This is a genomic window from Gordonia bronchialis DSM 43247, assembly GCF_000024785.1.
GTDB lineage: Bacteria > Actinomycetota > Actinomycetes > Mycobacteriales > Mycobacteriaceae > Gordonia > Gordonia bronchialis.
On the sequence record NC_013441.1, the window covers coordinates 458,979 to 515,992 of the forward strand.

At 67.0% G+C, this 57,014-nt stretch carries 51 protein-coding genes, 1 tRNA gene, 1 other RNA gene and 4 pseudogenes (2 of these 57 cut by a window edge); 34 read left to right on the plus strand and 23 right to left on the minus strand.

The features are described from left to right. On the minus strand, positions 1–20 hold the beginning of the coding sequence (locus tag GBRO_RS02010; protein ID WP_052298208.1) for a hypothetical protein. The gene continues 436 nt to the left of window position 1, outside the view; only the first 20 of its 456 coding nucleotides appear in the window; its start codon is at positions 18–20; the stop codon falls past the left edge of the window. A gap of 66 nt (positions 21–86) precedes the next feature. Here GBRO_RS02010 and tgt point away from each other — a divergent pair, with 66 nt between their 5' ends. From tgt to GBRO_RS02025, 3 genes are all read left to right on the plus strand, one after another. Next, the gene (tgt, locus tag GBRO_RS02015; protein WP_012832334.1) at positions 87–1,340 is read left to right on the plus strand and encodes a tRNA guanosine(34) transglycosylase Tgt; all 1,254 of its coding nucleotides are present in this window, start codon (positions 87–89) and stop codon (positions 1,338–1,340) included. A 193-nt stretch (positions 1,341–1,533) separates the two neighbouring features. After that, a complete protein-coding gene (locus GBRO_RS02020; protein ID WP_012832335.1) occupies positions 1,534–2,913 on the plus strand; it encodes a hemolysin family protein in 1,380 nt (459 codons plus the stop codon). Then, positions 2,906–3,907, plus strand: coding sequence for a hemolysin family protein (locus tag GBRO_RS02025; RefSeq protein WP_012832336.1), 1,002 nt, complete (start codon positions 2,906–2,908; stop codon positions 3,905–3,907). Before GBRO_RS02020 ends, GBRO_RS02025 begins: the two co-directional genes overlap by 8 nt. Before the next feature lie 219 nt (positions 3,908–4,126). Here the strand turns inward: GBRO_RS02025 and gluQRS are convergent, their stop codons facing one another. Then, on the minus strand, positions 4,127–5,056 hold the full coding sequence (gene gluQRS, locus GBRO_RS02030; RefSeq protein WP_012832337.1) for a tRNA glutamyl-Q(34) synthetase GluQRS: 930 nt from the start codon (positions 5,054–5,056) through the stop codon (positions 4,127–4,129). Between the two features lie 106 nt (positions 5,057–5,162). On the opposite strand from gluQRS, the gene GBRO_RS02035 reads away from it, so the two are divergent. Both GBRO_RS02035 and GBRO_RS02040 read left to right on the plus strand, forming a co-directional pair. Then, a complete protein-coding gene (locus tag GBRO_RS02035; RefSeq protein ID WP_041919674.1) occupies positions 5,163–6,218 on the plus strand; it encodes an ATP-dependent DNA ligase in 1,056 nt (351 codons plus the stop codon). A 1-nt stretch (position 6,219) separates the two neighbouring features. Next, positions 6,220–7,302 (plus strand): DNA polymerase domain-containing protein, encoded by a 1,083-nt coding sequence (locus tag GBRO_RS02040; protein ID WP_012832339.1) that lies wholly within the window; start codon positions 6,220–6,222, stop codon positions 7,300–7,302. 9 nt (positions 7,303–7,311) lie between these two features. Here GBRO_RS02040 and GBRO_RS02045 read toward each other — a convergent pair whose 3' ends face one another. After that, on the minus strand, positions 7,312–8,256 hold the full coding sequence (locus tag GBRO_RS02045) for a calcium/sodium antiporter (RefSeq protein ID WP_012832340.1): 945 nt from the start codon (positions 8,254–8,256) through the stop codon (positions 7,312–7,314). Between the two features lie 72 nt (positions 8,257–8,328). On the opposite strand from GBRO_RS02045, the gene GBRO_RS02050 reads away from it, so the two are divergent. After that, positions 8,329–9,432, plus strand: coding sequence for an HtaA domain-containing protein (locus GBRO_RS02050; RefSeq protein ID WP_012832341.1), 1,104 nt, complete (start codon positions 8,329–8,331; stop codon positions 9,430–9,432). Positions 9,433–9,750: 318 nt separating this feature from the next. On the opposite strand, the pseudogene GBRO_RS02055 reads toward GBRO_RS02050, so the two are convergent. After that, positions 9,751–10,600: pseudogene (locus GBRO_RS02055) on the minus strand (NmrA/HSCARG family protein). 139 nt (positions 10,601–10,739) lie between these two features. On the opposite strand from GBRO_RS02055, the gene GBRO_RS02060 reads away from it, so the two are divergent. After that, complete coding sequence (locus tag GBRO_RS02060) at positions 10,740–11,384, plus strand: chymotrypsin family serine protease (protein ID WP_012832344.1); 645 nt, start codon at positions 10,740–10,742, stop codon at positions 11,382–11,384. A 167-nt stretch (positions 11,385–11,551) separates the two neighbouring features. Next, positions 11,552–11,640 (plus strand) — tRNA-Ser (locus tag GBRO_RS02065). Between the two features lie 50 nt (positions 11,641–11,690). On the opposite strand, the gene GBRO_RS02070 is transcribed toward GBRO_RS02065, so the two are convergent. Continuing rightward, entirely contained in the window at positions 11,691–12,074 is a 384-nt protein-coding gene (locus GBRO_RS02070) for a type II toxin-antitoxin system death-on-curing family toxin (protein ID WP_012832345.1), read from the minus strand. Beyond that, positions 12,071–12,277, minus strand: a complete 207-nt coding sequence (locus GBRO_RS02075) for a hypothetical protein (protein ID WP_012832346.1) — start codon at positions 12,275–12,277, stop codon at positions 12,071–12,073. The genes GBRO_RS02070 and GBRO_RS02075 overlap by 4 nt, the downstream gene beginning before the upstream one ends. Positions 12,278–12,347: 70 nt before the next feature. Here GBRO_RS02075 and ffs point away from each other — a divergent pair. Continuing rightward, positions 12,348–12,442, plus strand: an RNA gene (gene ffs, locus GBRO_RS25055) — signal recognition particle sRNA small type. 66 nt (positions 12,443–12,508) lie between these two features. Next, positions 12,509–13,780: an aminotransferase class I/II-fold pyridoxal phosphate-dependent enzyme gene (locus GBRO_RS02080; RefSeq protein WP_041919675.1), complete on the plus strand. Its 1,272-nt coding sequence runs from the start codon at positions 12,509–12,511 to the stop codon at positions 13,778–13,780. Positions 13,781–13,782: 2 nt separating this feature from the next. On the opposite strand, the gene GBRO_RS02085 is transcribed toward GBRO_RS02080, so the two are convergent. Then, positions 13,783–14,625, minus strand: coding sequence for a hypothetical protein (locus tag GBRO_RS02085; protein ID WP_012832348.1), 843 nt, complete (start codon positions 14,623–14,625; stop codon positions 13,783–13,785). A gap of 36 nt (positions 14,626–14,661) precedes the next feature. Continuing rightward, entirely contained in the window at positions 14,662–17,112 is a 2,451-nt protein-coding gene (locus GBRO_RS02090) for a TPR repeat region-containing protein (protein ID WP_012832349.1), read from the minus strand. A 605-nt stretch (positions 17,113–17,717) separates the two neighbouring features. On the opposite strand from GBRO_RS02090, the gene GBRO_RS02095 reads away from it, so the two are divergent. Continuing rightward, positions 17,718–20,042, plus strand: coding sequence for a DNA polymerase III subunit gamma and tau (locus tag GBRO_RS02095; RefSeq protein WP_012832350.1), 2,325 nt, complete (start codon positions 17,718–17,720; stop codon positions 20,040–20,042). Between the two features lie 135 nt (positions 20,043–20,177). On the opposite strand, the gene GBRO_RS02100 is transcribed toward GBRO_RS02095, so the two are convergent. After that, entirely contained in the window at positions 20,178–21,500 is a 1,323-nt protein-coding gene (locus GBRO_RS02100) for a class I SAM-dependent methyltransferase (protein WP_012832351.1), read from the minus strand. Beyond that, positions 21,497–22,879 (minus strand): FAD-binding oxidoreductase, encoded by a 1,383-nt coding sequence (locus tag GBRO_RS02105; RefSeq protein ID WP_012832352.1) that lies wholly within the window; start codon positions 22,877–22,879, stop codon positions 21,497–21,499. Before GBRO_RS02105 ends, GBRO_RS02100 begins: the two co-directional genes overlap by 4 nt. Positions 22,880–22,958: 79 nt before the next feature. On the opposite strand from GBRO_RS02105, the gene GBRO_RS02110 reads away from it, so the two are divergent. From GBRO_RS02110 to GBRO_RS02160, 11 genes are all read left to right on the plus strand, one after another. Next, entirely contained in the window at positions 22,959–23,399 is a 441-nt protein-coding gene (locus GBRO_RS02110; RefSeq protein ID WP_012832353.1) for an SRPBCC family protein, read from the plus strand. 10 nt (positions 23,400–23,409) lie between these two features. Continuing rightward, on the plus strand, positions 23,410–24,363 hold the full coding sequence (locus GBRO_RS02115) for a pseudouridine synthase (RefSeq protein WP_012832354.1): 954 nt from the start codon (positions 23,410–23,412) through the stop codon (positions 24,361–24,363). A 75-nt stretch (positions 24,364–24,438) separates the two neighbouring features. Continuing rightward, on the plus strand, positions 24,439–25,074 hold the full coding sequence (locus GBRO_RS02120) for a VOC family protein (protein WP_012832355.1): 636 nt from the start codon (positions 24,439–24,441) through the stop codon (positions 25,072–25,074). Between the two features lie 27 nt (positions 25,075–25,101). Beyond that, positions 25,102–25,416: a hypothetical protein gene (locus tag GBRO_RS02125; protein ID WP_115311764.1), complete on the plus strand. Its 315-nt coding sequence runs from the start codon at positions 25,102–25,104 to the stop codon at positions 25,414–25,416. 61 nt (positions 25,417–25,477) lie between these two features. Beyond that, complete coding sequence (locus GBRO_RS02130) at positions 25,478–26,122, plus strand: dihydrofolate reductase family protein (protein WP_012832357.1); 645 nt, start codon at positions 25,478–25,480, stop codon at positions 26,120–26,122. 102 nt (positions 26,123–26,224) lie between these two features. Further along, complete coding sequence (locus tag GBRO_RS02135; RefSeq protein WP_012832358.1) at positions 26,225–26,554, plus strand: hypothetical protein; 330 nt, start codon at positions 26,225–26,227, stop codon at positions 26,552–26,554. Between the two features lie 20 nt (positions 26,555–26,574). Further along, positions 26,575–26,943, plus strand: a complete 369-nt coding sequence (locus GBRO_RS02140; RefSeq protein ID WP_012832359.1) for a YbaB/EbfC family nucleoid-associated protein — start codon at positions 26,575–26,577, stop codon at positions 26,941–26,943. Between the two features lie 25 nt (positions 26,944–26,968). Beyond that, positions 26,969–27,580: a recombination mediator RecR gene (gene recR, locus GBRO_RS02145; protein ID WP_012832360.1), complete on the plus strand. Its 612-nt coding sequence runs from the start codon at positions 26,969–26,971 to the stop codon at positions 27,578–27,580. A 110-nt stretch (positions 27,581–27,690) separates the two neighbouring features. Then, the gene (locus tag GBRO_RS02150; protein ID WP_012832361.1) at positions 27,691–29,319 is read left to right on the plus strand and encodes an alpha/beta fold hydrolase; all 1,629 of its coding nucleotides are present in this window, start codon (positions 27,691–27,693) and stop codon (positions 29,317–29,319) included. A 17-nt stretch (positions 29,320–29,336) separates the two neighbouring features. Then, positions 29,337–29,882 carry a uridine kinase family protein gene (locus tag GBRO_RS02155; RefSeq protein ID WP_041920146.1) on the plus strand — a complete coding sequence of 182 codons (546 nt, stop codon included), beginning with the start codon at positions 29,337–29,339 and terminating at the stop codon, positions 29,880–29,882. A 121-nt stretch (positions 29,883–30,003) separates the two neighbouring features. After that, a complete protein-coding gene (locus GBRO_RS02160; protein WP_223373170.1) occupies positions 30,004–30,738 on the plus strand; it encodes a uracil-DNA glycosylase in 735 nt (244 codons plus the stop codon). Positions 30,739–30,993: 255 nt separating this feature from the next. Here the strand turns inward: GBRO_RS02160 and GBRO_RS02165 are convergent, their stop codons facing one another. After that, positions 30,994–31,716, minus strand: coding sequence for a type 1 glutamine amidotransferase (locus GBRO_RS02165; RefSeq protein ID WP_012832364.1), 723 nt, complete (start codon positions 31,714–31,716; stop codon positions 30,994–30,996). Next, a complete protein-coding gene (locus GBRO_RS02170; protein WP_012832365.1) occupies positions 31,713–32,990 on the minus strand; it encodes a MurT ligase domain-containing protein in 1,278 nt (425 codons plus the stop codon). Before GBRO_RS02170 ends, GBRO_RS02165 begins: the two co-directional genes overlap by 4 nt. A 93-nt stretch (positions 32,991–33,083) precedes the next feature. Between GBRO_RS02170 and GBRO_RS02175 the strand changes: the two genes are divergently transcribed. Then, positions 33,084–34,199: an alpha/beta hydrolase gene (locus tag GBRO_RS02175; protein WP_012832366.1), complete on the plus strand. Its 1,116-nt coding sequence runs from the start codon at positions 33,084–33,086 to the stop codon at positions 34,197–34,199. Here GBRO_RS02175 and GBRO_RS02180 read toward each other — a convergent pair. Further along, positions 34,161–35,126, minus strand: coding sequence for an EamA family transporter (locus GBRO_RS02180; protein WP_052298348.1), 966 nt, complete (start codon positions 35,124–35,126; stop codon positions 34,161–34,163). The two genes, GBRO_RS02175 and GBRO_RS02180, sit on opposite strands and share 39 nt — an antisense overlap. 206 nt (positions 35,127–35,332) lie before the next feature. Between GBRO_RS02180 and GBRO_RS02185 the strand changes: the two are divergent. The 3 genes and pseudogenes from GBRO_RS02185 to GBRO_RS02195 form a co-directional block, all read left to right on the plus strand. Beyond that, positions 35,333–36,367, plus strand: a pseudogene (locus GBRO_RS02185) (MFS transporter); the annotation flags it as partial. 26 nt (positions 36,368–36,393) lie between these two features. Beyond that, positions 36,394–37,742, plus strand: a pseudogene (locus GBRO_RS02190) (enolase C-terminal domain-like protein). Between the two features lie 35 nt (positions 37,743–37,777). Next, positions 37,778–38,194: a hypothetical protein gene (locus GBRO_RS02195; RefSeq protein WP_012832369.1), complete on the plus strand. Its 417-nt coding sequence runs from the start codon at positions 37,778–37,780 to the stop codon at positions 38,192–38,194. Positions 38,195–38,313: 119 nt separating this feature from the next. Here GBRO_RS02195 and GBRO_RS02200 read toward each other — a convergent pair whose 3' ends face one another. Continuing rightward, complete coding sequence (locus GBRO_RS02200) at positions 38,314–39,336, minus strand: LLM class flavin-dependent oxidoreductase (RefSeq protein WP_012832370.1); 1,023 nt, start codon at positions 39,334–39,336, stop codon at positions 38,314–38,316. 26 nt (positions 39,337–39,362) lie between these two features. Further along, positions 39,363–39,911, minus strand: a complete 549-nt coding sequence (locus GBRO_RS24565; RefSeq protein ID WP_012832371.1) for a GNAT family N-acetyltransferase — start codon at positions 39,909–39,911, stop codon at positions 39,363–39,365. A gap of 33 nt (positions 39,912–39,944) precedes the next feature. Here GBRO_RS24565 and GBRO_RS02210 point away from each other — a divergent pair, with 33 nt between their 5' ends. After that, entirely contained in the window at positions 39,945–40,877 is a 933-nt protein-coding gene (locus GBRO_RS02210) for a LysR family transcriptional regulator (protein ID WP_012832372.1), read from the plus strand. A 35-nt stretch (positions 40,878–40,912) separates the two neighbouring features. Here the strand turns inward: GBRO_RS02210 and GBRO_RS02215 are convergent, their stop codons facing one another. From GBRO_RS02215 to leuA, 5 genes are all read right to left on the minus strand, one after another. Further along, positions 40,913–42,061, minus strand: coding sequence for an acyl-CoA dehydrogenase family protein (locus tag GBRO_RS02215; RefSeq protein ID WP_012832373.1), 1,149 nt, complete (start codon positions 42,059–42,061; stop codon positions 40,913–40,915). 9 nt (positions 42,062–42,070) lie between these two features. Then, complete coding sequence (locus tag GBRO_RS02220; protein ID WP_227892839.1) at positions 42,071–42,766, minus strand: TetR/AcrR family transcriptional regulator; 696 nt, start codon at positions 42,764–42,766, stop codon at positions 42,071–42,073. Further along, positions 42,759–43,952, minus strand: a complete 1,194-nt coding sequence (locus tag GBRO_RS02225; RefSeq protein WP_012832375.1) for a thiolase family protein — start codon at positions 43,950–43,952, stop codon at positions 42,759–42,761. The genes GBRO_RS02220 and GBRO_RS02225 overlap by 8 nt, the downstream gene beginning before the upstream one ends. A gap of 152 nt (positions 43,953–44,104) precedes the next feature. Then, entirely contained in the window at positions 44,105–44,425 is a 321-nt protein-coding gene (locus GBRO_RS02230; protein ID WP_012832376.1) for a putative quinol monooxygenase, read from the minus strand. 475 nt (positions 44,426–44,900) lie between these two features. Next, positions 44,901–46,754 (minus strand): 2-isopropylmalate synthase, encoded by a 1,854-nt coding sequence (gene leuA, locus GBRO_RS02235; RefSeq protein ID WP_012832377.1) that lies wholly within the window; start codon positions 46,752–46,754, stop codon positions 44,901–44,903. 329 nt (positions 46,755–47,083) lie between these two features. On the opposite strand from leuA, the gene GBRO_RS02240 reads away from it, so the two are divergent. Both GBRO_RS02240 and GBRO_RS02245 read left to right on the plus strand, forming a co-directional pair. Beyond that, positions 47,084–47,488, plus strand: a complete 405-nt coding sequence (locus tag GBRO_RS02240) for a hemophore-related protein (RefSeq protein ID WP_227892840.1) — start codon at positions 47,084–47,086, stop codon at positions 47,486–47,488. Between the two features lie 10 nt (positions 47,489–47,498). Continuing rightward, a complete protein-coding gene (locus GBRO_RS02245) occupies positions 47,499–47,825 on the plus strand; it encodes a hypothetical protein (protein ID WP_012832379.1) in 327 nt (108 codons plus the stop codon). A gap of 49 nt (positions 47,826–47,874) precedes the next feature. Here the strand turns inward: GBRO_RS02245 and GBRO_RS02250 are convergent, their stop codons facing one another. Beyond that, the gene (locus GBRO_RS02250) at positions 47,875–48,438 is read right to left on the minus strand and encodes a nitroreductase family protein (protein ID WP_041920152.1); all 564 of its coding nucleotides are present in this window, start codon (positions 48,436–48,438) and stop codon (positions 47,875–47,877) included. A gap of 57 nt (positions 48,439–48,495) precedes the next feature. Continuing rightward, positions 48,496–50,007, minus strand: a complete 1,512-nt coding sequence (locus tag GBRO_RS02255) for an MFS transporter (RefSeq protein WP_012832381.1) — start codon at positions 50,005–50,007, stop codon at positions 48,496–48,498. A 176-nt stretch (positions 50,008–50,183) separates the two neighbouring features. Here GBRO_RS02255 and GBRO_RS02260 point away from each other — a divergent pair, with 176 nt between their 5' ends. Further along, complete coding sequence (locus GBRO_RS02260) at positions 50,184–50,867, plus strand: TetR/AcrR family transcriptional regulator (RefSeq protein ID WP_012832382.1); 684 nt, start codon at positions 50,184–50,186, stop codon at positions 50,865–50,867. Between the two features lie 114 nt (positions 50,868–50,981). Here GBRO_RS02260 and GBRO_RS02265 read toward each other — a convergent pair whose 3' ends face one another. Then, positions 50,982–52,220 carry a hypothetical protein gene (locus GBRO_RS02265; RefSeq protein ID WP_083775509.1) on the minus strand — a complete coding sequence of 413 codons (1,239 nt, stop codon included), beginning with the start codon at positions 52,218–52,220 and terminating at the stop codon, positions 50,982–50,984. Positions 52,221–52,365: 145 nt separating this feature from the next. Here GBRO_RS02265 and GBRO_RS02270 point away from each other — a divergent pair, with 145 nt between their 5' ends. The 4 genes and pseudogenes from GBRO_RS02270 to GBRO_RS02285 form a co-directional block, all read left to right on the plus strand. Continuing rightward, complete coding sequence (locus GBRO_RS02270; protein WP_012832384.1) at positions 52,366–53,631, plus strand: aspartate kinase; 1,266 nt, start codon at positions 52,366–52,368, stop codon at positions 53,629–53,631. Next, on the plus strand, positions 53,631–54,659 hold the full coding sequence (locus GBRO_RS02275) for an aspartate-semialdehyde dehydrogenase (protein ID WP_012832385.1): 1,029 nt from the start codon (positions 53,631–53,633) through the stop codon (positions 54,657–54,659). The genes GBRO_RS02270 and GBRO_RS02275 overlap by 1 nt, the downstream gene beginning before the upstream one ends. Before the next feature lie 16 nt (positions 54,660–54,675). Further along, positions 54,676–55,695, plus strand: coding sequence for a fused (3R)-hydroxyacyl-ACP dehydratase subunits HadA/HadB (locus GBRO_RS02280; RefSeq protein WP_012832386.1), 1,020 nt, complete (start codon positions 54,676–54,678; stop codon positions 55,693–55,695). A gap of 152 nt (positions 55,696–55,847) precedes the next feature. After that, a pseudogene (locus GBRO_RS02285) lies at positions 55,848–57,014 on the plus strand (lipase family protein); it runs 105 nt beyond the window's last position.

Consider the following 57,014-nt stretch of genomic DNA (forward strand, 5'->3'; position numbering starts at 1 on the left):
CGATGTGGTGTTCGCAGCATGGATCTCACGGTAACCAACTCCGCTGTGGTTTGGGCCGACACGCCGTCACCTGCGAAGATGCTCCGGTGAGCAGCTTGCAGACCCCGGATCAAAGCTTCGCCGTGGGCACCCGGTTGCCCGGTGCCAAGGGCCGTACCGGGGTGATCACCACCCCGCACGGCCAGATCCACACCCCCGCCTTTGTGCCGGTCGGCACCAAGGCCACGGTCAAGACGGTGCTGCCGGAGTCGGTGGCCGCGCTCGGCGCGCAGGCGGTGCTGGCCAACGCCTATCACCTCTATCTGCAGCCCGGCCCGGAGATCATCGACGAGGCGGGCGGGCTCGGCGCGTTCATGAACTGGCCGGGCCCCACCTACACCGACAGCGGCGGCTTCCAGGTGATGTCGCTGGGCGCGGGGTTCAAGAAGGTCATCTCGATGGACCCCAACCACACCCCCGACGACGAGCTGACCGCCAACGGCAAAGAGCGGCTCTCCCGCGTCGACGACGACGGGGTGACGTTCAAATCGCACCTCGACGGGTCTGCGCACCGGCTCACCCCCGAGGTGTCGATGCAGATCCAGCATCAACTCGGCGCCGACATCATCTTCGCCTTCGATGAGCTGACCACGCTGATGAACACCCGCGAGTACCAGGAGAATTCGCTGGAGCGCACCCGACTGTGGGCGATTCGCTGTCTGGCCGAACACAATCGGCTCACCGCGCAGCGTTCGCATCGTCCACCGCAGTCGCTGTGGGGTGTCATCCAGGGCGCGCAATATGAAGATCTGCGGCGCAAGGCATCTCGTGATCTCGTGGAGATGAGCCGACGGGACGTCGAGCAGGGTGGGCGCGGTTTCGGCGGCTACGGCATCGGCGGGGCACTGACCAAGGACGACCTGGGGACCATCGTCGGCTGGGTCAACGACGAACTGCCCGAGGATGCGCCGAAACATCTGCTCGGCATCAGCGAGCCCGACGACATCTTCACCGCCATCGAGAACGGCGCTGACACCTTTGACTGTGTGTCGCCGACCCGCGTCGCACGAAACGGCGCCATCTACTCGCTGGACGGTCGGTACAACATCACCAATGCCCGCTACCGCAAGGACTTTCGTCCGCTCGACCCGGAGATCGAGAACTACACCTCCCAGTACAGCCGCGCCTACCTGCATCACCTGTTCAAGGCCAAGGAGGGTCTCGCCGCGACGTTGGCGACTCTGCACAACGTGTCCTTCGTGGTGACGCTGGTCGACCGGGCACGACAAGCCATCGAGGACGGCAACTACGCCGAGTACCGCGACGAGTTCCTCGGCCGGTATTACGCGGGTGCGTCGTAGCGGGAACTCTGTCGGCGTCCGGGACGTTGGGTTTGCGTGACATGTCGTCTTTCCGGCACCGTGGATGGTGATCCCCGGGTGACGACCGACCGATAACTGACCAGAAAGCACTGATGACCCGCGCCAGGCGCAAACGCAGGAAACCTCGACGATCCGGCCCCCATGAGGGGGCAACCATCATGAGGGGTGCGTCATGCTGACCGCCCTCGGAATTCTCGCCGGCATCGTCGTCGTGCTGGCCATCACCGCCCTGACCGGCTATTTCGTCGCGCAGGAGTTCGCCTACATGGCGGTCGACCGGTCGCGGCTCAAGGCCCGTGCCGAGGCGGGCGACGCCGCCGCCGGGCGCGCTCTCACCGTGACCCGGCGCACCTCGTTCATGTTGTCCGGCGCACAGCTGGGCATCACGGTCACCGGCCTGCTTGTCGGTTACGTGGCAGAACCACTGATCGGTAGTGGCTTCGGTGATCTGCTGAACGGAGTGGGTGTGCCGGTCGCCGTGGGTGTCGCGATCGGCACCGTGCTGGCCGTCCTGTTCTCCACCGTCGTGCAGATGGTGTTCGGCGAACTGTTCCCCAAGAACCTCGCCATCGCCCGCCCCGAACCCGTGGCGCGCTGGCTGGCCCGCTCGACCACGATCTATCTGGCCGTGTTCGGTTGGCTCATCGCCCTTTTCGACAAGTCGTCGAATCTGTTGCTGCGGGTGCTGCGTATCGAACCGGTGCACGACGTCGAGCACTCGGCGTCGGTGCGCGACCTCGAACACATCGTCGCCGAATCCCGTGACGCGGGTGAACTGCCCCCGGAGTTGTCGGTGCTGCTCGACCGGGTTCTCGACTTTCCCACGCGCACAGCCGAACACGCTATGATCCCGCGACCGCGCGTCGACCATGTGGAGGCCGACGCCGCCGCGGCCGACGTGATGACGCTGATGGGGACCGGCCACACGCGGTATCCGGTGCTCGATCCGGCGACCGACGAGGTACACGGCGTCATCCACCTGCACGATCTGCTCGACTGGTCTGCCGAATCCGCGGCCACACCGCCGACGGCCGACCCGGCGGCGACCGCTCGTGACCTGTGTCGTCCGGCGGTGGTCGTGCCGTCGACGCTGCCGCTGCCCGAGGTGCTCGAGCAACTGGCGGCCACCGACGACGAGATGGCCATCGTCATCGACGAATACGGCGGTTTCGCCGGTGTGGTGACCGCCGAGGACATCGCCGAGGAGGTCGTCGGCGAGATCGACGACGAACATGATCCGGAGTCCACCGAACCCATCGCGCGCGACGGCGACGGATGGCGGATGCGCGGCGACGTGCACCTCGACGAGGCGTCGCGGACTATCGGACATGAACTGCCCGAAGGTGATTACGAAACCCTGGCCGGCCTGGTGATCGCCGAGTTCGTCGGCCTGCCGAAGGTGGGGGACACCGTCACGATCACTCTCGAACCCGACCCGGCGGAACTGGCCGACGGCGACGACGCCCCCGAACGCGAATTGCGGGCCACCGTACTGGAAGTGGATAAACGGGTCCCGTCGTCGGTGCGAATCGAGGAGGTGCGCGGTGAGTAACCCGTGGGTCGTCGCGCTGGTGACCGTGGTGCTCATCGCGGCGAGTGCGTTCTTTGTGGCTGTCGAGTTCGCGCTGATCGCCGCTCGTCGCCACCGCATCGAGGATGCCGCGGCCACCAGCCGCAGCGCCCGTGCCGCGTTGCGCAGCGCATCCGAACTGTCGGTGTTGCTAGCCGGGTCGCAGCTGGGTATCACCGTCTGCACCCTGGCCCTGGGCGCGGTCACCAAACCTGCTGTGCACCACTGGCTCACGCCGGCGACCTCCGGGTGGGGTGCGCCGATGTGGGTCGCCGACGTCGCCGGCTTTGTGCTGGCGCTGATCATCGTCACCTTCCTCCATCTGGTGGTCGGTGAGATGGCGCCGAAATCGTGGGCCATCGCCCACCCGGAACGGTCCGCGGTGCTGCTGGCGCTCCCGATGCGGGCGTTCATGTGGCTCACCCGGCCGGTCATCGTGGTGCTGAACCGGCTCGCCAACTGGTGTCTGGTGAAGGTCGGCGTCCAGCCGGTCGATCAGGTGGCCACCGGTCAGGACAGCGACGCGTTGCGTCACCTCGTCGAGCATTCGGCGACGGTCGGAACCCTCGATGAGCGCTATCACGCGCACCTCACCAGCGCACTGGAACTCGAGTCGCTGACGGTGGCCGACGTGGTGCGTCCCAGTGGCGAGCTGGGCGCCGTGGGTCGGGATGCATCCGGTGACGACATCCGTTCTGCGGCACGTTCATCCGGCCATCTTCGACTGTTGGTCCGGGGGGCCGGCGGCGACGTCGACGGCGTCGTGCACGTGCGCGACAGCCTGGGTTCGGAGCAGACCGCCGCAGATCTCATGCGTCCGGTCCTGACACTGGACATCGACGAACCGGTGTATGCGGCGCTGGCCCGCATGCGTGAAACCCGAACTCACCTGGCACTGGTGACCGATGGTGGTCGCCCGGTGGGGCTGATCACGCTCAACGACGTCCTGCAGAGACTGATGGCGACGGCGGCGTGATCGTGTTGTTCCCCTTGCTGGGTGGGTCGCTCCTACCGTTGGTTGAGTAGCCGGAGCGCCAGCGGAGGCGTATCGAAACCACTGGTGGGGCTGATGTATTGGTGCCGTAGTGGATTCGGTGATTGCGGATGCTGTTGTGTTGCTGGGGTTTCGACACGCGGCGGCTCGTTTCTCGCCGTCGCGGCTCAACCAGCTCAACCAGCACGGGGGCGTCGTGGCTCAGCCGGCACCTGGCGAAGCCCACTCGGAGGCCGTGAGAATCCACGGTTCGCGGGGCAACGCGTCGGGGTCGAACCGTCGGGCCAGGAGATCGAGGTCCACGAATTCGTCGCGGGCGGCGAGATCCAGCGAGTGGGCGATGTGGGACAGAACGGTCGTGGGGGAGACGCCGTCGGCGGCGAGGTCGGCGAGCGTCACGGCGCCGTCGCGTTTGGACAGGCGGACGTGGTCGGCGTTGAGGACCATCGGCACGTGGGCGTAGGTGGGTGGGGAGGCGCCGATGACGGTGGCCAGCCAGGCCTGCCGGGGTGCCGACGAGAGCAGGTCGTCGCCGCGCACCACCTGGTCGATCGATTCGGCGGCGTCGTCGACGACGACGGCCAGGTTGTAGGCGGGCGTGCCGTCGTTGCGGCAGATCACGAAGTCGTCGACCATGCCCCGGTAATCGCCGTGCAGCACGTCATGCACCTCGAAGGTGGTGACGTCGGCCCGAATGCGGATCGCCGGCGGCCGGCCCGACGCCTGGCGTTCCGCCCGCTGGGCGTCGGTCAGATCGCGGCACGTGCCCGGGTAGGCGCCCTGCGGGGCGTGCGGCGCGGACGGCGCTTCCAGGATCTCGCGGCGTGTGCAGAAGCATTCGAAGGTGCGTCCCTCGTCGCGCAGTTCCTCGACGATGGCGCGGTAGCTCTCGCGGCGCGTCGTCTGGTAGATCACGGGCGGGTCCCAGTCGATACCCAGCGCCCGCAGGTCGGCGATCTGTCCCGCGTCGGCGCCGACCGCGGTCCGGTCCAGATCCTCCATGCGCAGCAGGAATCGGCGTCCGGTGGTGCGGGCGAACAGCCAGGCCAGCACGGCGGTACGCAGGTTGCCGACGTGCAGTTCACCCGACGGCGACGGCGCGAAACGGCCGGCTGGTGCGGTGGCAGACATCGTCGTCGAGCCTACCGCGATGAGAACGGGCCGTCGGATCAGTCAGTACTGCGACAGGGGCGTGTGATCGTTGCGCTCGCAACACTGGATGAAGGACGATGGGCCTGTGGATCTTCCGGTCATGCCACCGATTTCGCCGATGCTCGCCAAGGCGGTCACCGACATACCTGCCCAACCCGACGACGCCGACCCGGTGTGGTCATACGAGCCCAAGTGGGATGGCTTCCGCGCGTTGATCTTCCGCGACGGCGATGAAGTGTCCATCGGTTCGCGTGGCGGCAAGGACCTGGCTCGCTACTTTCCGGAGATCGTCGCTGCGGCCAAGGAGGAACTGCCCGAGAAGGTGGTGCTCGACGGCGAGATCGGTGTGCCCGCCGAGATCGGCGGGACCCATCGCCTCGACTGGGACACCCTGGCCCAGCGAATTCATCCAGCAGCCTCGCGGGTCAACATGCTCGCCGAGACGACCCCGGCCATTTTCATCGGATTCGACGCGCTGGCGCTGGAATCGGCGGACGTGATGGCCGAACCGTTCGAGGTGCGGCGCGACACGCTGCTGCGGGCCGTCGGGCCCGGTGGGCGCGACCGTCGCTTCCACGTGAGCCGGGTGACAGCCGATCCGACTCTCGCGCAGGACTGGTTCTCCGCCTTCGAGGGCGCGGGCCTCGACGGTGTCGTCGGCAAACGGCTGGCGGGCACGTATGTCGAAGGCAAACGAGAGATGGTGAAGGTCAAGCACAAGCGGACCGCCGACTGCGTCATCATCGGCTACCGGGTGCACAAGAGCGGGACCGGCGTCGGGTCGATGCTGCTCGGGCTGCACACCGACGACGGTGACCTGCACATGGTCGGCGGATCGAGCGCGTTCTCCGACAAGAAGCGGATCGAATTGCAGGAACAGTTCGAGCCGATGCGTCTGGACCCGGACAAGCCGGCGGCCGGCGAGCCGACGCGGTGGCGGTCGGAGAAGTCGGGGGAATGGATACCGATCCGGCCCGAGCTTGTCGCCGAATTCGCCTACGACCAGATGGAGAATCACCGGTTCCGGCACACCGTCAAGTTCCTGCGGTGGCGCCCGGATCGCGACCCGGAGAGCTGTGGATACGATCAGCTCGAGGTCCCACTGACCTATGACCTGCACGACGTGTTGGAAGGGGCCTGAGATGGCATCGCGTTCTCCCGCAGAGGAACTCGACGTCGACGGCGTACCCGTCCGGATGAGCAACCCGGACAAGATCTACTTTCCCGAACTCGGTGAGAACGGCGGGCGGAAAAGGGATCTCGTCGGCTACTACCGAACCATGGCACTCGGTCCGGACGGCAGTGACGGGCCCATCATGCGGGCCTTGCGGGACCGTCCGACCTTTCTGCAACGTTTCCCCGACGGCGTCGAGGGCGACGAGATCTATCAGAAGCACATCGCCAAGAAGCGTCCCGAGCATGTACAGTCCACCCGAATCGTGTTCCCGTCCGGGCGAACCGGTGATGCGATCAAACCGACGGTCCCCGCCGACGTCGTCTGGGGCGCCAACCTCGGGACGGTGACCTTCCACTCGTGGCCCACCGTCGACCCCGACAACGACCATCCCGATCAACTGCGCATCGACCTCGACCCGCAGCCCGGAACCACCTTCGACGACGTGCGGCGAGTCGCGCTCGACGGGCTGCGTCCCCTGTTGGAGGAGTTGGGGTTCACCGGGTTTCCGAAGACGTCGGGCGGCCGCGGGGTGCATGTATTCGTGCCCATCGAACCGAAGTGGGACTTCATCGCCACGCGGCGGGCGGTGATCGCGCTGGCCCGTGAGCTGGAACGACGCGATCCGGATTCGGTGACCACATCATGGTGGAAAGAGGAACGCGGAGAACGCATTTTCATCGACTTCAACCAGAACGCTCGCGACCGGACGATGGCGTCGCCGTACTCGGTGCGACGCAGTGCCATCGGCCGGGTGTCGACACCGGTGACCTGGGAAGAACTCGCCGACGTCGACCCCGATGACTGCACCATGACCACGGTACCCACGATGATCTCCGACCGCGGCGATCCGTGGGCGGATATCGCCAAGCACCGCAAGGGAATCGAGCGGTTGCTCGAGATGGTGCAGGCCGACGACGCGAACGGCCTCGGTGATATGCCGTATCCGCCGAGCTACCCGAAGATGCCGGGTGAGCCGCCGCGGGTGCAGCCGAGCAAGAAGGTCGCCGAGCACTGGGACGAGAAGGGTAACCGCGTCGAGGGAGCGTGACTCCGAGATTCACGTCCGGAATGCGATGAGTAATCCGAGATACACGCAGTAGACGAGGACGAAGCCGACGCCTTCGGCGCGCGTCACCTTTCGGCCGGTGATGAACACCGGGATGCACAGCAGCGCAACGGCTGCCATCAGCGGGATGTCGATGCGGATGAGCTCGTCGGTCACCTCGAGCGGCCGGACCAGCGCCGTGGCGCCGAGGATGAAGGTGACGTTGTAGACGCTGGAGCCGATGAGGTTGCCGATCGCGAGATCACGGTCGCCGCGGATCGTCGACATGACGGTGGTGGCCAATTCGGGTGCGGACGTGCCGATCGCGATGATGGTGAGACCGATGAACGCTTCGCTGACACCGAGGTCGGTGGCCACCTGCACCGACCCGTCGACGAGCCATTCGGCGCCGATGACCACAACCCCGATCCCGGCGACCAGCTGCGCACCGCGCCACCACATCGAACCTGCGTCCTGGGCGGTGTGGTTCTCGAGCGGCAGGGTGTCGCGGGTGACGAGTTCCTGGCGAATCGACCACACGGTGTAGGCGACGGCGATCGCGACCAGCGCCAGGCCGTCGTACCGGGACAGCGTTCCGTTGGCGCACAGGATCAGGAGCAGTAGCGCGCTGATCACCATGACGGGCAGGTCGAAGCGTACGGTCTGCGGGCGCAGCGCCAGCGGAACCAGCGCGGCTGAGAGGCCCAGGATCAGCAGGATGTTCACGATGTTGGTGCCGGCGATGTTGCCCACCGCAAGCGGCCCCGCGTCGTTGAGGGTGGCGTCGATGCCGACCGCGAGTTCGGGCAGGCTCGTACCGATCGACACCACGGTCAGCCCCACGAGCAGCGGCGAGACACCGAGCCGGGTGGCGATGGCCGAGCCACCGCGCACGAGGAGTTCGGCGCCGAGGATGAGTCCGGCCAGGCCGGCGACCACGAGCACGTACTCGGTCATGGACCGACTGTAGTGGCCGGATCGGGACCTTGGTCGGTAGGCGACGCGCAGCGGTGGCGTTAGGGTGCCCTCATGCAGCGTCGCATTCTGTCCCGTCGTCTCGGCATCCTCGTCGTGCTCGCAGTCGCGCTCACCGGTTTGGTGTTGCCGTCCTCGGTGACCGGCGCCCACGCGGCTCCGGTGTTCCGGCCGCACATCGACGTGTTCGCCGCCGACGGTGTCACGCCGATCGGCAACACCGTGGTGCACCCGGGTGACACGTTGGTGGTGAAGGGTCGCGGCTTAGACCCGAACGCCAACCGCGGCGGCGGATTCCCGCTGCCCGTGCCGCCGGGCGTACCGCACGGCACCTTCATCGCCTTCGGTGCCTTCGCGCCGCACTGGAAGCCGTCCGCCGGTGCGCCGGAATCCGCCCGCGCCGCAACCCGGCTGGGCGTGCAATGGGCTCTCGCGCCGTCGGCGCTGGCGCAGGTACCGTCGGCGCCCTTCGACATGCGTCGCACCATCCGCCAGCAGTGGGTCCCGCTGTCGCCGCAGGGAACCTTCACCGCACGCGTCGTCGCCAGCACCCCCAAGGACACTCCCGCCGGCGCCCGCTACGGTGTCTACACCTACGGTGCGGCCGGGGCGGTCAACGCCGCACAGGAACTCTCGGTGCCGATCAACTACTCGACCACACCCGGGGCGAATACACCGAAACCCGCTCCGCGCAACCTGATCTGGGCCTACTCGCCCTCCTTCTACCGCACCGTCACCAAGCAACTGCAGGGTGGGGTGTACGGCACCGACGGCGCGGGAGTCGACGACGCCGGGCGTCTGACCTTCGCGCTACGCGACGGCGCCGTGCGAAACGGTAACGGCGTGTTGCGTTTCCGCGGGACCATCGTGGCGTTCACCCGCTTCCATCTGTCGGAGATCGCGCTGGCCGATCCCGTCATCCGGGTCGCCAACGGGCGCGGCGTGCTGAGCATGCGCACCTCCACCACCAACACCAACGGCACCGACGCGCTGCGCCGTATCGACATCGCCGACGTCGACCTGAGTCGAATCGGCAATGGCCGCGACGTCTTCGGGGCTTCGGTGCGATTCCGGCCGGGGATCACACCGGAGGCGTTGGCTCTCCTGAGCGTCGGACCGGCTGCGCCGCTTGATCTTCGGTTCCCGGTGGCGCGCTGAGCTGCCTCCTCTGCTGGTGCGTGGCACATTCTCCGCTGGTTGCGCTGCCCTTTCTTGCTGGTTGAGCGACTCGAGCCGCTAGGCTAGAGGCGCGTCGAAACCACTGGTGAGACAACGGTATTAGCGACCATGAGGTACTGACATCGTCTGCTTGCGTTGGTTTCGACACGCGGCGGTCTCGCTTCGCTCGCCCGTCGCGGCTCAACCGGCAGAAGGGGTGGCATGGGTGGCTCGGGTCGGTTCAACCGGCGGAAGGGGTGGCTCGAATCGACTCAACAGGCAGTCGAGGGCCACCCGGCGGAGTACCGGCTCAGCAGCTCAGCTCCGAAGCGTCGCTGACGCCCACTCGGCGACGACTGCCACCCGACGTCGGGAAAGCGCTCGTGGAGCGCAGGGATGTCGACGGAATACCCATCCCCGCTGAGGAAGGTGAACATGGCGCGCATATCGGGTGACGAGATGCGTTCGGGATCAAAGGATTCGGCGGTCACGCTCCGCCGAGGACGTCACTGAGGGTGGCGGCCATCTGATTCGGTGTCGGGGCATCGGAGGCGAGGTCGAAGCGCTCGCCGACGTGCGCCTGTGGATCGTCGAAGAGGCCCGCGACAAACCGTCCGAGATCGCGCCGCGACAGCTGCTGGAGTTCCTTGTCGGCGGGCATGGCAAGCGGCATCACCCCGGCCTGCAGAGCGTCTGCGCCGCCGAGCAGGTTGTCGTAGAAGTACGACGGCCCGACGACTGTGTGTGCGATATCGCTTGCTGCCAAGAGCTTTTCGACCTCGTACTTACTCTCGAAGTGCGGAACGCCGGTGCCGAGGTTTGCGCTCGCGACCGAGGAGAACACGAGGTAGGGGACCTGCGCTTCGGTGGCGGCCGAGATGAGTGCCCGACCCTGGACGAGCTCGGCGTCGACGCCGGTCTCGAACGGGGTGGTGAGGGCGAAGACACCCGCAGCGCCGGTGAACGCGTCGGCGAGACCCGCACCGCTGACCATGTCGCCGGTGGCGAGCGCCACGCCGCGGTCGGCGAGCTTGGTGGCCCGGCCCGACGACGGATCACGGACGATGGCTCGGACCGGACGCCCGGCGTCGAGGAGGGCGTCGAGGACCGCACCTCCCTGACCTCCGGTGGCACCGACGACAACAACGGGAGCGGTCTCGTTCGACATGCCGCCAGCCTATCCGGGGCACTCAAACGTGCATACATGACGAATCCGTGATTCACTATGGCAAACTTTGACGGGGGATGCCCGAGGCGCTCTCGGACATAGGATGATCGTGCACTGCACGAGATGAGGGGATCAATCAATGCGACGTAGGGTCATGGCCGGTGTTCTGCTGTCCGTCGGAATGCTGGCCGCCGCGCCCGCTGTCACCGCCGAGGCGGCTCCGGCGACCACGGTGCGGTCCGGGATGGAGATCGACGTCGAGGAGTCGATCCTCACTCAGAGCAAGTGCACGCTGGGCGCGGTGGTCTCTCCGACGCGCGCCATCACCGCCGGACATTGCGGCGAAGTCGGACGCGCCGTCTACAACGCGCGCGGCACGCGAATCGGCACGATCTCGGCCAACCGCATCACCAAGGGCCTCGACATCGCGGTCATCCGACTTGCCCCCCGGCAGCGCGTCCAGGTCGATCGCATCGACTGGAACGCCGGGTTCTTCCGTGGTCAGGTGGTCACCAAGAACGGTGTGACAACGGGCTTCAGTCGCGGCGTGGTCACCGACCCGAAGCCGACCAAGCGCACTGCACGCGGCATCGTCTGGGCGCCACCCTTCCTACTGCAGCACTCCACCGTCAGTGTTCGCACCAATCTCCTGTCGAAGGCCGGGGACAGCGGCTCGGGCGTCCGCGACGCGAGCGGCCGCATCGTGGGCATCCTGTCGTCGGGGTCGAGCGACCGCAACACCGCTGTGGCACCGGTCTCGATGCTCCCGGGCTACCTGCGGTAGCCAGAATCGGGTCCGATGGCTGTCCCAGATGACACCTATGCGGTGGTGGTCGGCGCATATACGCATCTGCCGGACCAGGGGTGTCGTCGAGGACACTCGGCGCGCCGGTGCCGGCGAGGGCTCACGGTTTTGGGCGTCGGCGTCCTGACCGCTATCATCGCCGAGTTGGAGGATTCGCCTAGTGGCCTATGGCGCTCGCCTGGAACGCGGGTTGGGTTAACAGCCCTCAGGGGTTCGAATCCCCTATCCTCCGCCACAGCCAACGCCCGTGATCGACTCGAAAGAGCTGGTCACGGGCGTTGTTGGTTATCGTCCCGGGTCACTCCACGCCCGCAGTTGTGCGGCGATGCTCTCGAGTTCACCGTCCTGACCGGTCGCGACGCGGATGATGAAGTCGAAGCGGTCGTCCTCGGGCGCGGTGATCCACTGGTCATTGATGCCGAGGAACGTCAGGCACGCCACCCAGGCAGTGGGCTTGTTGCCGTCGATGAGCGCGTGGTTGCGGGTGAGCGACTGCAACAGGGCCGCCGCCTTGAGGTGGAGGTCGGGGTAGGCGTCCTCGCCAAAGACGGTGGTGCGGGGCCGCGCTACCGCAGATTCCAGCAGGCCGTAGTCGCGGACCTCGGCGTCGATGCCGGTGGCGAGGGCGGAGATGGTGATGAGGTCTTCGAGATCCAGGAACTCGGTCATGCGTCTTTGAGTCGCTCGAGTAGGCCGGCCTGCTCGTCGACGACGCGTCGGGCCGCACGCTCGACCTTGTCGGTGTGTGCCCGACGAGCGATGTACTCGTCAATCGCCGACAGCGCGACTGCCTGCATCGATCGGCCCTCGAGCTCGGCCTGACGACGCAACGCCTCGGTCTGTGCCTCGCTCGTTCGCAGCGTCATACCCATGCCGGCGAAGATACCACTCTGATACCAGTCACCCGGTCGATGACGCCCAAACGGGTCGAATACACTGGTCTTCGGATCCCGCGCGGCGTGCATCCTGTGAACTCCCCCAGGGCCGGAAGGCAGCAAGGGTCAACGGGCTCTCTCGGGTGCGCGGGGTCCCCTATTCCCGACACGATCACCAGGTATGCCGCGTCGGCCACCCGCACCGGCGTTGCGGCGAGAGGGCCTACGTTGCACTTCCATTCGATGAGTTCTGATCAGCTTCGCGCCACGCAGCTGGACCTCAAGAAGCTCTACGACGAGCTGTGTGCGGCCGGCCTCAAGCTCGATCTCACCCGCGGCAAGCCCGCACCCGAGCAGCTGGATCTGTCCAACGAACTGCTGTCCCTGCCGGGCGAGAAGTACAAGGCCGACGACGGCACCGACACCCGCAACTACGGCGGCATCAAGGGTCTGCCCGAGTTGCGCAGCATCTTCGGCGAGCTGCTCGCCGTCGACCCCGACAATCTCATCGCCTTCGGCAACTCCAGTCTCGAGTTGATGCACGACCTGACGGCGTTCGCGCTCCTGACCGGCACCCCGGATTCCGACGGCCCGTGGCACGGACAGAAGGTCAAATTCCTGTGTCCCGCACCCGGATACGACCGGCACTTCGCCATCACCGAGAACTACGGCATCGAGATGATCCCGGTGCCGATGCTGCCCAACGGCCCCGACGTCGACGTATGCGCCGAGTTGACCGCCAATGACCCGAGCATCAAGGGCATGTGGGCGGTCCCCACCTACTCCAACCCGACCGGCGTGACGTTCACCGAGGAGGTCACCCGCGGGCTGCTGTCGATGCCGGCCGCGCCTGACTTCCGCATCTATTGGGACAACGCGTACGCGGTGCACACCCTCGTCGACGCTCCGCCGACGCCGCTGCCGGTCATCGAGATGGCTGCCGAGGCAGGCAATCCCAACCGCGTCTACGTGCTCGGTTCGACGTCGAAGATCACCTTCGCCGGGGCGGGTGTCTCGTTCTTCGGATCGTCGCAGGCCAACGTCGACTGGTTCACCAAACACCTGTCCTTCAAGACCATCGGACCCGACAAGGTCAACCAGCTGCGGCACGCCATGTTCTTCGGCGACGCCGACGGTGTGCGCGCCCACATGGCCCGGCACCGGGAGATCCTGGCGCCCAAGTTCCAGATGGTGCTCGACATCCTCTCCGACCGGCTCGCCGAGTCCAAGGTGGCGACCTGGTCGGAACCGGAGGGCGGCTACTTCATCAACCTCGACGTGCTCGACGGTGCCGCCAAGCGGACCATCCAGCTCGCCAAGGACGCCGGCATCGCACTCACCGGAGCGGGTTCGGCGTTCCCGTACAAGACCGACCCGTACGACCGGAACATCCGTCTGGCACCGACCTTCCCGAGCACCGACGACCTGCGCGTCGCCATGGACGGGGTGTCCACGTGCGTGCTGCTCGCGGCGACGGAGACGTTGCTCGGGAAGAGCTGAGGTCAGCGCTGCCCCAACCGGGTCCAGCCTGGGCTTTGGGGCAACGTCGGTTGGAAAGCGGGGTCCGTGGGACCCGTGGGATAGATGCGTTGAGGAGCCCCCTGGCTCTGGCCGGACGGTATCCCAGGGTAGTTGCGCGAGGCCCAGTTGCTGCACAAGATGGAGTTCGAACCGTCCAGATTGAGGCGATTCTGCTTGGCTGTCCATCCAGTGAAGGCATTCCAGTTGGGTGCGCGGTCGGTGTCGCGGTCGACGGTCGGATGCCACACACTTGTGCCGGACTTGCGCAGGCTAACCGAGTAGGGAAATGCATCGGGCATGAACCATCTACCGTCGCGGAGATCGAACAGCGGAGGAAGACCTCGATGTTTGTGACCGATGTTCTTCTCAAAATAGAGCCCCGCCTGGTCGTCGCAGACCAGGGCGTCAAGACGGTCGTCTGTACGCGCAAGGCTGAGAAGCATCAGGCGACGTGTGCCGGCGCGCCTGTCGTCGGCCGACGGATGGCCTTCAGGTATGTCGTAGATGCTGTTTTGGACGATTCTTACGGTGTCCGCGAAGCCTGGGAATGCGTAAGGCATCCCGAGCACCTCGACGATGAACCGGGACTCAAAGAACGCTCGTACCAGAGTTGCATCGGGCGTGGTGAGACTGATGCCGGGGGAGGCCTGCCAGACGGTCGTCATTGAGCCGAGCGCGATTGGAAAGCTGTAGGACCGTGCGGAATCCGCCGCGGTACTTGACGCGCCATCTGAGGGTGTGACGTCAGAACACGCCGCCACAAACAGTGCGGATGCCAGCACGATTGCTGTGACGATGCGAAGGTTGCGTCGGATCACGAGCATCGCAATCTGGATCGCACGAATATGGTGGCAACGACATCATTTCCTGCCGAGAAGCTCTTTGTCGTACTCGTCAGCAGAAATTGCATCGTCATCGTCTCCCGCGTACCTGTTGTAGGTGGCATCGTAGTTGGTCAAGTCCAGACCTTGGGCTTGAAGGCGTTTCACTATTATCTGGACGAGTGTAGGCTCGCTGATCGTCGGATGCTTTGCTGTGTCCGAATTGTTCTCGGCGACAACAACTCCTAGTGGCTTCAAGCTTCCGTCCGGATAGAACAATAGCGCGTCGATCTTGTTGCCGGGGATCGCTTGCGGATGTGTTGCCATCCACGCCGCCCAGTGTTGTTCAAGAAGAGTGTCATCGACTCCAACTCGGGTGGGTGCGATACCCTCGTGTGGTGGGGTGCTCGTGGGCGCGTGTGCCCAGTCGATCAGCATGCCTGCGCCAGTCGCCACGTAAGAGCTTCCGGGAATGGGTAATAGCTTGATGCCCTCCTTGACAATTGTATTGACATTCGACTTTATCGAATTGAAGTCCTGGGCATCGATCCTTTGATCTCCAGGACGAGCGTCAAACCAATTATCGAAACTGTTCGCCGTCACTCCGTCGCGCAGGAGATGTTGCAACCAACCATTCCTGGCGGCGATATCGGCGTCGAACCCATTTCCTTGACGCAAAGCGTCCGGGACCATCCCGGCATTGACGGATTGCCGGTAACCGATGTCCTGGATCAATTGCTCTCGCGCGGTCAATCCGGTGAGACCGGGTGGATTGGTGTCACCGGAAGAGATAAGCCCGAACAGGCGGCGCACCCGATCCTGCAGATCGAAGTCCCTCGTCAACTCACCTTCTTTGGGATCGCCGAGTCCTATTAGATGGTCGGCCGCACCTGGATTGAATCCGTAATTGTAGGGATTGCCACCGGCAAGTACGTTGAAGTACGGATGACTGGCCTCCTCGAGCGCTTTCGCGAACAGCGGGTTGATGTCTCCCAGCGCGGGTTTGTCGGCTCCGCCGATGTTCATGAGATGGTCGAACTGCTGTGGTCCGGTAGTCGCGTCGAAGAGTCCACGGAATGCTCGGGCTGACAGTTCAGGCTTGTATCCGTCCTGCTGATCGAGGGCGTAATCGTCGATCCAATCGGTCAGGTGTCCGAGGACCGCGCCGTGATCGCGCCAGTCATGGCTGGCGAGGTGTTCGATTGTCGCGGCGCGATCGTAGTTCTCCGGGAGCCCCGGCCCCTGTCCCGTCAACACCGTTGTTGCTGATTCGTGATTGATCAGGCCTGTGTTGAGGAGTGCTTCCATTGTCGAGTGGTATCGCGCCGGGGAGGCGATCCTGCCATCGGTGCCGGTCGGGTCCGCCAGGCCGTTATCGACACCCCACTCAGAGCGAAGCGCGAAATCCGCCATGTAAGAATCGACGCCGAATCTTGAACGTGCTGCGGCGGCAAGGTTCGCCGTCTTGAGAGTGAGTTCCGTACCTGTGCGAACCCCGGGCGGAACCGTGGCACCACTGAGGAGCTGTCCGAGTGCGAAAGACCGTGCAAATCCGTCGTAATTTTCTGGGCGGTCGACCGGAACACGTTCGGTCATCATGTCCTGCATCCATTTGGGGAGTTCGCTGAATCCGCCCGCGGTTCCACCACCGGCGACTCTCTCGCTACTCAGGCTGGTGATGCCGTTGGCGAATGCTCGTCCGGAACCGTCACCGAGGCCGTTGAGAGCGTAACGGAGGGCGAGAGCGTCCTTGGGGCTCAGGCCGTTATAGAGATTGCGGAGATACGAGACCAGTCCCGGTGGAACATTGGCGGTGCCACCATTGCGTAACGCCTGAATCTGCTCAGGGGTCAGTTGAGCATCCTTCAGGTGCTGGGCAACTCTGCGGATCTCATCGGGTGTCCACCCGTCCCTTGCCATCGCCACATCACGCGTTCCCATGGTGCCGTTGAGTGCCAGCTGCGGGGGAGTCAAGGTCGTGATCTGTCCCAACTCGACGGTCAGTGATCTCGCGAAATCGTTGACGGCAGTGAACGTATCGTTGGCCTGTGCCACCAGGCGGCCGCTCCATGAGCGCATCGCATCGGGATCGCCGCTCTTCTCCTCGCGACCCGTTTTGAGTTGAAGCGGCCACGAGGCGTCCATCGGGTCGCTCAAGACGTATCCGGCGTCGTCAGCTTCGGCAGTTAGTTTGTCCAGGTAGGACTTCTGATTGGCGATGTTCTCGCAACCCTTTTCGATAGAGGTGGCGACATCGCTCAGATTGTCCGAGATGTTGAAGAGCCATTTCTTGACGGCATCGGCGCGGTCGTCTGCGGCACCACGGCTCTTGCCGACCCAGTCGCTGGTGCGGTCGAGGCCGACTACCGCGTTGTAGGTCGGGTTGCCCTGATCCAGAATCGTCCGGGCCATCGTTCGCAGATCGGCGGCGACCGGGAGCATCATCTGGGGCTGCCAAAGCGTGACATCGAAGGCAGCGGGTGTTGACATCGACTTGCCCTCCCTGTCCGGTTGCCGGGGCCGGTCGCATCTGGTTGAACGGATCCCACGCCGTGACCGAGGGAAGATCCCCTGCTCCGGTGAAACGGCTCGCATTGAACTCGTCGGTCTCTGCGGTCGTTCGTGCCGCGACCCGGACCAAAGCGCCGAACGCCTCCACCTGCCCGGCGCAACGGTCTACCGCGGAGCTGACAGTCGCGTCGGCTGTGTCGGCCACCGGCTTGACCGGTGACACGACGTTCGGTGTGTCCGGAATCGCCGTGCCCAGCGTTGCCATGCTGGTGCTCAGCCGGAGCGCGCGGATCGTCCCCGCGATCCCGTCCAGCTTTCCGGCTGCTTCGTCGACCCTCGTGACATTGATGGAAAAGTCATCATCCCCCGTCTCATATCGTGCAGACACCTGCGAGTGCCGTCCTCCGCAACACCCTGTCATGCCTCAAGAAAGCCTGCCGGCCTGCGGTTTCCCAAGCATCCGGATTGCCCTGCGACCGATCGATCTCAAACCATGCCACATCTGAAGGCAACCCTCGTTCGGTTGTGCACAAGCAAGACGACCAGCCGACGATCCTGTCGGAGTGCGCCGGTAGTCTCGACGCGTGGCCCTGTATCGCACCTATCGCCCGGCTACGTTCGCCGACGTCGTCGGCCAGGAGCATGTCACAGACCCGCTGAGCCATGCGCTCGATGCCGGCCGAATCAATCATGCGTACCTGTTCTCCGGGCCGCGCGGTTGCGGCAAGACGTCGTCGGCGCGCATCCTCGCGCGGTCCCTCAACTGTGTGCAGGGACCGACGTCGACGCCGTGCGGGGAATGCGTCTCGTGCGTCGCGCTCGCCCCGGGCGGGCCGGGCAACCTCGACGTCATCGAGCTCGACGCGGCCAGCCACGGTGGCGTCGACGACACGCGTGAGCTGCGGGACCGGGCGTTCTATGCGCCGGCCGAGTCGCGCTACCGCGTGTTCATCGTCGACGAGGCACACATGGTCACCAACGCGGGCTTCAACGCGCTGCTCAAGATCGTGGAGGAGCCGCCGGAGCATCTGATCTTCGTCTTCGCCACCACCGAGCCAGAGAAGGTGTTGCCCACCATCCGCTCGCGCACCCACCACTACCCGTTCCGGCTGCTCGCGCCGCCGGTGATGCGCGGACTTTTGGAGAGGATCTGCGCCCAGGAGCACGTGACCGTGGCACCCGAGGTCTATCCGCTGGTGATCCGCGCCGGTGGGGGGTCGCCGCGCGACTCGCTCTCGATTCTCGATCAGTTGCTCGCCGGCGCCGATGACCGGGGCGTCACCTACGACCGGGCTCTCGCGCTACTCGGCGTCACCGACATCGCGCTCATCGACGACACCATCGACGCTCTTGCCACTGGCGACGGCGCAACCCTGTTCGGCACCGTCGAGAAGGTCGTCGACGCCGGGCACGATCCGCGTCGCTTTGCCGTCGACCTTCTCGAACGGTTGCGGGATCTCATTCTGCTGCAAGCTGTTCCGGATGCGGCCGAGCGTGGCCTGGTGGAAGCACCAGGCGATCAGCTGGCCCGGATGAACAGGCAGATCGAGACCCTGGGTGCGGCGTCGCTCACCCGTTTCGCCGAACTCGTCCACGCCGCGCTGGGGGAGATGCGCGGTACCACATCGCCGCGACTGCTGCTCGAGGTGATGTGTGCGCGGATGTTGCTGCCGGCGGTGTCGGCCGACGAGATCGCGGTGCTGCAGCGGCTGGAACGACTCGAATCCGGTGTGCGGGCGTCGGTGCCGATCCCGGCCGCGCCGAGTGAACCCGAACCCGAACCCAAGTTCGTGCGTCCGTCGCAGCGCAAGGCGATGGAGGAGGCCAAGGCGTCGGCGGTTGCCGAACGTACCGAAGCCGAGGAAGCCGAGGCCGACGACGTGCAGGGCATCGAACCTGGTGCTGTCGGCGTGGACGGGGAGCCGGTGCGTGGGGGTGGCACGCCCACTGCTCCGCAACCGCCGGCTCGGACACCTGCTGCGCGGGTCGAGCCGGAACCGGAACCGCAGCCCGCCCCCGTACCTGAGCCGGAGCCGCGTGAGCCGGAACCGGTTGCCTCGCGTGAACCCGAGCCGGAGCCCGAGGCGGAGCCGGTCGTCTCGCAGGAACCCGAGACGCAGCACGTCGCGTCACGGGATCCCGAGCCGCAACCTGGTGCCCCTCGTGAGCCCGAGCCGCGGAGCGTGGCCGAGCCTGCTCCGGAGACGGAAAGCATTGTCGCCGAGGATATTCCATTGCCGGACGAGCCGTTCGACGAGTACGACGCTCCGCCGGACGAGCCGTCGTCGCCGCGGCGTGCGCCGGACCCGGAACCCGAACCGGAGGCGGCGCCCACGGTGCCCGGACTCGATGCCGACACACTGCGCAAGCGTTTTCAGGAGGTTCGTGCCGCAGTGCGGGCGCAGAGTCCGCAGGGCAAGACGGTGGAACCGATGCTGTCGCCGGCCACCGTGCACGACCTCGACGGCGACGTCGTGGTGCTCTCCCATCCCACCGAACTCCTGGTGGGCAGGCTGTCCGCGCCGCACAACGTCGCCATCATCCGGGCTGCGCTCCAGGAGGTGTTCGGTACGCCACTCGACGTGCGGACGATCCATGTGCCGCCCGGCGCGGCCGCACCGGCCGGGGCGCCGCGACAGTCCCGGACGGCACAGCAATCCAAACCGCGACAGACCTTTTCGCGGCCCAGTCGGGCGCGCGACCAGGGCGCACCGTCGGCTCCGGCACCCGAGCCGGTGGCCGAACCCGAGGAGCCCGAACCGCCTCGCGCGGACGAGGACATCCCCGACGAGGAGCGCAAGGAGATGGTCGCCGACGCGCAGGCGGCCTCCCCGGAGGGACGTCACGATCCGGACAAGGTCGCGCTGGAACTGCTCAAGACCGAGTTGGGGGCGCGTCCGCTCGAGTGAGCACGCTGACGAAAGTAGGGGAAGGAAATCCTTCCCCTACTTCCGGTTTCGTTCTCGAGAAACTTCCCGGGGACAGAACGAAAAGTGGGGGAAGGAAATCCTTCCCCCACTTTCAGTCCGACGCCGAAGCGACCGTCAGGCCTGCCACCACGGCCGCAGCGGCAGATTGCTGCGGCCCTGCTTGTCGAGCTTGGTGGCCAGCACGTGATGCAGCTGGATGATGTTGCGGTCGAAGCCGATCCGGCAGCCGGCCATATACAGACCCCACAGTCGTGCGGTGCCCTCGCCGACCTCCTCGACGGCCTCGTCCCAGTGTTCGACGAGGTTGCGGTTCCAGTCGCGCAGGGTCATCGCGTAGTGCTCGCGGAAATTCTCCTCGTGCACCACCTCCATGCCGCCGATGTCCTGCAGCTTCGAGATGATCTTGCCCGACCCGGTGAGTTCACCGTCGGGGAACACGTAGCGGTCGATGAACGAGCCCGCGCGGCTGCGGCTCGAGTTGTCCGGCCGGGTGATGCAGTGGTTCAACAGCATTCCGCCGTCGCGCAGTTTGTCACGCATGAAACCGAAGTAGGCGGGGTAGTTGCTCACCCCGATGTGCTCGGTGAGGCCGATCGACGACACCGCGTCGAAGTCGCCCTCGGGCACATCACGGTAATCGCTGTGCCGCACCTCGGCGAGATCGCCGAGTCCCTCGTCGGCGATGGCCTTCTGGGCCCACTCGGCCTGTTCGGCGGACAGGGTCGCACCGATGACCTTGACGCCGCGCCGGGCGGCGTAGCGGACCATTCCGCCCCAGCCGCAACCGATGTCGAGTAGCCGGTCGCCCGGCTTGAGGCGCAGTTTGTCGAAGACGAGGCGATACTTGTTGTCCTGCGCGGTCTCCAGCGATGCGTCGCGGTCGGGGTAGACGGCGCAGGTGTAGGTCATCGACGGCCCGAGCACCCACTCGTAGAAGGTGTTCGACACGTCGTAATGGTGGTGGATGACCTCGGCGTCGCGGGACTTGCTGTGCCGGAACCCTTCGGCGAAACGCCGCCAGCGCGGCACGGCCTCCTGGGGCGGCGGAGCGATCGGCTTGAAGTGTTCGATGCCGAGCGACCGCGCGACCTGCGCGAGGGTGAGCGCCGACGGACGGGTGAACTCGAGATCGCCGGCCAGTGCGCGTAGCGCCTCGTACGGGTCGGCGGGATGGGCGCCCACCAGCTCGAGATCGCCGGCGATGTAGGCGCGGGCCAAACCGAGGTCGCCCGGCGCGGTCACCAGATAGGTTGTGCCGCGCGGGGTCTTGAGGTTCAGCCCGTACTTCGCGTCGGGAGGGCCGGCGGCGCTGCCGTCGTAGGCGGTGATCCGGATCTTCAGGTTGCCGCCCATCAGTGATTCGAAGATCTCGGCGAGGGTCATCTTGCCGGAACTGATCTCGAGTCCCGACGACGACGAATCCTTGAACGTGGTCATTGACGTTTCACCGCTTTCGCATACAGATCCAGCAGACGTCCCCGTGGGTCGTACCGCTTCTTCAGCAGACGATAGTGCTCGCCGCCGTAGAGCTCGTCGAAATCCTCGGGGCTGTAGAAGGATTCCGAGTACAGCGACTTGTGGCCGTCGAGTTCGGCCACCTTGGCTTCGATCATCTTGTTGGTATGGCCCGGATCGCCGGGTGTCACCGGCACCGCCGACCAGAAGCCGACGTTGACGTAGGTGCGGTGCGGTTCCAACGGGTACAGCGGCCACGGCCGGGCGGGATCGGCGCCAGGGAGGGCGGGGTCGCGTAACCGCAACGGGCACAACCAGATCGGCTCGATGGGAATGTTCTGCAGGAACCACTCGAGGTAGGCGGTGGTGTTCTCGATGGGGACCTCGATGTCCTGCACCACACGCTCACCCGGCGGCTCACCCTTGCGGGCGTTGAGTCGGTCGCCGATGTCGTAGCGCTGATCGAGGGCGATGAGTTTCCAGTAGAAGCTGCTGCGTAGGTAGCGTTTCGGCCAGAACCGGCGAATGCGCGGATTCTGGGCGCCGAAGGCGCGTGAGCACCAGAACCAGTCGGTGTCCCAGCGCCAGAGGTAGTCGCCGATGGTGAGGCGGTCGTTCTGTTTGTGCTGGATCGACCGGTAGTAGATGTCCATTCCGGTGTAGTCGCTGGTGGGGCCCGTCTCGGCGGTTTGGCGGCCCAGCGTCAGGTAGGACTCGTCGGCGGAGAAGACGACGCCGTCGAGGTAGTCGACGGGTTGACCGTCGAAGCTGCGGTCGGTGACGATGGCCTCCATCGTCGACTGCAACTCCGCCAGACTGCGAAACCGGATGTGCCGCAACTCCACATAGGGTGGCACCTGCTCGAGTTCGATCTTCAACCGCACCGAATAGCCGAGCGTCCCATACGAATTGGGGAATCCGAAGAACAGGTCGGAGTGCTCGCCCTCGGGGGTGGCGGTGATGATCTCGCCGCTGCCGGTGAGGATGTCGATCTCGCGCACCGCCTCGTGCGGTAGGCCGTTGCGGAACGACGTGGATTCGATGCCCAGCCCGGTGACCGCGCCGCCGAGCGTGATGGTCTTCAGCTGCGGCACCACCGTCGGCGCCAGTCCGTAGGGCAGCGTCGCGGCGACGAGATTCTCGTAGGTGCACATGCCGGCCACGTCGGCGGTCCGAGCGTCGGGGTCCACCGAGATCACGCGGTCGAGCCCGGACACATCGAGCCCGGGATGCGGATTGGCCGCGCGCTTGCGGAAGAGATTCGAGGTCTTCTTCGCCAGACGGACAGTGGCCTCGGGAGGTATCGCGCGATAGCTCTCCAGGAGGGTCGACACCCCCTGGTCGAATGCCCGTGCCCCCATCTCCAACCGGTCAGAAGTCACTTGGCTAGCCTAGGACGTGAGCAGGGCACCCGCCAATCAGTTCTAAGGAGAACCCATCGTGGGGCAGATTTCCGCAACGCAGTCGATCGACATCGCCGCCGCACCCGACGCGGTGATCGGCGCGCTCGCCGACTACAACGAGGTGCGCCCGGCGATCCTGCCGGAGCAGTACCGCGACTACGCGGTGATCAAGGGCGGCAACGGCGACGGCACCGTCGTGCACTGGATTCTGCAGGCCACCTCCAAGCGTCAGCGTGACGTCAAGGCAACCGTGTCGGTGGTTCCCGATACGGTCACCGAACGCGACGAGAACTCGACGATGGTGACGACCTACCAGGTCAGCGCCGCGGGTAACGGTTCCAAGGTGACCACCACGACCACCTGGAACAGCCAGGCCAGCGGCATCGGCGGCTTCTTCGAGAAGACCTTCGCCCCCAAGGGTCTGGCCCGCATCCAGGCTGCGCTGCTCGCGAATCTGAAGAAGCGCCTGGAGAGCTGAGCCGCACCCGATGCGTCGTCGGCGACCGTCGCCGCTACCCATCCGGGACGGCGTCGACGCGACCCGGGTGGTCCTGCGGGCCGGTCCGGAGTCGACCATCGGCGACTGCCTGCGTACCACCCCGGCGCTGGCCGACCTGACCGACGACGATCTGCGCCTTCGGGCGCAGGCCGGAGAGATCGTCGACGCCGCGGGCGACCCGGTGTCGCTGGACGCTCCGGCGCGGCTGAACACGGCGATCTATCTCTACCGCGACCTGCCCGACGAGGTCCCGATTCCCTTCGAACTGCCGATTCTCTACGCCGACGAGAACATCGTCGTCGTCGACAAGCCCCATTTTCTGGCGACCATGCCACGTGGCCGGCACGTCACCGAGACCGCACTGGTCCGGCTTCGACGACAACTCGGTTCCGACGACGTCGCCCCTGCTCACCGGCTGGACCGGCTGACCGCCGGTGTGTTGTTGTTCACGCTGCGACGTGAGGTTCGCGCCGCCTATCAGGATCTGTTCGCGACGCGGGCGGCCACCAAGGAGTACCGGGCGCTGGCGCCGGTCGACGACGCGCTGACGACGACGGTGACGATCCGCAACCGCATCGAGAAGACCGCGGGCGACCTGCGGGCGCGCGTCGTCGATGGCCCGGTCAACGCGATCAGCGACATCACGCTGCTCTCCGACGCCGGCCTCTACCGGCTGGTGCCGCACACCGGGCGTACCCATCAGCTGCGGCTGCACATGGCGTCACTGCGCGTCCCCATCGTCGATGACCCGCTCTATCCCGACGTGCGACCGGAGCTCGCGCAGCGCCCCGACGTCGGCGACTTCTCCGCCCCGCTGCGGCTGGTCGCCCATGCGCTGGAGTTCACCGATCCATTTACTGGCGAGCGCCGACGGTTCGAGAGTCGACGGTCGTTCCCGCCGGCTCAACCAGCATCGGGACGCGGCGGTTCGACCAGCGGATGAGGGGCATGGCCGGCCGCACGATTCGATCAGGAATCGAGAAGCGCGAGGTGAGGTGACGCTCCTAGCGTGAGTGTCATGACCACTTCAATTGATTTCATCACCCTCACCGTCCCCGACGTCGATGCTGCGAAAGCGTTCTACCGCACAGCATTCGGCGATGCCCTCGGGGATCGTCTCCGGTTCGCCGAAGGCGCGGACACCACCTCCGGGTTCCGCGGATACGTCCTGTCACTCGTCGTTGCCGATCCCGTTGTCGCCGACTCCTTCCTCGAACCCGCGCTCGAAGCCGGGGCCACCGAGGTGAAGCCGGCGAAGAAGTCCTTCTGGGGTTACGGCGGGGTGATCGCCGCGCCCGACGGCGCTCTGTGGAAGGTCGCGTCGTCGAAGAAGAAGGCGACGGGCGCGCCGGCACGGCAGCTCGAGGATGTGGTGCTCCTGCTCGGCGTCGACGATGTGGCGGCCACCAAGGAGTTCTACGTCGAGCGGGGACTCGCCGTTGCCAAGAGCTTCGGCCGCAAGTACGTCGAGTTCCAGAGCGAACCGCAATCGGTGACGCTCGCACTCTACGGTCGCCGGGCCGCGGCCAAGGATGCCGGCGTCCCAGCCGACGGCAGCGGATCGCACCGCCTGACGATCGGTGGCGGAATCGGACCGTGCACCGATCCGGACGGCTTCGTGTGGACCCCGCACTCCGTCCCGGCACGCGGGTAGCGCACAGGGCGCAGCATGATGGTGCCCATGAGCGTGCAATTGTGCTGCTTGTTGTGGGCGCGGCCGGGTCGTCGGGCCGAGCTGAGCGCGTACGAGGACAAGGTGCTGCCGCTGGTCGCCGACCACGGCGGCACCGTCGTCTCGCGGGTGATCAGCGCCGACCCCGGCAGAGATGACCCCGGCGACGAGGACCCTGACGAAGTCCAGGTGTTCGACTTCGAGAACCGGGCCGCGCTCGACGCCTACCTGGCCGACCCGCGGCGCACGGCACTGCACGCCGAACGCGACGACGTGGTCGCCCGGACCCGGCTGTTCGGGGTGCGCATCGTGTCCGACCGATGAGTCCGGGGCCGTCGGTGGGTCTGACTATCGTCGACGCACAGATGACCACAGGAGGACAGCCATGGCGGCGCAACTGCTACGTGTGCAGAATTTCGGGGTTTCGCGAGACGGTTACGGTGCGGGGGAGGGGCAGAGCGCCCAGACGCCGTTCGGTCACGCCGATCCGGCCTCCATCTTCGCGTGGGCGGGTGCGACGGCGAGTTGGCCCAACCGCACCGAACCCGGCGGTAGTCGCGGACTCGACGACTACTTCACCCGCGATTTCCATCACAACATCGGCGCCGAGATCATGGGCGCCAACAAGTTCAGCCCGCACCGAGGACCGTGGGAGAACCATGACTGGCTCGGCTGGTGGGGCGACGAGCCGCCGTTCCACACCCCGGTCTTCGTGATGACCCACCATCTGCGTCCGTCATTCACCTTGTCCGACACGACCTTTCACTTCGTCGACGACGAGCCGGCGGTTGTCCTGGAGAAGGCGCGGGAAGCCGCCGACGGCAAGGACGTCCGCCTTGGCGGCGGGGCCGCGATCATAAGGTCGTTCCTCGACGCCGACCTCGTCGACACCTTGCACGTCGCGGTGTGCGACATCGAGCTGGGTGCCGGGTCGAGGCTGTGGGAGAGGCCGACGGACCTGGAGGACCGCTTCCGGCACGAAGTGATCCCGAGTCCGAGCGGAGTCACCCACCATCTGTTCTGGCGCTGACGTTGATCTGGCGCTGACGTTGATCTGGCGCTGACGTTGATCTGGCACTGACGTTGATCTGGCACTGACGTTGATCTGACACTGAGCGGCTAGCCTGGCCACGTGACCATCCGCGCGTCCTACGAACGGCATCCCGATCTGGGCTGCGAGGCCGTCGTCTTCATCGACGACGAGTCCATGGCGTGTTTCCAGATCCAGCGGGATCTGGTCGGCGGTCCGCGCTCAGATGAGCACTGTGTGACCACCGGTGCCAGTGCGCCCGTCTACGGCGGTATCACGCAGTGGCGGCGCGTCGACGACCGTTTCGAGTTCGCGCTCACCCGCCGCGCGGGCCGGCTCTTCGGCGACGACGTGCTGTCCTTCGAGATCAGCCCGGCCGACGAGTCCTCGGTCGACGACATCGCCGAGCATGTCGATCGGTTGTTGCGATGAGCGACGGCTACCCTGGACACGTGACTCAACCTTTCGATCCCAGCGCCCTGTTCGGTGGCGGCGGAGCCGGTGGCGAGAACCCGATGGCCGGTCTGCTGGCGCAGGCTCAGCAGATGCAAGCCCAGCTGGTCAACGCACAGAACGAGATCGCCGCAGCCGAGGTGACCGGGACCGCGGGCAACGGGCTGGTGACCGTGACCGGTAACGGGACCGGGGAGATCACCGCCGTGACGATCGACCCCAAGGTCGTCGACCCCGACGACGTCGAGACCCTGCAGGACCTGCTGCTCGGGGCGCTGGCCGATCTGTCGAGCAAGCGGGAGGCCCTCGCGAGCGAGAAGATGGGTCCGCTCGCCGGGGGACTCGGCGGCTTGCCGGGCCTCGGCTGACGGCCGCGCGAACTCAGGACCACCGATGTATGAGGGGCCGATCCAGGATCTGATCGACGAACTGGCCAAACAGCCCGGTCTGGGACCCAAGGGCGCCCAGCGGATCGCGTTCGCGCTGCTGGCCGGCGAGAAGTCAGAGATCGACCGGCTGGTCGCCGCGCTGGGCCGGGTACGTGACGACGTCACGTTCTGCGCCGAGTGTGGCAACGTGTCGGCCAACCGGCTCTGCCGGATCTGCTCCGACGCCCGACGCGACGCGACCAAGATCTGCGTCGTCGAAGAGCCCAAGGATGTGCACGCCATCGAGCGGACCAAGGAGTTCAACGGCCGCTATCACGTGCTGGGCGGTGCGCTGGACCCGCTGTCGGGGATCGGGCCGGATCAGTTGCGGATCCGCGAGCTGCTGCGACGCCTGGCCAACACCGACGACGGCAACGACGTCACCGAGATCATCGTCGCCACCGACCCCAACACCGAGGGTGAGGCCACCGCGACCTATCTGCTGCGGATGCTCAAGGAGTTTCCCGGGCTGTCGGTGACCCGCCTCGCGTCGGGCCTGCCGATGGGCGGCGATCTCGAATTCGCCGACGAACTCACCCTCGGCCGCGCCCTGTCCGGGCGGCGCGTTCTCGCCTGATCCATCGAATCGGGCATATACGTCGAACCCCGCGCCGACGTCGCTCCACCTCAGCCGGTCCGGTGTCTGTCTGCTAGAGATATAGGGATGCCGAGGTGGGGAGAGTGTTGATGCACCGAGTTGGAGTCCGGTTACTGGGTGCGGTCGTGGCCTCCGCAGCGGCTGTCGCCATGGTGACCGTCCCGGCGGGAGGACCCCCGACGGCTGCCGCCGCCCCGCAACTCAGTTGGGGGCCGTGCGCCAAGATCCACTCCGCGAAGGGTGCCCAGTGCGCGACGATCGCCGTCCCGCGCGATTACGCAAAACCCAACGGCCCCACCATCACCGTGACCATCAGCCGTATCCCGGCCCGGGATCAGGCCCACAAGATGGGTGTGCTGGTGGGCAATCCGGGTGGTCCGGGCGGTGACGCCCTCGGCCTGTTCTCGTGGGCTGCGCCACCCGCGGCAGTGCAGGACCGCTTTGACCTGGTGGCCGTGCAACCCCGCGGCCTCGTCGGCGGCACGGCTCTCAAGTGTGCGAAGTTCAACGCCGCCAACGACTTTGTGGCCGTCACCAATTACGGGGCCATCAACCGCGACCGCTGTGAGGCGGCCAGCCCCGGGTACCCGGCCACGCTCACCACCGAGAACGCCGCGCGCGACATTGAGATGGCAAGGCACGCACTGGGAGTGAACAAACTCAGCCTCTATGGCATCTCCTACGGGACGACGTTGATGGCGACGTACGCGACGCTGTTCCCGCAGCACACCGACCGGCTCGTACTCGACTCCGCGGTGAACCCGAACGGTATCTGGAACCGCGTCGGCAGCGATCAGACCCCCGGTTACAAGGGTCGCGTCAACGCGATGATGGCGTGGATTGCCGCGCACGACAACCTTTATCACCTCGGTGCGACCCCGCTGGCGGTGTACTGCAAGTGGAGTGCGCGCGTGGAGAAGGAAGCCGGTGTGCCGCCGTCGCTGGCGGCGCCGCCCGCCCAGGTCGGCGACGTCCCGCCGGGGCTGAAAGCGTGGTCGCAGCAGTACATCGCCGGGGTCAACCTGACCGCCGACGCGCGGGCGCGCTACGAGAACTTCGTCGCGACGATGCTGACTCCCGGTGGGGATCAGTCGAAGTCGGCAATGCTGACCGCGACCCGCACCGTGGCGCCGGACCGCAACTACTGGCCGCTGATCGCGCTGCGCCTGTCGAACATGGTGCCGCGTCGCAAGGCCGTCAAGCCCACCCCCGACGAGGTGGCCGCCGAAACAGCGTCGAACAACATGCAGACCATCCTGATGTGCAACGAGAACCAGTATCCGGCCCAGCCGGCCCAGATCCCGGCCGCATTGTTCGCCAACCTTGTCGTCAGCGATGTCTTCGAGGCGCCGGGTCTGTTCTGGGAGTCGGGAATCGCTTGTGCCGGAACAACTCCGCGGGTTCGTCCGGTCGTCACCAGTAACCGCGGGCTAGCCGTCACGCCACTGCTGATCAACAGCGTCGACGACCCGCAGACGCCGTATCGGGGAGCGATGGTGCTGCGCCGCGCGATGGGTGCCCACCTCATCACCGTCGGCGGCGGCGATCACGGTCAGCTCGCCCGCGGGAATCGTCCGCTCGACGCCGCGATCTCGCAGTACCTGATCACCGGCCGCACCGCGGTCACCGCCGCCCCGCAGGCGCCGATCACCACTCCGCTCAACCGTCTGCCCACCACGTCGGGATCGAGTTCGGAACGGTTCGGTTACGGCTGGTGACAACCGGTCCGGTCGTCATGGTCGATGCGCGTCTGCAGGAACGCCTCGATGCGCTGGCCGCGGAGATGACGACCGGGATCGTCGCCATCGACGGGCCATCCGGCGCCGGGAAATCGACCCTCGCCGATGCGCTGATGGCCACGCTGGCCGCCAACGGCACCGGTGCGGTCCTCGTCCGCACCGACGACTTCGCCACCTGGGACAATCCGGTGGCCTGGTGGCCCGAGCTGGAATCCGATGTGCTGCAAGCCTTCATCCGCCGCCACGACTACCAGTACCGGCCGCGGGTGTGGCGCGACGGCGTGCCCGTACGTGGAGCGCGCGTCTGGCGCCGCTGGGAGCCGCTTCTGGTTATCGAGGGGGTGTCGTCTGCGCGGCGTCGGATCGCCGACCGGCTCTCTCACGCACTGTGGCTCGACGGTGCGCCCGCCGCGGAACGGCTCGAACGGGCGGTGGCACGCGACGGCGAAGCGTCGCGGCCGTATCTGCAACGGTGGCAACGGTTTGAGCGCGGCTGGTTTGCCGTGGACCGGACGAGGGATCGATGCCTGGTCCTGGACTGAGGTTGACATTTGTTAGTGCGCTGAACCGTTCGGGTTACGAGTGGTTTCGCCCCCAGAAGGGGGCGGCTCGACCAGCACAAGGGGGCGTACCGACACCCCGGTGAGCCACTACCCTGGGATCGTGCGTGGATACCGGAGCATCGCCGCACTCGACCGGGACCTGGTCGGGTGCCGGGCGTGTCCGCGTCTGGTTGCGTGGCGTGAGCAGGTGGGGCGGGAGAAGCGGCGTGCTTTCGCCGACCAGGAGTACTGGGCCCGCCCGGTCCCGGGGTTCGGGCCGTCGGACGCTGCGGTCGTCATCATCGGCCTGGCGCCGGCAGCGCACGGCGGGAATCGGACGGGCCGCATGTTCACCGGCGACCAGAGCGGCGACGTGCTGTTCGCCGCACTGCACGCCGCGGGACTCGCCAATCAGGCGACCTCGGTATCGGCCGATGACGGGCTGCTCCTCTACGGCACGCGCGTGACCGCCCCGGTGCATTGCGCGCCTCCACAGAACAAGCCGACGCCGCAGGAGCGCGACGAGTGCGCGCACTGGCTGCACAGCGAACTGGAACTGCTTGCGCCGACGATGCGGTCGGTGGTGGCGCTCGGCGCCTTCGGGTGGCGGCAGACGCTGCACACGTTCGGCACACTGGGTTGGTCGGTGCCACGTCCGCGGCCGGCGTTCGGTCACGGCGCGCACACCGTGCTGACCCGCGGAGATCGCTCGATCGGTGTTTTCGGCTGCTATCACGTGAGCCAGCACAACACCTTCACCGGCCGTCTCACGCCGACGATGGTGGTCGACGTACTGAGCGCGGCCGCCCGGTACGCCGACCTCGGGTACGCCGTCCGATCAGAGGATTCCGAGTGAATTCACAGGTGCGGAGAACGGTTGTGTGAGTAAGGTTGTCGGCGTCGGTCTGGATGAATGACCGATTGAAACCTGGTGGGGATGTTCGGGGGCGAAGGGTCGGAGACGTTGGAGAAACGAGCGGACGCGCGGTGTCGATGCGGACATCCGCGTGAGGTGCACGAGCACTTCCGTCGGGGAACCGAATGCGGAGTGTGTGGCGCCGAGGTCTGTCCCCGATTCCGTCGGGCGCGGTGGTGGCGGCGTAGCTGACCGTCAGCCCCGGCGGCCGGCGGCGAGGCGTTCGCGACGCAGCCTATCCACCTCCGGCAGCTCCAGCGGTGCCAGCGCGTCGGTGCCGATGGCCTGTGCCAGGAGATGATCGGCGAGTTCGGGGTTGCGGGCCAGCGCCGGGCCGTGCATGTAGGTTCCGATCACCGATCCCTGCACCACCCCCTCGGTACCGTCGCCCACGCCGTTCCCGACGCCGTGCCGTACCCGGCCGAGGGGTTGGGCGTCAGAGCCGAGTGTTGTTCCGCCACGGTGATTTTCGAAGCCGGATAGCGGTGCGTGCAGACCCGGCACCACCGGTTCGGTGATCAGCTCGCCGATGCTGCGTTTGGCCTGCGGTGCGGTGGTCAGATCGAATAGCGAGATCCCGTCGACACGTTCACCCGCAGAGGTCTCATACCAGTGGCCGAGCACCTGGATGGCCGCGCAGATCGCCAGCACCGGGCGTCCCGCGGCGGCGGCACGCTGCAACCCGGGGTGACGGTTGAGATGGCGCGTTGCCAGGCGCTGCGCGTAATCCTCTGCGCCGCCGAGGGTATAGACGTCGAGCGAGTCGGGCACCTCGTCGTCGAGGGTGATGTGCACGACCTCGGCGTCGATGCCGCGCATCCGGGCCCGCTGACGCAGGATGAGTGCATTGCCACCGTCGCCGTAGGTGCCCATCACGTCGGGCAGGACCAGACCGATCCGCAGGGTCGACTCGCTCACTGCTCACCCTTCCGTGATCGTGCGGCACGTTCGAGTGCGATGCCGAGATCGCGGAACGCGGTGTAATTGGCGAGTACCTCGACGCGGCCGGGTGGGCAGGATGCGATGGCGCGCATGGGATCTGGAAGGGTGGTGTGCTCGGCGCCGGCGTAGAGCAGTCGCACCGACAGGTCGGCGGCCCGTTCGCCGGCGGCCACCACCGCCATCGTCTCGAAGGCCTCGAACCGCACGTCCCACAACCAGGACAGGTCCTCGCCGTCGGGGACCTGACCGTTGACCGCGATGACCAGGCCGTCGGCGTCCTGATCGATCATGGACAACGCCTCCTGCCAGCCGGCGGGATTCTTCGCGAGCAGTGTCCGCACCGAATGGTTGCCCACCTGATGTACGCCGTAGCGGCCGGCGACCTCGCCGACGGTGCCGACCGCGGCGACCGCCTTGGCGGGGTCGGCGCCCATCGCGACCGCCGCCGCGACCGCCTGTGCAGCATTGCCACGGTTGGCCCGGCCGGGTACGGACAGATCCAGCGGAGCCTGAAAACCGTTGGGACCGTAGATATTCTTCTCGTCGACCCACCAGTCGGGGGTGGGACGGCGGAAGTTCTCGTCACCGGTGGAGTACCAGCCGTGCTCGGAGCGCATAATGGGTTCGCCGGTGCGGGGGCAGCTCACCGAGTCGCCCACCCAGCTCGCGCCGGCCGCCACCCACACCACGTGCGGGGCGTCGAAGGCGGCCGAGGTCACCAGCACGTCGTCGCAATTGGCGACGACGGTGGTCTCCGGGTGCCGGGCGATCCCCTCGCGCAGCCGCCGCTCGATCATGTTGATCTCGCCCACCCGGTCCAGCTGGTCGCGAGAAAGATTCAGCAGCACGAGGACTTCCGGGTCCACCGCATCGCTGACGTGCGGGACGTGCAGCTCGTCGACCTCGAGTGCGCAGACCGGTGCGGTGCGCTGCAGCGTCAGGGTCGCGATGATGCCGGCGTCCATGTTGGCGCCGTCGGCCTGGGTGGCGACCTCGCCGATCTCGGCGAGCGCGGCTGCGGTCATGCGGGTGGTGGTGGATTTGCCGTTGGTCCCGGTGATCACCGCGGTCCGCTTCCCTGCGGCCAGTCGACGCATGATGTCGGGGTCGATCTTGGCGGCCACCAGACCGCCGATCATCGAACCCTTGCCACGGCCGGCGGTCCGCGACGCCCAGCGTGCGGCGGCCGCGGCGGCAAGTGCGATCCTGGTGCGGGCGGGTACTCGCGGGGTGTTCACGCGGTCGGGCATGCCGACGAGTCTGTCACAGGAGTTTTCCGAACGCCCAGGCGTGCGACGGGCACCCTGGCGACCGGGTTGCACCGATCGCGTACGCTCGGCGCTGTGAGTCGGGCCACATCACTGAAGCTACCGTTGTCCGCGCGCCCCCAGCGGGCTCTGGTGAGAGTCCTCGGGAAAGCGCAGCCATTCATCACGCCGTTGTTCCGGCGCCGAACCCGCGTGAACGCCGACGGCGAGCGTCTGGCACCCGAGATGGCGGTGGTGGGTTGGTCGGCGGCGAACATCCCGGGCATGGGCCTCGGCACCACCGACGTGCTCGGCTCCCGGCGCGACATCGACATCTCGGCGACGACCATGGCCGAGAACCTCCCCGCCTTCGCCGTCGAGGAGGATCTCACCTTCGACGGGCCGGGCGGTCCGCTGGCCGCCACCCGGTATCGCGCCACCGAATCATCGTCGGGTCTGCTGATCTATTTCCACGGCGGGGGCTTTGTGCTCGGCAGCCGGATCAGTCATGACGGTGTCGCGCGGCGCCTCGCACTCGGGGCGGGCGTGGACGTGCTGGCCGTCGACTATCGGCTGGCCCCGGAGAATCCGTTTCCCGCCGCCGTCGACGACGCACTCGCGACGTGGCGTTTTGCCGTGCGATCCGCCCCGCAGTGGGGTCTGGCGCCCGAACGGATCGTCGTGGCCGGTGACAGCGCCGGGGGCAATCTGGCCGCGGTGCTCGCCCAGCAGGTCCGTGGCGAGCAGGTGGTGCCGTGCCGGCAGGTGCTGCTCTATCCGATGACCGATGCGAGTTCGCGGCACCCGTCACGGGACGAGTTCGCGCAGGGACTGTTCCTCACCGAGGAGCGCATCAGGTTCTTCACCGACAACTACACACCCGACGAATCCGTCCGGACCGACCCGCGAGTGTCGCCGTTGCTGGCCGACGATCTGTCCGGACTGCCGCCGGCTCATGTGCTGGTGGCCGGCTTCGATCCGCTGCGCGACGAGGGGCTCGCCTACGCGCAGCGGCTCGCCGATGCCGGCGTGGCCGTGACGGTCCAGCGGGAGAGCTCGATGCTGCACGCCTTCGCCAACATGACGGTGTTCAGTGCAGATGCGCGGGCGGCCCTGGACCGCGTGTGCGCGGCGGTGCGCGACGGGCTCGCCGAGGCGCCCCGGCGCCCGGTCTCAGCGGGCGAGCAGGACTCGATCGCGGCCACCAGCTGACCCCGCGTCGTCGCTCCCCGTGGCCGGTGGGATGTGCGGTCGCGAGCGCGGCGTGGCGAGCACACCGGCCGCGCAGCCACCGATCACGATGACGGCACCGACGAGTTCGACGACGGTCGGGGTTTCCCCGAGCAGCGCCCACGACGCGCTGATCCCGACGATCGGCACCAGTAGCGACAGCGGCGCCACACGGCTGGCCGGGTGGCGTGCCATCAGTGACGTCCAGATACCGGCACCGGCGATGGTGCCGAGCAGGACCACGTAGGTCAGTCCGCACAGCGCCGGCACGCCGCTGTGGGTGCCCAGCGAGGTCAACGAGGCGATGCCGGCCGACGGCCCCTCGACGGCGAGGCTGAGCAGGTACAGCGGGATCGGGGGGACCACTGAGAGCCACAGGGTCATGCGCAGGGCATCGTCGGGCTGGGCCAGCCGGCCACCGATGTTGCCGAACGCCCAGGCCAGTCCGCCGAGCACGGTCAGGCCGATGGGGAGCAGCGCGCCGGCGCCCAGGCCGCTGTGTGTCGCGCGATCAACGGCGATGAGCGTCATGCCGCCGACCGCGGCGACGATCCCGAGTACCTGCAGCGGCGTCATCCGCTCCCGCAGGAACAGCACACCGAGCAGCACGGTGAACGGCGCGGAGGTCTGCAGGACCAGGGAGGCGAGTCCGGTGGGCATGCCGAGTTCCATCGCGAGGAACAGGAACGCGAATTGCAGCGTCCCGAAGCCGATGGCGTACAGCAGGAACCAGCGGATGCGGACGCGCGGGAATCTGACGAACAGCATCACCGGGACCGCCATCACCGCGAATCGGAGCGCGGCGAAGAAGAACGGTGGAAAGTGGTTGAGTCCCAGCCGGATTGCGATGAAGTTGAAACCCCACAGCAAGACGACGGTCAGGCCGAGGACGCGATCGCGGGAGGACATGACAGCCATCGTCGTCGCGCCGCTGGTGAAGAACAATCGAATTCTACCGAAGAAACCATTCAGTTCTTCTGCATTAAACGCCGACGCGTGACAGGCGATGCAACTCGGGTATTGATCTATGCGTAATCAGTGTTGGACGTGCATCACTGCGACGATCTACCGTGCATTTTGTGAAGTGACTCACCCGGGGTCACAGTGGTAATACACGATTCCTGCTCGGCGCGGCCGAGGCCGGGTTCTTCCCCGCGGTCATCTTCTATCTGGCCAAGTGGCTGCCCAACAGCTCCCGCGGACGCGCCACCGCGCTGTTCATCGCGGGCTCGTCGGTGGCGGCCGCCATCTCCGGTCCGGTCTCGGGTCCGCTGCTGTCGATGCACGGCCTGCTGGGTCTGCACGGCTGGCAGTGGCTGTTCCTGATCGAGGGGTCGCTCTCGGTGGTTGTCGGCATCATCGGCTACTTCCTGCTGAGCTCCAAGATCGACGACGCCACCTGGCTCAACGCCGACGAACGCGCCGCACTCTCGGCCGCCATCGCCGCCGAGGATGCCCAGAAGGCCGCTGATTCCGTTGTGGCGCACAAGGGTTCACGGTGGAAGATGCTCGCCGACCGGCAACTCATCGTGTTCTGCGGCATCTACTTCTGCATCTCGATGGGCATCTACGCCAACACCTTCTGGCTCCCCGCCATCGTCCGGCGGATTCCGGGCACCAACGACATCACCGTCGGGCTGCTCTCCTCGCTGCCGTGGATCTGCGCGGTGATCGCGATGTACGCCACCTCCAAGATCGGTGACCGCACCGGAAACCGCCGGCCGCTGCTGATCGGTTCGCTGCTGGTCGCTGCCGGCGCAACCTTTGTGGCAGCGGTGGTCTCACCATGGCTGGCGCTGGTCTTCCTGTGCCTCGCGGCAATGGGATTCAAGAGCTCGAGTCCGCTGATGTGGTCGTTCCCGCAGTCCACCCTGCATCCGATGGTGCTCGCCCCCGCCATCGCGATCATCAACTCGCTCGGCAACCTCGGCGGCTTCGTGGCGCCCTTCGGTTTCGGCGTGATCAAACAGGCCACCGGTCAGGTCACCGTCGGGCTGTTCGCACTCGCCGCCACCACGCTGCTCGCCGCCGTCCTGGTCCTCCTCATTCGGCGTCCGAGTGCGGTTTCGCCGTCCCCGACAACCGACCTCGACGACGCTCCGGCATCGGCCGAGATGGACGCACTGAGCGCCAAGCCGGCCGTCCGATGAGCACCACCCTCGACACAGGAGTCCCGATGAGCGCCACCACCACCCCGGTCATCACCGAGATGACGGTGTACCCGGTAGCCGGACACGACGGCATGCTGCTCAACCTGAGTGGCGCACACGCCCCCTACTTCACCCGAAACCTGGTGATCCTCACCGATTCCGAGGGCCGGACCGGGGTCGGCGAGGTGCCCGGTGGTGAAGCCATCCGGACGACCCTCGAGGACGCGCGGGCATTGATCGTCGGGCGATCCATCGGCGGCTACCACGCAATCCTCGGCGAGATGCGATCCACCTTCGCCGGCCGCGACGCCGGCGGCCGTGGCGCCCAGACCTTCGATCTGCGGATCGCCGTGCACGCGGTGACGGCCGTGGAATCGGCCCTGCTCGACCTGCTCGGACAGCACCTCGACGTGCCGGTCGCCGCGCTGCTCGGCGACGGTCAGCAGCGGCAGCGCGTGCAAGCCCTCGGCTACCAGTTCTTCGTCGGCGACCGCAACCGCACCGACCTGCCCTACCGGTCGGCGGCCGACGAACCGGCCGACGCCGACGACTGGCTGCGCATCCGGCACGACGAGGCGCTCTCCCCGGAATCGGTTGTGGCGCTGGCCGAAGCTGCGCAGGCTCGGTATGGATTCCAGGATTTCAAGCTGAAGGGTGGAGTCCTCGCACCGCGCGACGAGGCTGCCGCGGTACGCGCACTCGCCGAGCGCTTCCCGTCGGCGCGAGTCACCTTGGACCCCAACGGCGGCTGGCTGCTGAGCGAGGCGATCGAGGTGTGCCGCGATCTGCGTGAAGTGCTGGCCTACGCCGAGGACCCCGTGGGCCCCGAGGGCGCTTTCTCCGGACGAGAGGTGATGTCGGAGTTCAAGCGCGCCACCGGACTTCCGACCGCCACCAACATGATCGCCACCGACTGGCGGGAGATGGGACACGCGATCCGCTCCGGCGCCGTCGACATCCCACTGGCCGATCCGCACTTCTGGACGATGAGCGGCTCGGTGCGCGTCGCGCAACTCTGCGACGCCTGGGGGCGGCTGACGTGGGGATCGCACTCCAACAACCACTTCGACGTCTCGCTGGCCATGTTCACCCACGTGGCAGCGGCCGCCCCCGGCGACATCACTGCCATCGACACCCACTGGATCTGGCAGGACGGACAACGCCTGACCACCGAGCCGTACACCATCTCCGACGGGTACCTGACGGTCCCGGACAAGGCCGGCCTCGGCGTCGAACTCGACATGGACCAGGTGCAAGCGGCCACGAGCTGTATCTGCGCGAGGGGCTCGGCGCCCGCGACGACGCCGCCGGCATGCAGTACCTGATCCCCGGCTGGAGCTTCGACAGCAAACGCCCGGCGCTCTGCCGGAGCTGACTGACCGGGGCAGGCTGCTGTGGCATCATGCCTGCATGAGCAGATTCGGGGTCATGCTTACGGGGTCAGTCGTCCGGGGAGTTGCGGCAACCGTCGCGGTCGGGGCCGTCGCGGCGGTGACCACCCTCGGCGCGGCACACGCGCATGCCGTCGTCGGTCCGAAGGTCGCCGTCGCGGCGTCGGGCACATCCAACTGGCAACTCACCTATCAGCACGGTGACGCCCTGGACAGCTCGTGTGTGATCCACGTCGGGAAGACCATCGCGATCACCGGCCCCAGAAGCGGTACGACGACGATCGCCGGCTCGGACCTGCGCCCCGGCCGCTCCCCGGTACAAGTTCGCTGCGGTTCCCAATCGAGCCCGACCATCTGGATCTACGCGCCGCGGGGCCAGATCAACGACCTGGGCACCTGGGCCAGCAACACCACGGCCGGTGTCCTGGGAATCTGACCCTCGCGAACGGCACGCGGTCGGCGTGTCGCTACGCAGAAACCGCGTGTCCCGTCAGGAACCGCGGTCACAAAGACGGTTTCTGACGAGACACGCGGTTTCTCTATGTGCGGCGTGGCTCAACGCCAGCCGAGAGCCGGCGCCACGTGGGTGAGGATCGACTCGATGACGTGTGCGTTGTACTCGACGCCGAGCTGATTCGGCACGGTCAGCAGGAGTGTGTCCGCCGCCGCGATCGCCTCGTCCTCGCGGAGTTGTTCGATCAGCTTGTCGGGTTCGTCGGCATAGCTGCGACCGAAGCGCGCGACGCTGTTGTCGATGACACCGACCTGGTCGTCTTCGGCGCCACCGCGGCCGAAGTACGCGCGGTCGCGATCGTCGGTGATGGCGAAGATGCTGCGGCTCACCGAGACCCGTGGCTCACGATCATGGCCCTCCTCGGACCAGACCTTGCGGAAGCGCTCGATCTGCTCGGCCTGCAGCTGATGGAACGGGACGCCGGTGTCCTCGGTCAGTAGCGTCGAACTCATCAGGTTCATCCCTTGGCGCGCAGTCCATTCCGCGGTCGCACGGGTGCCGGCGCCCCACCAGATGCGGTCGCGCAGACCCGGTGACTGCGGCTCGATGGGCAGCAGTCCGGGCGGGTTGGGGAACATCGGGCGCGGGTTCGGCTGGGCAAACCCCTGGCCCTCGATGACCTTCAGGAAGACATCGGTGTGCGCACGCGCCATGTCGGCATCGTCGGACCCCTCCGGCGGGACGTAGCCGAAGTACTTGTAGCCCTCGATGACCTGCTCGGGGGATCCGCGGCTTACGCCGAGTTGCAGCCGGCCGCCGGAGATCAGGTCGGCCGCGCCGGCGTCCTCGGCCATGTACAGCGGATTCTCGTAGCGCATGTCGATGACGCCGGTGCCGATCTCGATGCGGCTGGTCCGCGCGCCGATGGCGGCGAGCAGCGGGAACGGTGAGGCGAGCTGCCGGGCGAAGTGATGGACCCGGAAGTACGCGCCGTCGGCGCCGAGTTCCTCGGCTGCGACGGCCAGATCGACGGACTGCAGCAGCGCGTCGGCGCCGGAGCGCACCTGGGAGCCGGGGGAGTCGGACCAGTGTCCGAAGGACAGGAAGCCGATGTTCTTGGTCATATCACCCTAAACGTACCGCGGTCCGGTTAATTCCCGGCCGTGGACGAGCCGTGCAGCGACCACCCCGGTGACGTCGTGTCCAGGACGAGTCCCATGACGATCGCGTCCCAGAGCTCGCCGCTGCGCCGACGATAGTGCCGGCGCAGATAGCCCTCGCGTTCGAAGCCGAACTTCTCGTACAGGGCGATCGCGGCCGCGTTGTGCGGCCACACCTGCAATTCCATCTTGTGCGCGTCGTGCGCCCGGCTCCACGCCACCGCCGCATCCATCAGTGCCGAGCCGATGCCCCGGCCCCGCCACTCGCGGTCGATCTGCATGCCCAGTGCCGTCACGCCGGGCGTGGTGAACTGCACACCCAGGCCGCCGACGAGAACGCCGTCGACGATCGCGACGAACAGGTCGCGGTCGTCGGCGTCGAGCGTCGCGGAGAACACGGTGAGCTCCCGTTCGGCGTCGACGGGTGCTTCGGTACCGATCCAGATACCCTCGCGCGCAACACGTTCACGAAGCGCGAGCAGAGGCTCCACGTCGTCGGGCCGGGCGGGGCGCACCTGCGCGGGTGAACTGGTCGCCATGGCCCGATGGTACCGAGGGGCTACGGTCTTCCCATGGACGTCAAGCGCCTGCGCATCTTGCGCGAATTCGCCGACCGGCAATCGGTCGGCGCCGTGGCCGACGCCATGCACATGACCCCGTCAGCGGTGTCCCAGCAGCTCAAGGTGCTTGCGCGGGAGGCGGGCGTGGAACTGCTCGAGCAGGACGGCCGGCGCATCCGCCTGACCGCGGCGGGACAGGCGCTGGTGCTGCGGGCCGACGAGGTGATCGCCGCCGTCGACCGCGCCCATGAGGAGATGGCGTCCTACCGGACAGGAAACGCTCTGGTGCGCTTGGCCATGTTCCCGTCGGGTGCCTCACTATTGCTGCCGGCCGTGCTGCACGGCGCTGCCGACGCCGGCATCGACATCGAGGCCGCCCATCTCGACGTCGGATACACCGACGCCCCACCGAAACTGGCGGAGTACGCCGTGGTGGTCACTCACCGCGACGAGCGAACACCATCGGTGACCCTGCCGCGAGTCAGTGTCACGGAGTTGATGCGCGAACCGCTCGATGTGATCGTGTCGCTGGATTCGACGCTGGCGGAGCGTGATTCGGTCGCGGTATCCGAACTCGCCGATTGTGACTGGATCAGCGTCGAAGGCGGATTCCCGGTGGACGACGTGCTGTTGTCGATCTCGGCGATCACCGGCGTGGCGCCCCGGGTCACCCAGCGCATGCTGGACTTCACCACCATCGAAGCGCTGGTCGCCGCCGGCCACGGCATCGCGCTCATGCCGCGATTCGCGGTGCGGCATCCGCGTGTGAAGAGATTGGAGCTCAGGGGAGTTCGGGCCGCGCGCGTCTACGAGGCGCTGACCCGACCGCGAGCGCGCGGGGCGGTCGGCACCGTCGTGGCACTGCTCGTGGATGCCGGCGCGGAGCGGGTCTGCGCATCGACCGCATCCGAGAAGCCGGGCGACGGCGCCCCCACCGCTCCCTGAACTCGGGGAGCGATGGGGGCAGCTGTGCCGGCTGGTTACAGTCCCAGGTCGCGACCGATGATGTCCTTCATGATCTCGGTGGTGCCGCCGAAGATCGTCTGGATGCGAGAGTCCTTGTACGCGCGGGCAACCCGATACTCGTTCATGTATCCGTAGCCGCCGTGGAGCTGGACGCAGCTGTCGATGACACGCTTGCCGAGTTCGGTACACCACCACTTGGCCTTGGACGCGTCGACGGCGGTCAGCTCATCGTCGAGCACACCCTGCAGGCAGCGGTCGATGTAGACCTCGGCGAGGTCGAGTTCGGTGGCGATCTCGGCCAGCACGAAGCGGTTGTGCTGGAAGGTGCCGATCGGCTTGCCGAAAGCCTTGCGGTCCTTGGTGTATTGCAGGGTCTCGTCGAAGATCGCGCGGGCACCGGCGATGGCGCCGATGGCGATGGACAGCCGCTCCGAGGGCAGGTTCTGCATCAGGTGGTAGAAGCCCTTGTTCTCCTCGCCGAGCAGATTCGCCTTCGGGACCCGCACGTTGTTGAAGTGCAGTTCGGCGGTGTCGGCCGACTTCAGGCCCATCTTGTCGAGCTTGCGGCCGCGTTCGAAGCCCTCCATGCCGCGTTCGACGACAAGCAGGGAGAACGCCTTGTGGCCGGCCGCGGGATCGGGATTGGTGCGGCACACCACTACGACCAGGTCGGAGTTGATGCCCGCGGAGATGAAGGTCTTGGAGCCATTGACGATGTAGTGATCACCGTCGTCCTTGGCCGAGGTCTTGATGCCGGCGAGATCCGATCCGGCTCCCGGCTCGGTCATCGCGACCGCGAGAATGGTTTCGCCGCTGGCCATTCCGGGCATCCAGCGCTTGCGCTGCTCGTCGTTGGCCAGGTGCAGGAAGTAGGGGACGAGGACGTCGTTCTGCAGGCTCAGGCCCGGGGCCGCGCCGTCGAACTTGGCGAACTCCTCGACGACGACCGCGTTGAATCGGAAGTCCTCACTGCCGCCGCCACCGAATTCCTCGGGGATGTTGAAGCCGAGCAGTCCGGCGTCGCCGGCCTTCTTGTAGATCTCGCGATCCACCTGGCCCGCGGCCTCCCACTCCTCGTTGTGCGGGGCGCATTCGCGTGCCAGGAACTCGCGGGCGGAGGCGCGCAGGGCCTCGTGGTCGTCTTCGAAGATGGTGCGTTTCATGACAGTTCGTCAACTCCTCTGTTGGGGTGTGGGTGTGGTCGGTCGGGGTGCGGCGGTGGCTCCGACCGCACGAAGGGACATGGCGGCGTAGCCGGCTGCGATCTCGTCGGCAGAGCGGGGGCCGGTCGGGCGGTACCAATCGGTGACCGCGCGGCAGGCGCCGAACAGATAGCGCATCATCTCCCGCACATCGGCATCGGTCGCGGCGCGCATCGTGAACTCGCCGGAATCGATTCCGCGGCGCAGGATGTCGGAGATCAGGTCTTCCATCTCGGTGCGCTTGGCGACGTACTGCTGTCGCTGCGGATTGTCGGTGTCGAGGTAGCGCAGTTCGCCGTCGACGCTGGCCAGCCGATGATCGATGGTGCGGTGCAACACGACGGCCTCGATCGCCCGGGACAGTTGCTCGGTCCGGGAATCGGCGCTGGCGATGGCGGCGCGGACCTGCGCGAGTACCGACGACATGCCGACGTCGAGTACTGCCACCAGAAGGCCCTGCTTGTTCTCGTGGTGGTAGTACAGCGTCGGCAGTGACACCCCGGCGCGGGCCGCGATGTCACGGGTGGCGGTGCCGTGAAAGCCATAGTCGTGAAAGGCATCTCGTGCCGCTGCCAGGATCTGGCTCATCGGCGTCGGCACCGTCTGGCGCCAGTGGGCGGACACGGGTCCGGCCACCGGCGCCTCCGGGACGGACAGGTCAGACACGTTCGATGATGGTGGCGTTGGCCATGCCCGCACCCTCACACATCGTCTGCAGGCCGTAACGGCCGCCGGTGGCCTCGAGGTGATTGACCAGGGTGGCCAGTAGGCGGGTGCCCGACGATCCGAGCGCATGCCCGAGGGCGATGGCGCCACCGCGCGGGTTGAGTTTGGCCGGGTCGGCACCGAATTCGTGCGCCCATGCCATCGGTACCGGCGCGAAGGCCTCGTTGACCTCGTAGGCGTCGATGTCGTCGATGCTCAGACCCGAGCGGTCGAGCAGCTTGCGGGTGGCCGGGATGGGGGCGGTGAGCATGAACACCGGGTCGTCGCCGGCGAGGGCGAAGGTGTGGAAGCGGGCGCGCGGGGTGAGTCCCAGCTTCGACGCCATGGTGTCGCTCATGATGAGCGCGGCCGACGCACCGTCGGTCAGCGGCGAGGAGTTGCCCGGCGTGATGTGCCAGTTGATCTCCGGGAATCGTTGCGCGTACTGCTCGGAGTAGAACGACGACTTGAGACCGGCGAGTCCCTCCGCGGTGGTCGATGCCCGGACGGTCTCGTCGACGCGGTGGGTGACGGTGTTGCCGTCGGCGTCGGCGACGTCGATGGGCAGGATCTCGCGGTCGAAGAAGCCGTCGGTGGCGGCCTGGGCGGCGCGGCGATGCGATTCGGCGGCAAACGAATCGAGGGCGTCGCGGTCGAACTTCCATTTCGCGGCGACCAGTTCGGCCGAGATCCCCTGCCCCACCAGACCGTCGGGGTAGCGCTCGGCGATGCTCGGACCGTACGGGCTCTGTCCGGCCACCGAGAAGCCCATCGGCACCCGGCTCATCGACTCCACACCGGCGGCGATCACCACGTCGTAGGCGCCGGCGATGACGCCCTGTGCGGCGAAGTGGGCGGCCTGCTGGCTCGAGCCGCACTGCCGGTCGACGGTGGTGGCCGGTACCGACTCGGGGAAGCCCGCGGACAGCAACGCGGTGCGGGAGATGTTGAGTGCCTGCTCGCCGGCCTGTCCGACGCAGCCACCGATGACGTCGTCGATCAGGGCCGGGTCGATGTCGTTGCGGGCGACGAGCTCACGCAGCACGTGCGCGAGCAGTTCCACCGGCTTGGTGCCGGACAGGGCGCCGCCGGGCTTGCCTTTCCCGGATGCGAGACGGGCAACGTCGACGATGACGGCTTCGGGCATGAGCTGGTCCTCTCAGAAGAACGGTGAATCGCCTGTTCACGGCTGAATGAAGGGGCGCACCTGCGCCACCGATCTAACGCTCGTTCTACTGGTGTAGCACGTACCCGCGTGTCCAGACAACACCGCGGACGAGAAAAAGGAAACCCGCGTGGTCAGATGACGCCCTTGTCGGCATCTCCGGCGGGGACGGCAGTGAAGGTCTTGACGTCGAGGGGGCCGGCGAGTAGTCCGCCGATCGCCGCGCCGAGTTCGGTGAGCGCGGGTGCGCCACCGTGGGTGGCGAGCGCATCCATAGATTCCCAGCGTTCGATCATCACCAGGTCAGTGGAGTCACCGGTGGCCTCGTGAAACGCGTACTTGCCGCAGCCCGGTTCGCCATGCACCTTCGGGATCGCGGCCAGCACGGCCTCGCGGACCTTGTCCTCCTCGCCGGGCTTGGGCGAGATGGTGGCGACGACGATGACTGCGGACATACATACTCCTGATGACTCGATTGGCTCGATCCCCAACGGGGACCCCGGCTCACGCTAGTGTCCCGTGTTGGAAATTCGTTTGCGCGAGTCCGGCGATCCAGGTGGATGCATCGCAAGGCGGCGGAGGACGCAGCTACTGGATGTACCTGCGACGACGCCAACGCAGCGAGGCGCCGCCTGGGCGTCGGAATCGTCAACGAATTTCCTACACGGGACACTAGTGCGGCGGTGTGCCCGACGGGGCAGATTCACGAGTGAACGGGATCCTCGCGGTCGCGCGGAGCCAAAAGCCGGCCGGGCAGACTTCCGCGTGAACTGATTCGACGACCACGAAAGGTGATGGGCCGGACACGGCAGACGGGGATCGCCCGTCGGGGTGCGTGTCCGGCCCAACCCGACACGATGGCGCAGGGATCACCTGCCCACCGTGGGTATGTGGGGGATGAAAAGTGCTGTGGGGTAACCGGTTACGTGGTCAGGGGGCCCAGGTGCGCGGCGCGGCGGCGTCGGCATCCACCGGTTCCGGTGCGCTGACGCGGTAGGCGCGGTTCACCGCCGACACCACGGCGCGCAGGCTGGCGGTGGTGATCGACGACGCGACTCCCACGCCCCAGACGGTCTCGCCGTTGACCTCGGCCTCCACATAGGCGGCGGCGCTGGCGTCCCCGCCGGAGGTGAGCGCGTGCTCGCTGTAGTCGAGGACCCGAACGTCGTAGCCGACAGTGGACAGGGCATCGACGAAAGCGGCGAGCGGACCGTTGCCGGAACCGGCGATCTCACGCTCGTTGCCCTCGACCTTCACGATGGCGGTGATGCGATCCTCGCCACCGTCGACCTCGGCCGCGTCGACCTTCTGGCGCATCCGCTCCAGCGGCCAGATCGGCGCAAGGTAGTTCTCCGCGAACACATCCCACATCTCCTTGGGATTGACCTCGCCGCCCTCGCCGTCGGTGATCTTCTGGATCTCGCGACTGAACTCGATCTGCAGGCGCCGCGGCAGATTCATGCCGTGGTCGGCCTTCATGATGTAGGCGACGCCGCCCTTGCCGGACTGGCTGTTGACGCGGATGACGGCCTCGTAGTTGCGGCCGACGTCCTTGGGGTCGATCGGCAGATACGGGACCTGCCACAGGATGTCGTCGACGTCGCGATCGGAGGCGTCGGCGTCGTACTTCATCTGATCGAGGCCCTTGTTGATGGCGTCCTGATGGCTGCCGGAGAACGCGGTGTAGACCAGGTCGCCGCCGTACGGGTGACGTTCGGGGACGTTCAGCTGGTTGCAGTACTCCACCGTGCGACGGATCTCGTCGATGTCGGAGAAGGAGATCTGCGGGTCCACGCCCCGGCTGAACAGATTCATGCCCAGGGTCACCAGGCACACGTTGCCGGTGCGCTCACCGTTGCCGAACAGACAGCCCTCGATGCGGTCGGCGCCGGCCTGATAGCCGAGTTCGGCTGCGGCAACGGCAGTTCCGCGATCGTTGTGCGGGTGCAGGCTCAGGATGATCGAGTCGCGTCGTTCCAGATTGCGGTGCATCCACTCGATGGAGTCGGCGTAGACGTTGGGGGTGGCCATCTCGACGGTCGCCGGCAGGTTGATGATCATCGGGTTGTCCGGGGTGGGGGCGATGATCTCGGTGACCGCGTCGCAGACGTGCTTGGCGTAGCTCAGTTCGGTGCCGGTGTAGGACTCCGGCGAGTACTCGTAGCGCCATTGCGTGTCGGGGTACTTGGCCTGCTCGACGAGTACCTTGTGGGCGGCGTCGGTGGCGATCTTGGTGATCGCGTCCTTGTCGGCGCGGAACACCACCCGGCGCTGCAGCACCGAAGTCGAGTTGTAGAAGTGCACGATCACCTTGTTGGCGCCACGGCAGGCGTCGAAGGTGCGCTCGATCAGCTCGTCACGGCACTGGGTCAGCACCTGGATGGTGACGTCGTCGGGAATGGCGCCGTCCTCGATGATCTCGCGGACGAAGTCGTAGTCGGTCTGGCTGGCCGACGGAAACCCGACCTCGATCTCCTTGTAGCCCATGCGGACCAGCAGATCGAACATGCGACGCTTGCGCGCCGGGCTCATCGGGTCGATCAGTGCCTGGTTGCCATCGCGCAGGTCCACCGCGCCCCACATCGGGGCCTTGGTGATGACCTTGTCTGGCCAGGTGCGGTCGGGAATCGAGATCGTCTCGACCTCGTCGGCGAACTGCCGGTAGCGGTGGATCGGCATCGCGGAACCGCGCTGGGTGTTCCAGGCGGGCTGTCCGGCCGGGATGGGGCCGGAGGGTTCGACGATTCGGCTGGCGCCGGAAGTGAAGGTGTCTGCTGCTGGCATTGGGGGTCAGTCTCCTGGTCGGGAAGGAAAGTGACCGGCGCATGAAAGGCCCCGCGACGGAGGGCCGGTCGATTCAGACCCCGCCGCGGCAACCGAGAAGGAGCGCGCGCTGCATGGCCGCCAGGCTACTCCCGCCGGACCCCGATGATCAAATGCCGGCCGTCGGACGTGGATCGGGCGAAGGAGGCAAAAGCCGCAACTAGTGCTCTGACCTGCGAAAATGCGGGTGAAATTCCTAGTCGTCTCTCAGCTGGCCCTCACGGAACGGTCATAGGTTCACGCTGTGCCGACCAGTGGGGCCGGCGCTGACGAAAGGCTCTCCGATGGACATGAGACTTCTGCGGAATCGGATCGGTTACACCGTGGTGGGTGCGGGTCTGGCGTCGGCCATTGCCGTCGGCGGCGCGGCCAACGCGGCACCAACGCATCCGGCACGCCCGGCACTGGTGCCGGGTACGCACTGCACCGTCGCCCAGGTGGACCGGGCACTCGCGCATGAGGATCCGGCGCTGTGGCACAGGATCGAATCCAACCCCAAGCTCAAGCGGCGCTTCGAGCACATGCTGACGCTGACCCCGCAGCAGCGCAAGGCGATGCACCAGAAGTGGGCGCAGCATCATCCGGTGCGCTCGGAGATGATGAAGTTCCTTCGGCACCAACATATCTCGCGCTCTGAGATGGCCAGGGACCGGGCCGCGGTGATGCGGGCAAAGCAGACCTGCGGTCAGTTCTGAGGTGATTGACGTGACCACCTCATTCGTTCGTCGGAGCGTCCTCGTGCTGGCCGGTGCGGCGGCATTGTCGATCGGTGTGGCCGGGCCGGCCGCCTTTGCCGACACCCCCGAAACCGCCACCGTCCCGGGCACCGGCTGCGACCTGATGGACGCCGAACACGCCTTCCATGAAGAGAATCCGGATGTGTGGACCCGGATCTCGAACAATCCGGCCACCCTCGCCCGCTTCGAGGGCTTCGCGACCTCGACGCCGGACCAACGCTCGGCCATGCAGTCGCAGTGGGGCTCGGACGCGGGCGCGGTGACCCGGGCCGTCGACACGTGCGCGCAGTGGTGAGCGCGGGTCATCGGGCGTGAGTCACCCGGCTTGAGTTACCCGGTTTGAGTCACCCGGGGTAGGGCTCGCCCCACCGTCCGGCGAAGGCCACCTCGGTGAGCGGTAGCCGCGTCCGCTCCCGGGTGTCACGTTCGCGGATGTCGTCGGGCAGGCTCGCTTCTTCGGCGAGACGGCCGACGGCCAGCAACACCAGCGGTCGCTTGTCGTCGGGGATGCCGAAGGCCTCGACCGCCGCGGCGGCGTCGAAGCCGGCCATGGGGTGCCCGTGCAGGCCGAGTGCGCGGGCCTGCACCAGCATCTGCCCGACCGCGAGGCCGAGATCGACGGCGCCGTAGGTGTGCGCTTTGGCGTCGGCGGGGTCGTTGGTGGTGCTCACCAGGATGAGCGCCGACGAGCGCGGCGCCCAGCCCGCGTTGCCGCGGGTGAGGACGGTGGTCAGGCGCGCGAAGGTGTCGTCGCCGCGCAGTCCGACGATGAACCGGACCGGCTGGATGCGACCCCAGGTGGGTGCCCATCGTCCGGCGTCGAGGATCTCGGTGATCTCCGACGACGAGATGGTGGCGGTGTCGTCGTACCCGCGCGGACTCCAGCGGCTCTCGATGAATTCGTGCACACCTGCCACCGTAGCCACGGTCAACGATGTCGGGCGCGCGATGAACGCCCGGTCGGGTCAGCGGGCAGGCTTGCGTTCCGGCCGCAGCACGATCATCAGCACCACACCGAGGATGGTCAGCGCGATGACGGCCGCCAGCGAGGCCGCATGCATCCCGTCGACGTAGGCCTGCCGCGCGGCGTCGGCCAAAGCCGTTCCGCCGTCGCCCATCTCGAGTGCCCGATGCAACGTCTCGCCGAGCGTCTCGCCGAAGTCCCAACCGCCGCTGCCGGCCCGGAAAACCAGGGTGGCCAGCGACCCGAGTAGCGCCAGGCCGAGTGCGGTTCCGAGTTCGAAGCTGGTTTCCGAGATGCCCGATGCGGCACCGGAGCGCTCCACCGGGACCGAGCCGACCACGACGTCGGACACCAGGCTGAACTGGATGCCGTAGCCGATACCGGCGATCGAGGTGAACACCAGATAGATCCAGATCGGGCTCGACGTGCTCAGCCACAGCAGGCCCAGGTTGCCGATCGCGGCAAAGGCGACCGATCCGACGAAGGCGGCGCGGCTGCCGATGGCCGTGGCGATCCGGGTGGCACCGATCGAGAAGACCGCGACGGCCACCGCCATCGGTAATCCGGCGAGCGCGGCGGCCAGTACGTCGTGGCCGAGGACCGACTGCAGGTACACGCCGGTCAGATACGACATCCCGCCGAGCGCCATCATGCCGACCAGCGCCACCGAGACGATCGCGCTGAACCGCGGATTGGCGAACAACCCCACGTCGAGCAGCGGGGCGCGGACCGTGCGCTGATGGATCACGAAGACGGCCAGCATCAGCAATCCGAACACCCCGATGAGGATGGCCTTGGGGCTGACGCCATCGGCGGCGAGGCTCTTGACGGCGTAGATCGCGGGCAGGATGCCCAGCATCGACAGGCCGACGCCGGCGAAGTCGAACGGGTCGGAGGTGCGCGCGCGATACTCCGGGATGAGTCGCGGGCCGAGCACGAACAGCACGGCGAGCACCGGAACGTTGATCAGGAAGACCACACCCCACCAGAAGTGGTGCAGCAGAAAGCCTCCCACCACCGGTCCGATGGCACTGCCGCCGGCGAACGCGGCGGTCCACACGCCGATGGCGCGGCCGCGGTCGCGGACGTCCGGGATCATGTTGGCGATCAGCGACAGGCTCGACGGCATCAGCGTGGCACCGCCGACACCCATCAGCGCTCGGGCGGCGATGAGCACGGCCGCGTTGGGAGCGAAGGCCGCGATGACCGAGGCGACGCCGAACAGGGCTGCGCCGGCGAGCAGGATGCGCCGCCGGCCGATGCGGTCACCCACGTTGCCCATCGTGATGAGCAGGCCGGCGATGAGGAAGCCGTAGATGTCGAGAATCCACAGCTGCTGGGCCACGGTCGGTTCGATGGCGTCGGTGATTGCCGGGATGGCGAGGTAGAGCACCGAGAAGTCCATGGACACCAGCAGGACGGGCAGGGTCAGGACGGCCAGACCCCACCACATACGTCGGTCGGCGCCCAGGGGTGCCTGGGGCTGATGCAACGGGTTGAGTCGGGTGGCCATGACTGGGGTCTCCTTGTGGAAGCGGCTGGGAGAAGTGGAATCGGCTGGGAAAACAAAGCTGGCCGCACGCCCTGCGTACGCCGTACGCGCAAACGGTACGTGGGTGAGTACGCTGTACGCAATAGTTTTATTCCGCTGGTGAGGGGTATCACCGGCGGTCGGAAACCAGGAGGGGCGTGACCGGATCCGACGGCACCAGACTGACGCTGGAGACCATCGTGGACGCGGCGATCGTCGTCGCCGACCGGGACGGCATCGGCGGGTTGTCCATGCGGCGCATCGCCGATCAGCTCGGCGTCGGGGCGATGTCGCTGTACCGGCACGTCGAGGACAAGGAATCCCTGCTGCAGGAAATGGCCGAGGAGGTCGGCCGCCGGTTCCCCTATCCCGTCGGTGACGAGTCGACCCGATGGCGCGAGCGGGTCCGGACCATCGTTGACATCGACTGGGATCTCTATCGCCGGCACCCGTGGGTGGTGCTCGCCTATTCGTCACCGCGGCACAGCTTCGGCGAGGAATCGCTGCGCTGCCTGGACTGGTTCGCCGCCGGTTTCCTCGATCTCGGTGTCGACATGGTGGAGGCGACCGAGATGGCGCTGACGGTGTGGAGCTACGTGCACGGGGTCGCGCTGGTCGCGGTCAGCGACGACCTGCTGCGACCGGACCGGCCCAGCGACCGGCCCGACGGTATGGCCCGACTGACCGGTGGCCAACCCGATTCCGCGTTGCCGCACCTGACCCGCCTGGCCGACTGTCCCGATGCCGCGCGACTACTGGACACCCGTCGTCGGCTCGACGTGGGGATCGACTACTTGTGCGCCGGGTTCGAGGTGTCGGCGCCTGGTAGCGAGAAAAGCTGACACAAACCCCACGGGAGAGCGGCGGTACGTCGATATTTTGGATGCCGGCGCTCTCCCGTGGAGTTTGTGGCGAGCGCGGCGCCGCGCTCGCCGACGTCGTCGGCCGGTGAACGGTCAGATCGCGAACGGGAACACCGTCAGCATGTGCGCCCCGAACCAGGCACTGCCGAGGACCACCGGCACCAGGATCGCGATCGCGACCCCGCGGCGCAGGCGGGCCAGACCCATTGCGAGCGGGATCAGCAGCACGAAGGCGGGCAGCAGCAGACGCGGACGGCTGATGATGAGCCCGGTGGACAGCAGGATGGAGACGACGACGAAGGACCCGTAGACCAGCACCGGCCACGGCAGTCGCGACCAGCAGGCCACTGCGATCATCGCCACCGAGGCCAGCATCACCCAGGCCGTGCCGGTGGCCGCCACCTCACCGGACCCGACGAGGGTCTGGTTGATGAAGTTGAACGCGGCCACACCCCAGTCGATGTGGGTACCCCAGCCCTCGTTCTGAATGCGAAACCATCCCGTGGGTGAGCCGGTGTGCGCCCACACCACGCCGAGGTAACCGAGGTAACCGAGCGGACTGAGCACGATGGCCGCCCAGGCGCGCGGACCGTCACGATGCGCGAGAAACGCGGCCAGCATCACCACGCCGATGAGCACCACCGACGTGGGCCGCGACAATCCGGCCAGAAGGGTCACGGACCCGGCCAGCAGCCACCGGTGCTCCATCACGCCGACGAGCGCCCACACCACCAGCGCGCAGAACAAGGCCTCGGTGTAGGCCATGTTCAGCACGATCGACATGGGTGTCGCCGCGAACAACACCACCAGGATCAGCCCGGTGGCGCGGGGCGACGCCGGTCCGACCGGCGAGGTGGGGGCCATCTCCCGGGCGCAGACGGCACCGAGTCGGGCGGCGCCGACGGCGGCCACGCAACCGAGGATGAGGTTGACCCCGATCGCCGCACCGAACGGTGTGACCAGCGGTAGCTTCGCGACCAGGCCGACGAGGAGCGGGTAGCCGGGAAAGAAGGCGTAGGCCGTGTCGCCGGTGTGCAGGCCGTTGGCGTCGGTGAGGGTCGTGGGCACGCCGCCATAGCCGTATTCGGCGATCGCGAGCATCCACTGGCCGTCCCACAACGACAACCGGCCGCCCACGCTGTGACCGTTGAGATCGGCGATCCGGGCAAGAGCGATGATCCCGACGGCGCGGACCAGTAGGAACACGACGACGGCCTCGAGCCACCAGAAGCGCGCGGGGACCGGCCAGCCGCGGTGCGTCATCGCCCTACGATGCGCCGACGAGGTGACTCGTGCGTCGTCGGCTTCGCCGACACCGGTTCGGGTGGCCACCTGAGCGATCGTAAAGCCTGCGTCGGTTGGTGATCCGACGGCCTCGCTCGGGCGGCAATGCTGCCGCGCGCGGGTTCGCCGGTAAGGTTGTCCCGGCAACAAGACGCGAATCGGCCGGCGACTGCCGGCAGGGAGGTAGCTCGACGTGGCACTCGTGGTGCAGAAGTACGGCGGATCCTCGGTCGCGACGGCCGAGCGGATTCGCCGGGTCGCCGAGCGCATCGTCGAGACCAAGAAGCAGGGCAACGACGTCGTCGTGGTGGTGTCGGCGATGGGTGACACCACCGACGAACTGCTCGATCTGGCCCAGCAGGTCAACCCCACCCCGCCCGCCCGCGAGATGGACATGCTGCTCACCTCGGGTGAGCGCATCTCCAACGCGCTGGTGGCGATGGCGATCAGTTCGCTGGGTGCGCAGGCGCAGTCGTTCACGGGCTCGCAGGCCGGTGTCATCACCACCAGCAGTCACGGCTCGGCCAAGATCATCGACGTCACCCCGGGCCGGGTGCGCAGTGCACTCGACGACGGCAAGATTGTGCTGGTCGCCGGGTTCCAGGGCGTGTCCCAGGACACCAAGGACATCACCACCCTCGGCCGCGGCGGTTCCGACACCACGGCGGTGGCGCTGGCCGCGGCACTGAAGGCCGACGTCTGTGAGATCTACACCGACGTCGACGGCGTGTACTCCGCCGACCCGCGCATCGTGTCCGACGCCCGGCGGCTGGAGACCGTCTCCTTCGAGGAGATGCTCGAACTGGCCGCGTGCGGGGCCAAGGTCCTGATGCTGCGCTGCGTCGAGTACGCCCGCCGCTACAACGTTCCCGTTCACGTGCGCTCGTCGTACTCGACCAAGCCCGGCACCATGGTGGCCGGATCGATGGAGGACATTCCCGTGGAAGAAGCCATTCTCACCGGCGTCGCACACGATCGCAGCGAGGCCAAGATCACCGTCGTCGGACTCCCCGACCAGCCCGGTTACGCCGCCAAGGTGTTCCGCGCCGTCGCCGAGGCCGAGATCAACATCGACATGGTGCTGCAGAACATCTCGAAGGTGGAGACCGGCAAGACCGACATCACCTTCACCCTGCCGCGCGAACTCGGTCCGCTCGGCATGGACAAGCTGAACAAGCTGCGCGACGAGATCGGGTTCACCGACCTGCTCTACGACGATCACATCGGCAAGGTGTCGCTGGTGGGCGCGGGCATGAAGTCGCACCCGGGTGTCACCGCCACCTTCTGTGAGGCGCTGAGCGACGCGGGAATCAACATCGAGCTCATCTCGACCTCCGAGATCCGGATCTCGGTGCTGTGCCGGGACACCGAACTCGACGACGCGGTCCGTGCCCTGCACGCCGCCTTCGACCTCGGTGGCGAAGAAGAAGCTGTGGTCTACGCGGGAACGGGTCGGTGATGGGCGTGCGCATCGGAGTCGTCGGAGCCACCGGTCAGGTCGGTGGTGTCATGCGAACCCTGTTGGCGGAGCGTGGTTTCCCGGCCGACGAGGTTCGATTCTTCGCATCGTCGCGATCGGCGGGCAAGAAGCTCCCGTGGGGTGACGGCGAGATCGTCGTCGAGGACGCCGCCACCGCGGACCCGTCCGGTCTGGACATCGCGCTGTTCTCCGCGGGTGCGACCATGTCGCGTGAGCAGGCCCCGCGGTTTGCCGCAGCCGGCGTGACGGTCATCGACAACAGCTCGGCATGGCGCAAGGATCCCGATGTGCCGCTGGTGGTCTCGGAGGTCAACGGTCACCTCGCGCAGAACCCGCCGAAGGGCATCATCGCCAACCCCAACTGCACGACGATGGCCGCGATGCCGGTACTCAAGCCGCTGCACGACGAGGCCGGTCTGCAGCGACTGATCGTGTCCAGCTATCAGGCGGTCTCCGGTAGCGGTCTGGCCGGTGTGGAAGAACTCGCCACCCAGGTGCGGGCCGTCGCCGGTGACGCGGAAAAGCTGGTCCACGACGGCAGTTCGGTCGAATTCCCGGCACCGAACAAGTACGTGGCGCCGATCGCGTTCAACGTCATCGCACTCGCCGGATCGCTCGTCGACGACGGGTCGGGCGAGACCGACGAGGATCAGAAGCTGCGCAACGAATCCCGCAAGATCCTGGATCTGCCGGAGTTGCTGGTGAGCGGCACGTGCGTTCGGGTGCCGGTGTTCACCGGGCACTCGCTGTCGATCAACGCCGAGTTCGCCAATCCGCTGTCGGTGGCACGGGCTCAGGAAATCCTTTCGGCCGCAGCGGGAGTCGAGCTCGCCGACGTGCCCACCCCGCTGGCCGCCGCGGGCAAGGACAACTCGCTCGTCGGCCGTATCCGCCACGACCCGGGCGTGCCGGACGGGCGGGGTCTGGCCCTGTTCGTCTCCGGTGACAATCTGCGAAAGGGTGCGGCGCTCAACACCATTCAGATCGCCGAACTGATCGCCGGCTGACGGCGTCGAGCAACAGATGACAACCCCCGACACCACACCGCTGGCCGATCGCGTCGGCCACTACTACCAGGTCGAGGACACCTACGTCGTCGGACGTGAGAAGGTCCGCGAGTACGCACGCGCCGTGCAGGATCACCATCGTGCGCACCGCGACGTCGGCGTCGCCACCGAACTCGGCTACTCGGGACTCGTTGCGCCGCTGACCTTCACCTCGATCCCGGCGATGGCGGCCAATCGGTTGCTGCTCGAGACCGTCGTGGTGGGTTACGAGACCTATCTGCAGACCGAGCAGGTCTTCGAGCAACACCGGCCGATCGTCGCCGGCGACGAACTGACCGTCGATGTCGAGCTGACCGCGGTACGACGCGTCGCGGGACGCGACATGATCACGATCACCAACACGTTCACCGACACCGCGGGCGAGACCGTGCACACCATGCACACGACCGTTGTCGGCGTCACCTCCGACGAAGTCGACCCGTCGATGACCGAGGCCGGACGCGCCATCATGGTGCACGACGTCAGTGTGCCCACGGCCGATGCGGTCATCGAGTATCAGAAACAGGTTCGGCCCGAGGGTGCTCAGCGCCTGGCGGACCCGACCGCCCGCACGCCCCGGTCGCGCGACTTCGACTCACTGAGCGTCGGAGATCCGTTGCCGAGCAGCGAGATTCGAGTCACGCGCGGCGATCTGGTCAACTACGCCGGGGTGTCTGGCGACGGCAACCCGATCCACTGGGACGAGCCGATCGCCAAACTCGCGGGTCTGCCCGACGTGATCGCGCACGGCATGCTCACGATGGGCCTCGGTGCCGGTGTGGTCTCCGAATTCACCGGGGACCCGGGTGCGGTCACCCGCTACTCCGTGCGATTGTCGTCGCCCGCCGTCGTACCCCATGCCGGCAGCGAGATCGAATTCAGCGGCAAGATCAAATCGCTGGACCCCGAGACCCGCACCGGCGTCGTGCTGCTGGTGGCCAAATCCGGCGGGCGCAAGATCTTCGGGATGGCGACCCTGGACGTCCGCTTCAGCTGACCTCGTCGTCGAAGTCTGTACGTCCGGGCACTGGCAGGCGGATAGGGCGGCTGACGCCGCGTCAGCGTACAGATTCGACGACGGGACCCGAAGCCAGTCTGGACATGAGCCCTATCACCTGTCCAAGTTACTCTGTGGTAGCTTACCCGTTCATGAGACAAACACGGGGGTTCTTCTCACTACGTCTTCGACGACGGTTGACTGCCGCGGCACTGGTGGGCGCGGCGGTGGGCGCCGGGCTGACGGCCGCGCCGACTGCCGAGGCGGCGACCGACTTCTACACACCACCGGCGCGATTCGCGACCGAGCCCGGTTCGGTGATCCGCAGTGAGCCGGTCGGGCTGCTCCTGCAGATCCCGGGCGCGCCCAACCAGTGGCCGGGTACGGCCAAACGGATCATGTACACCTCGCGCTACCAGGACGGGACGCCCGCGGCGGTCACCGGGACCGTCGTCGAGCCGACCGTGCCGTGGCGGGGTCGCGGTGTACGGCCGACCGTCGTCGTCGGCCCGGGGACCATCGGCCAGGGCGATCAGTGAGCGCCGTCGAAGATGATGACCCTGCCCATGTCGGTGGACATCAGTAAGCCCAGCGTCGGCGTCAACTACACCGCGCCGGAGATGTATTATCTTCTGGCACATGGGGTCCGGGTCTTCGTCACCGACTACATCGGCATGGGCACGCCCGGCATCCACACCTACGTCAACCGGGCCGAGACCGGCCACGCGATGCTCGACGGCGGGCGTGCCGCACTGCGTTCGGCGGGTGCTCCGGCCGACGCGCCGGTCGGGTTCGCCGGCTACTCGCAGGGCGGGGGAGCGGCCGCGTCGGCGGCAGAACTGGCGTCGACCTACGCGCCGGACCTCAACGTGCGCGGCACCTACGCGGGTGCACCGCCGGCCGATCTCATCAAGGTGATCCCGGCCATCGACGGGACGACGATCGCCGGTGCGATCGGATTCGCGATCAACGGTCTGACCGCGCGGTATCCGCGGGTGGCCGACATCGTGCGCAAGGAGACCAACCCGGCGGGTAAGGCTGCGCTGCAGAAGATCTCGCAGCAATGCATCGGTGACATCATCCTGAGCTTCGCCTTCGGCCGGACCCAGAACTGGCCGCGCACCGGGGAGTCGCTGTCGGCGCTGATCGCCCGCTACCCGGACGTGCAGCGGGTGGTCGACGAGCAGCGGATCGGTCGTCTCAAGCCCAACGCTCCGGTGTTCCTCGAAGGTGGGCTCGCCGACGACGTGATCCCCTACGGTCAGGTCGCGCAGCTCGCCCGGGACTGGCGGGCCCAGGGCGCCGACGTCCGCTTTGTC

What these genes read in the sequence shown, in the direction of transcription:
- GBRO_RS02105 (WP_012832352.1), bottom strand. Translation starts at nt 22,879, where the DNA reads ATGGGGGCACGGGCATTCGACCAGGGGGTGTCGACCCTCCTGGAGAGC.
- GBRO_RS02255 (WP_012832381.1), bottom strand. Translation starts at nt 50,007, where the DNA reads ATGGCCACCCGACTCAACCCGTTGCATCAGCCCCAGGCACCCCTGGGC.
- GBRO_RS02060 (WP_012832344.1), top strand. Translation starts at nt 10,740, where the DNA reads ATGCGACGTAGGGTCATGGCCGGTGTTCTGCTGTCCGTCGGAATGCTG.
- GBRO_RS02020 (WP_012832335.1), top strand. Translation starts at nt 1,534, where the DNA reads ATGCTGACCGCCCTCGGAATTCTCGCCGGCATCGTCGTCGTGCTGGCC.
- GBRO_RS24565 (WP_012832371.1), bottom strand. Translation starts at nt 39,911, where the DNA reads ATGGCGACCAGTTCACCCGCGCAGGTGCGCCCCGCCCGGCCCGACGAC.
- GBRO_RS02225 (WP_012832375.1), bottom strand. Translation starts at nt 43,952, where the DNA reads ATGCCCGAAGCCGTCATCGTCGACGTTGCCCGTCTCGCATCCGGGAAA.
- GBRO_RS02180 (WP_052298348.1), bottom strand. Translation starts at nt 35,126, where the DNA reads ATGTCCTCCCGCGATCGCGTCCTCGGCCTGACCGTCGTCTTGCTGTGG.
- GBRO_RS02200 (WP_012832370.1), bottom strand. Translation starts at nt 39,336, where the DNA reads ATGACCAAGAACATCGGCTTCCTGTCCTTCGGACACTGGTCCGACTCC.
- GBRO_RS02280 (WP_012832386.1), top strand. Translation starts at nt 54,676, where the DNA reads ATGACAACCCCCGACACCACACCGCTGGCCGATCGCGTCGGCCACTAC.
- GBRO_RS02045 (WP_012832340.1), bottom strand. Translation starts at nt 8,256, where the DNA reads ATGACCGAGTACGTGCTCGTGGTCGCCGGCCTGGCCGGACTCATCCTC.
- GBRO_RS02120 (WP_012832355.1), top strand. Translation starts at nt 24,439, where the DNA reads ATGACCACTTCAATTGATTTCATCACCCTCACCGTCCCCGACGTCGAT.
- GBRO_RS02150 (WP_012832361.1), top strand. Translation starts at nt 27,691, where the DNA reads ATGCACCGAGTTGGAGTCCGGTTACTGGGTGCGGTCGTGGCCTCCGCA.
- GBRO_RS02115 (WP_012832354.1), top strand. Translation starts at nt 23,410, where the DNA reads ATGCGTCGTCGGCGACCGTCGCCGCTACCCATCCGGGACGGCGTCGAC.
- GBRO_RS02195 (WP_012832369.1), top strand. Translation starts at nt 37,778, where the DNA reads ATGAGCAGATTCGGGGTCATGCTTACGGGGTCAGTCGTCCGGGGAGTT.
- GBRO_RS02230 (WP_012832376.1), bottom strand. Translation starts at nt 44,425, where the DNA reads ATGTCCGCAGTCATCGTCGTCGCCACCATCTCGCCCAAGCCCGGCGAG.
- GBRO_RS02215 (WP_012832373.1), bottom strand. Translation starts at nt 42,061, where the DNA reads ATGAAACGCACCATCTTCGAAGACGACCACGAGGCCCTGCGCGCCTCC.
- leuA (WP_012832377.1), bottom strand. Translation starts at nt 46,754, where the DNA reads ATGCCAGCAGCAGACACCTTCACTTCCGGCGCCAGCCGAATCGTCGAA.
- recR (WP_012832360.1), top strand. Translation starts at nt 26,969, where the DNA reads ATGTATGAGGGGCCGATCCAGGATCTGATCGACGAACTGGCCAAACAG.
- GBRO_RS02125 (WP_115311764.1), top strand. Translation starts at nt 25,102, where the DNA reads ATGAGCGTGCAATTGTGCTGCTTGTTGTGGGCGCGGCCGGGTCGTCGG.
- GBRO_RS02050 (WP_012832341.1), top strand. Translation starts at nt 8,329, where the DNA reads ATGCAGCGTCGCATTCTGTCCCGTCGTCTCGGCATCCTCGTCGTGCTC.
- GBRO_RS02070 (WP_012832345.1), bottom strand. Translation starts at nt 12,074, where the DNA reads ATGACCGAGTTCCTGGATCTCGAAGACCTCATCACCATCTCCGCCCTC.
- GBRO_RS02130 (WP_012832357.1), top strand. Translation starts at nt 25,478, where the DNA reads ATGGCGGCGCAACTGCTACGTGTGCAGAATTTCGGGGTTTCGCGAGAC.
- GBRO_RS02170 (WP_012832365.1), bottom strand. Translation starts at nt 32,990, where the DNA reads ATGCCCGACCGCGTGAACACCCCGCGAGTACCCGCCCGCACCAGGATC.
- GBRO_RS02210 (WP_012832372.1), top strand. Translation starts at nt 39,945, where the DNA reads ATGGACGTCAAGCGCCTGCGCATCTTGCGCGAATTCGCCGACCGGCAA.
- GBRO_RS02275 (WP_012832385.1), top strand. Translation starts at nt 53,631, where the DNA reads ATGGGCGTGCGCATCGGAGTCGTCGGAGCCACCGGTCAGGTCGGTGGT.
- GBRO_RS02085 (WP_012832348.1), bottom strand. Translation starts at nt 14,625, where the DNA reads ATGCTCGTGATCCGACGCAACCTTCGCATCGTCACAGCAATCGTGCTG.
- GBRO_RS02100 (WP_012832351.1), bottom strand. Translation starts at nt 21,500, where the DNA reads ATGACCACGTTCAAGGATTCGTCGTCGTCGGGACTCGAGATCAGTTCC.
- GBRO_RS02040 (WP_012832339.1), top strand. Translation starts at nt 6,220, where the DNA reads ATGGCATCGCGTTCTCCCGCAGAGGAACTCGACGTCGACGGCGTACCC.
- GBRO_RS02240 (WP_227892840.1), top strand. Translation starts at nt 47,084, where the DNA reads ATGAGACTTCTGCGGAATCGGATCGGTTACACCGTGGTGGGTGCGGGT.
- GBRO_RS02155 (WP_041920146.1), top strand. Translation starts at nt 29,337, where the DNA reads ATGGTCGATGCGCGTCTGCAGGAACGCCTCGATGCGCTGGCCGCGGAG.
- gluQRS (WP_012832337.1), bottom strand. Translation starts at nt 5,056, where the DNA reads ATGTCTGCCACCGCACCAGCCGGCCGTTTCGCGCCGTCGCCGTCGGGT.
- GBRO_RS02075 (WP_012832346.1), bottom strand. Translation starts at nt 12,277, where the DNA reads ATGGGTATGACGCTGCGAACGAGCGAGGCACAGACCGAGGCGTTGCGT.
- GBRO_RS02090 (WP_012832349.1), bottom strand. Translation starts at nt 17,112, where the DNA reads ATGTCAACACCCGCTGCCTTCGATGTCACGCTTTGGCAGCCCCAGATG.